The 57,671-nt window shown below is 71.5% G+C and carries 46 protein-coding genes and 2 tRNA genes (1 of these 48 running past the window's edge); 11 read left to right on the top strand and 37 right to left on the bottom strand.

Translation table 11 applies throughout. The annotated features are described in order from the left end of the window. Positions 1-336 carry the start of a heat-inducible transcriptional repressor HrcA gene (gene hrcA / locus ACWD11_RS26965; RefSeq protein WP_451286065.1) on the bottom strand. 681 nt of this gene lie to the left of the window's left edge, so only the first 336 of its 1,017 coding nucleotides appear in the window; it begins with the start codon at positions 334-336; its stop codon lies off the left edge, out of view. 162 nt (positions 337-498) lie between these two features. On the opposite strand from hrcA, the gene ACWD11_RS26960 reads away from it, so the two are divergent. Together ACWD11_RS26960 and ACWD11_RS26955 are read left to right on the top strand one after the other, a co-directional pair. After that, a complete protein-coding gene (locus ACWD11_RS26960) occupies positions 499-1,224 on the top strand; it encodes an MBL fold metallo-hydrolase (protein ID WP_451286063.1) in 726 nt (241 codons plus the stop codon). 34 nt (positions 1,225-1,258) lie between these two features. Continuing rightward, positions 1,259-2,074, top strand: coding sequence for a DUF3097 domain-containing protein (locus ACWD11_RS26955; protein WP_389416087.1), 816 nt, complete (start codon positions 1,259-1,261; stop codon positions 2,072-2,074). Between the two features lie 35 nt (positions 2,075-2,109). Here ACWD11_RS26955 and hemW read toward each other — a convergent pair whose 3' ends face one another. Both hemW and ACWD11_RS26945 read right to left on the bottom strand, forming a co-directional pair. Then, positions 2,110-3,342 carry a radical SAM family heme chaperone HemW gene (gene hemW, locus ACWD11_RS26950; RefSeq protein WP_451286061.1) on the bottom strand — a complete coding sequence of 411 codons (1,233 nt, stop codon included), beginning with the start codon at positions 3,340-3,342 and terminating at the stop codon, positions 2,110-2,112. A 28-nt stretch (positions 3,343-3,370) separates the two neighbouring features. Beyond that, positions 3,371-5,248, bottom strand: a complete 1,878-nt coding sequence (locus ACWD11_RS26945; protein WP_451286059.1) for a SpoIIE family protein phosphatase — start codon at positions 5,246-5,248, stop codon at positions 3,371-3,373. Between the two features lie 102 nt (positions 5,249-5,350). Between ACWD11_RS26945 and ACWD11_RS26940 the strand changes: the two genes are divergently transcribed. Together ACWD11_RS26940 and ACWD11_RS26935 are read left to right on the top strand one after the other, a co-directional pair. Continuing rightward, the gene (locus ACWD11_RS26940) at positions 5,351-9,379 is read left to right on the top strand and encodes a HAMP domain-containing protein (RefSeq protein WP_389416084.1); all 4,029 of its coding nucleotides are present in this window, start codon (positions 5,351-5,353) and stop codon (positions 9,377-9,379) included. Further along, on the top strand, positions 9,376-9,888 hold the full coding sequence (locus ACWD11_RS26935; protein WP_389416083.1) for a response regulator: 513 nt from the start codon (positions 9,376-9,378) through the stop codon (positions 9,886-9,888). The genes ACWD11_RS26940 and ACWD11_RS26935 overlap by 4 nt, the downstream gene beginning before the upstream one ends. On the opposite strand, the gene ACWD11_RS26930 is transcribed toward ACWD11_RS26935, so the two are convergent. Both ACWD11_RS26930 and lepA read right to left on the bottom strand, forming a co-directional pair. Further along, a complete protein-coding gene (locus tag ACWD11_RS26930; protein WP_451286056.1) occupies positions 9,851-11,725 on the bottom strand; it encodes an AMP-dependent synthetase/ligase in 1,875 nt (624 codons plus the stop codon). The two genes, ACWD11_RS26935 and ACWD11_RS26930, sit on opposite strands and share 38 nt — an antisense overlap. A 251-nt stretch (positions 11,726-11,976) precedes the next feature. After that, entirely contained in the window at positions 11,977-13,845 is a 1,869-nt protein-coding gene (gene lepA / locus ACWD11_RS26925; protein WP_389416081.1) for a translation elongation factor 4, read from the bottom strand. 252 nt (positions 13,846-14,097) lie between these two features. Here lepA and rpsT point away from each other — a divergent pair, with 252 nt between their 5' ends. Beyond that, positions 14,098-14,364 carry a 30S ribosomal protein S20 gene (rpsT, locus tag ACWD11_RS26920; RefSeq protein ID WP_030042978.1) on the top strand — a complete coding sequence of 89 codons (267 nt, stop codon included), beginning with the start codon at positions 14,098-14,100 and terminating at the stop codon, positions 14,362-14,364. Between the two features lie 418 nt (positions 14,365-14,782). Here the strand turns inward: rpsT and ACWD11_RS26915 are convergent, their stop codons facing one another. From ACWD11_RS26915 to leuS, 9 genes are all read right to left on the bottom strand, one after another. Beyond that, on the bottom strand, positions 14,783-15,178 hold the full coding sequence (locus ACWD11_RS26915) for a nuclear transport factor 2 family protein (protein WP_389416080.1): 396 nt from the start codon (positions 15,176-15,178) through the stop codon (positions 14,783-14,785). Positions 15,179-15,244: 66 nt separating this feature from the next. Next, positions 15,245-16,231, bottom strand: coding sequence for a DNA polymerase III subunit delta (gene holA, locus ACWD11_RS26910; protein ID WP_451286054.1), 987 nt, complete (start codon positions 16,229-16,231; stop codon positions 15,245-15,247). Between the two features lie 388 nt (positions 16,232-16,619). Beyond that, a complete protein-coding gene (locus tag ACWD11_RS26905; RefSeq protein WP_389416078.1) occupies positions 16,620-16,865 on the bottom strand; it encodes a hypothetical protein in 246 nt (81 codons plus the stop codon). 159 nt (positions 16,866-17,024) lie between these two features. Next, positions 17,025-17,852 carry an arylamine N-acetyltransferase family protein gene (locus tag ACWD11_RS26900; protein ID WP_451286052.1) on the bottom strand — a complete coding sequence of 276 codons (828 nt, stop codon included), beginning with the start codon at positions 17,850-17,852 and terminating at the stop codon, positions 17,025-17,027. A gap of 4 nt (positions 17,853-17,856) precedes the next feature. After that, complete coding sequence (locus ACWD11_RS26895) at positions 17,857-20,325, bottom strand: ComEC/Rec2 family competence protein (RefSeq protein WP_451286050.1); 2,469 nt, start codon at positions 20,323-20,325, stop codon at positions 17,857-17,859. Next, positions 20,322-21,302, bottom strand: a complete 981-nt coding sequence (locus ACWD11_RS26890) for a helix-hairpin-helix domain-containing protein (RefSeq protein ID WP_451286048.1) — start codon at positions 21,300-21,302, stop codon at positions 20,322-20,324. The genes ACWD11_RS26895 and ACWD11_RS26890 overlap by 4 nt, the downstream gene beginning before the upstream one ends. Positions 21,303-21,410: 108 nt before the next feature. Continuing rightward, entirely contained in the window at positions 21,411-22,256 is an 846-nt protein-coding gene (locus ACWD11_RS26885; protein ID WP_389416074.1) for a DegV family protein, read from the bottom strand. A 71-nt stretch (positions 22,257-22,327) separates the two neighbouring features. Further along, positions 22,328-23,068 carry a hypothetical protein gene (locus tag ACWD11_RS26880; protein WP_451286045.1) on the bottom strand — a complete coding sequence of 247 codons (741 nt, stop codon included), beginning with the start codon at positions 23,066-23,068 and terminating at the stop codon, positions 22,328-22,330. Positions 23,069-23,210: 142 nt separating this feature from the next. After that, positions 23,211-26,087 carry a leucine--tRNA ligase gene (gene leuS / locus ACWD11_RS26875; RefSeq protein WP_451286043.1) on the bottom strand — a complete coding sequence of 959 codons (2,877 nt, stop codon included), beginning with the start codon at positions 26,085-26,087 and terminating at the stop codon, positions 23,211-23,213. Between the two features lie 426 nt (positions 26,088-26,513). Between leuS and ACWD11_RS26870 the strand changes: the two genes are divergently transcribed. Both ACWD11_RS26870 and ACWD11_RS26865 read left to right on the top strand, forming a co-directional pair. Then, positions 26,514-27,788 (top strand): cytochrome b/b6 domain-containing protein, encoded by a 1,275-nt coding sequence (locus tag ACWD11_RS26870; protein ID WP_389416071.1) that lies wholly within the window; start codon positions 26,514-26,516, stop codon positions 27,786-27,788. Then, a complete protein-coding gene (locus tag ACWD11_RS26865; RefSeq protein ID WP_389416070.1) occupies positions 27,785-29,392 on the top strand; it encodes an NADH-ubiquinone oxidoreductase-F iron-sulfur binding region domain-containing protein in 1,608 nt (535 codons plus the stop codon). Before ACWD11_RS26870 ends, ACWD11_RS26865 begins: the two co-directional genes overlap by 4 nt. 106 nt (positions 29,393-29,498) lie before the next feature. Here ACWD11_RS26865 and ACWD11_RS26860 read toward each other — a convergent pair. After that, positions 29,499-29,571: transfer RNA gene (locus ACWD11_RS26860), tRNA-Ala, on the bottom strand. 100 nt (positions 29,572-29,671) lie between these two features. Between ACWD11_RS26860 and ACWD11_RS26855 the strand changes: the two genes are divergently transcribed. Continuing rightward, positions 29,672-30,886: a glycosyltransferase 87 family protein gene (locus ACWD11_RS26855; RefSeq protein ID WP_389416069.1), complete on the top strand. Its 1,215-nt coding sequence runs from the start codon at positions 29,672-29,674 to the stop codon at positions 30,884-30,886. Here ACWD11_RS26855 and ACWD11_RS26850 read toward each other — a convergent pair. The 8 genes from ACWD11_RS26850 to ACWD11_RS26815 form a co-directional block, all read right to left on the bottom strand. After that, positions 30,865-31,098 carry a hypothetical protein gene (locus tag ACWD11_RS26850; protein ID WP_003976229.1) on the bottom strand — a complete coding sequence of 78 codons (234 nt, stop codon included), beginning with the start codon at positions 31,096-31,098 and terminating at the stop codon, positions 30,865-30,867. The genes ACWD11_RS26855 and ACWD11_RS26850 overlap by 22 nt on opposite strands. Before the next feature lie 3 nt (positions 31,099-31,101). Beyond that, positions 31,102-31,275, bottom strand: a complete 174-nt coding sequence (locus tag ACWD11_RS26845; protein WP_389416068.1) for a hypothetical protein — start codon at positions 31,273-31,275, stop codon at positions 31,102-31,104. A gap of 223 nt (positions 31,276-31,498) precedes the next feature. Continuing rightward, positions 31,499-31,571, bottom strand: a tRNA-Ala gene (locus ACWD11_RS26840). 74 nt (positions 31,572-31,645) lie between these two features. Then, positions 31,646-32,302 (bottom strand): histidine phosphatase family protein, encoded by a 657-nt coding sequence (locus ACWD11_RS26835; protein WP_451286040.1) that lies wholly within the window; start codon positions 32,300-32,302, stop codon positions 31,646-31,648. Continuing rightward, the gene (gene rsfS, locus ACWD11_RS26830; protein ID WP_389416066.1) at positions 32,299-32,742 is read right to left on the bottom strand and encodes a ribosome silencing factor; all 444 of its coding nucleotides are present in this window, start codon (positions 32,740-32,742) and stop codon (positions 32,299-32,301) included. The genes ACWD11_RS26835 and rsfS overlap by 4 nt, the downstream gene beginning before the upstream one ends. A 93-nt stretch (positions 32,743-32,835) precedes the next feature. Continuing rightward, complete coding sequence (locus tag ACWD11_RS26825; RefSeq protein ID WP_451286038.1) at positions 32,836-34,467, bottom strand: LCP family protein; 1,632 nt, start codon at positions 34,465-34,467, stop codon at positions 32,836-32,838. Between the two features lie 16 nt (positions 34,468-34,483). Further along, positions 34,484-35,122 carry a nicotinate-nucleotide adenylyltransferase gene (gene nadD, locus ACWD11_RS26820; protein WP_451286036.1) on the bottom strand — a complete coding sequence of 213 codons (639 nt, stop codon included), beginning with the start codon at positions 35,120-35,122 and terminating at the stop codon, positions 34,484-34,486. Between the two features lie 61 nt (positions 35,123-35,183). Then, on the bottom strand, positions 35,184-35,348 hold the full coding sequence (locus tag ACWD11_RS26815; RefSeq protein WP_351983746.1) for a hypothetical protein: 165 nt from the start codon (positions 35,346-35,348) through the stop codon (positions 35,184-35,186). 307 nt (positions 35,349-35,655) lie between these two features. Between ACWD11_RS26815 and ACWD11_RS26810 the strand changes: the two genes are divergently transcribed. Next, positions 35,656-36,756: a M48 family metallopeptidase gene (locus ACWD11_RS26810; RefSeq protein ID WP_451286034.1), complete on the top strand. Its 1,101-nt coding sequence runs from the start codon at positions 35,656-35,658 to the stop codon at positions 36,754-36,756. A 33-nt stretch (positions 36,757-36,789) separates the two neighbouring features. Here ACWD11_RS26810 and ACWD11_RS26805 read toward each other — a convergent pair whose 3' ends face one another. From ACWD11_RS26805 to proB, 5 genes are all read right to left on the bottom strand, one after another. Further along, positions 36,790-37,857, bottom strand: coding sequence for an SCO2583 family membrane protein (locus ACWD11_RS26805; RefSeq protein ID WP_451286032.1), 1,068 nt, complete (start codon positions 37,855-37,857; stop codon positions 36,790-36,792). 100 nt (positions 37,858-37,957) lie between these two features. Further along, positions 37,958-38,530, bottom strand: coding sequence for an SCO2584 family spore wall biosynthesis protein (locus ACWD11_RS26800; protein ID WP_451286030.1), 573 nt, complete (start codon positions 38,528-38,530; stop codon positions 37,958-37,960). A gap of 107 nt (positions 38,531-38,637) precedes the next feature. Beyond that, the gene (locus ACWD11_RS26795; protein ID WP_451286028.1) at positions 38,638-39,924 is read right to left on the bottom strand and encodes a glutamate-5-semialdehyde dehydrogenase; all 1,287 of its coding nucleotides are present in this window, start codon (positions 39,922-39,924) and stop codon (positions 38,638-38,640) included. Between the two features lie 113 nt (positions 39,925-40,037). Next, entirely contained in the window at positions 40,038-40,505 is a 468-nt protein-coding gene (locus ACWD11_RS26790; protein ID WP_451286183.1) for a hypothetical protein, read from the bottom strand. A 169-nt stretch (positions 40,506-40,674) separates the two neighbouring features. After that, positions 40,675-41,802, bottom strand: a complete 1,128-nt coding sequence (proB, locus tag ACWD11_RS26785; protein WP_389416060.1) for a glutamate 5-kinase — start codon at positions 41,800-41,802, stop codon at positions 40,675-40,677. 184 nt (positions 41,803-41,986) lie between these two features. Here proB and ACWD11_RS26780 point away from each other — a divergent pair, with 184 nt between their 5' ends. Together ACWD11_RS26780 and ACWD11_RS26775 are read left to right on the top strand one after the other, a co-directional pair. Next, a complete protein-coding gene (locus ACWD11_RS26780; RefSeq protein ID WP_451286026.1) occupies positions 41,987-43,381 on the top strand; it encodes a polysaccharide pyruvyl transferase family protein in 1,395 nt (464 codons plus the stop codon). A gap of 94 nt (positions 43,382-43,475) precedes the next feature. After that, a complete protein-coding gene (locus ACWD11_RS26775; RefSeq protein WP_451286024.1) occupies positions 43,476-45,524 on the top strand; it encodes a hypothetical protein in 2,049 nt (682 codons plus the stop codon). On the opposite strand, the gene ACWD11_RS26770 is transcribed toward ACWD11_RS26775, so the two are convergent. The 9 genes from ACWD11_RS26770 to rplU form a co-directional block, all read right to left on the bottom strand. After that, a complete protein-coding gene (locus ACWD11_RS26770; protein ID WP_451286022.1) occupies positions 45,518-46,732 on the bottom strand; it encodes a glycosyltransferase family 2 protein in 1,215 nt (404 codons plus the stop codon). The genes ACWD11_RS26775 and ACWD11_RS26770 overlap by 7 nt on opposite strands. A gap of 198 nt (positions 46,733-46,930) precedes the next feature. Continuing rightward, positions 46,931-48,979: a hypothetical protein gene (locus ACWD11_RS26765; RefSeq protein ID WP_389416056.1), complete on the bottom strand. Its 2,049-nt coding sequence runs from the start codon at positions 48,977-48,979 to the stop codon at positions 46,931-46,933. A gap of 119 nt (positions 48,980-49,098) precedes the next feature. Continuing rightward, positions 49,099-50,598, bottom strand: coding sequence for a D-ribitol-5-phosphate cytidylyltransferase (locus ACWD11_RS26760; protein WP_389416055.1), 1,500 nt, complete (start codon positions 50,596-50,598; stop codon positions 49,099-49,101). A 189-nt stretch (positions 50,599-50,787) separates the two neighbouring features. After that, positions 50,788-51,978, bottom strand: coding sequence for a hypothetical protein (locus tag ACWD11_RS26755; protein ID WP_451286019.1), 1,191 nt, complete (start codon positions 51,976-51,978; stop codon positions 50,788-50,790). Between the two features lie 79 nt (positions 51,979-52,057). Beyond that, a complete protein-coding gene (locus tag ACWD11_RS26750; RefSeq protein ID WP_451286017.1) occupies positions 52,058-53,608 on the bottom strand; it encodes an alkaline phosphatase D family protein in 1,551 nt (516 codons plus the stop codon). A gap of 128 nt (positions 53,609-53,736) precedes the next feature. Then, on the bottom strand, positions 53,737-55,104 hold the full coding sequence (locus ACWD11_RS26745) for an FG-GAP repeat domain-containing protein (protein ID WP_451286015.1): 1,368 nt from the start codon (positions 55,102-55,104) through the stop codon (positions 53,737-53,739). A 111-nt stretch (positions 55,105-55,215) separates the two neighbouring features. Further along, entirely contained in the window at positions 55,216-56,658 is a 1,443-nt protein-coding gene (gene obgE, locus ACWD11_RS26740; protein WP_389416051.1) for a GTPase ObgE, read from the bottom strand. 106 nt (positions 56,659-56,764) lie between these two features. Continuing rightward, entirely contained in the window at positions 56,765-57,019 is a 255-nt protein-coding gene (gene rpmA, locus ACWD11_RS26735) for a 50S ribosomal protein L27 (RefSeq protein WP_389416050.1), read from the bottom strand. Positions 57,020-57,033: 14 nt separating this feature from the next. Then, positions 57,034-57,354: a 50S ribosomal protein L21 gene (gene rplU / locus ACWD11_RS26730; RefSeq protein ID WP_007381993.1), complete on the bottom strand. Its 321-nt coding sequence runs from the start codon at positions 57,352-57,354 to the stop codon at positions 57,034-57,036. Positions 57,355-57,671 lie beyond the last annotated feature (317 nt).

Genomic DNA, 57,671 nt, shown 5'->3' with positions numbered 1-57,671 from the left:
CAGCCGTACCGTCCTGGCCACCACGTCGTCGAGGTCGACGGCGCCCTCCAGGAAGTTCTGGATGGCCCGCCGCTCGGGCGCGGTCATCGGCTTGACGCCGGCCAGCTTGTCGACGAAGAGCCGGTAGCCCTTGTCGGTCGGGATGCGCCCGGCGCTGGTGTGCGGCTGGGCGATGTAGCCCTCGTCCTCCAGCGCCGCCATGTCATTGCGGACGGTCGCCGGGGAGACGCCGAGGTTGTGCCGCTCGGTCAGGGCCTTCGACCCCACCGGCTCCTCGGTGCCCACATAGTCCTGGACGATGGCGCGCAGCACCTGCAGCCTGCGTTCACTCAGCATCCGCGCACACCTCCAGAAGTCGCACCCCCCAGTCCCCCGGGGCCCCTCGCCTGGCACTCGGTCCGCCCGAGTGCCAGCGTTCCCGGCCCAGTGTACGGCGGTGGGGTACTCCCCGGGCAAGGTCGGTCCTGCTGTGACGGGTCGTACAGCTAGCGTCGCGGTATGACGGTGACTTGGGAAGAGCTGGGATGGGAGCGGGTCGCGGCCGGGGTGGGCCGGTGCCGGCTGCCCGGCTGGGACTGCACGGCGGGCCTGGTCGTCGGAGAGGGTAAGGCGCTGGTGGTCGACGCCGGGTCGAGCCTGGCCGAGGGGGCCCGGCTGCGGATGCGGGCGGAGGCGCTCGCCGGTCACCGTGTGACGCATCTCGCGCTGACGCATCCCCACTTCGACCACGTCCTCGGCGCCGCGGCCTTCGCGGGGGCGGAGGTCTACGGCGCGGTGGGCATCGACTCGGTGTACGGGCCGCACGGCCGGGCGGCGCTGCGCGCGGACGCGGTGCGCCACGGGCTGGACGCGCGCGCGGCCGACGAGGCGGTGGACGTCCTCACGCCGCCCCGGCATCACGTCTCCGGCGAGTGGACCCTCGACCTCGGCCCCGGCCGCCAGGTCCTGCTGGCGAACGTGGGCCCCGGCCACACGGCCCACGACCTGGTGGTCCTGGTCCCCGGCTCCCCGGAGGTCGTCTTCTGCGGCGACCTGGTGGAGGAGTCGGGCGACCCCCAGGCGGGCCCGGACGCCGTGCCGTCGCGGTGGCCGGCGGCGCTGGACCGGCTGCTGGCGCTGGGCGGCGAGGACGCGCTGTACGTGCCCGGTCACGGGGCGGTGGTGGAGGCGGCGTTCGTGCGGGCGCAGCGGGACGCGCTGGCGGCCCGTTTCGGCGTGTCGTAGGACCTGGTCCGGCGCTTCTCCTATCGTCATCCGAATGCGCCAGTACTCTCCGGACCTGACCCCGCCGTGGAAGAAGCCCAAGCCGGTCCCCGAGGTCGAGGCGGAGCCCGGCCTGGTGGTCGAGGAGCCCGGCACCGGCTTCTGCGGAGCGGTGATCCGCTGCGAGGCGGGCACGGTGACCCTGGAGGACCGCTTCGGCAAGCACCGGGTGTTTCCGCTGGAGCCGCGCGGCTTCCTGCTGGAGGGCAGGGTGGTGACGCTGGTACGCCCGTCCTCGGGCTCCGCGGTACGCCCCACCCGCACCGCCTCCGGCTCGGTCGCCGTGCCCGGGGCACGCGCGCGGGTCGCCCGCGCCGGGCGGATCTACGTCGAGGGCCGCCACGACGCGGAACTGGTGGAGAAGGTCTGGGGCGACGACCTGCGCATCGAGGGCGTGGTGGTGGAGTACCTGGGCGGCGTGGACGACCTGCCGGGGATCGTGGCGGAGTTCGCGCCGGGGCCGGACGCGCGGCTGGGGGTGCTGGTGGACCACCTGGTGCCCGGCACCAAGGAGTGGCGCATCGCACAGCAGGTGACCAGCGATCACGCGCTGGTCGTGGGCCACCCCTACATCGACATCTGGGAGGCGGTGAAGCCGTCGTCCCTGGGCATCCCGGGCTGGCCGCGGGTGCCGCACGGGCAGGACTGGAAGACGGGCGTGTGCCGGGCGCTCGGGTGGCCGTCGGAGAACACGGGCGCGGTGTGGCAGGCGATTCTGGCGCGGGTGACCTCGTACAAGGACCTGGAGCCGGAGCTGCTGGGGAGGGTCGAGGAACTGATCGACTTCGTCACGGACAGCGGCGGGGCCTGACGCCCCGAGGGGGCCGGGACCCGCCTTCGGGGCGATCAGTCCACCAGGTCCCGGACCACCGCGTCCGCCAGCAGCCGTCCCCGGAGCGTCAGTACCGCGCGGCCCTCCTCGTAGGGGCCCTCCTGGAGCAGCCCCTCCGCCCGTGCCCGCCGGGCGGCGGCGAGGCCCGCCTCGTGCAGCAGGGACAGCGGGACGCCCTCACGCAGGCGCAGCTCCAGCAGGATCCGCTCGACGCGGCGGTCCTCCGCCGGGAGCAGTTCCCGCCCGGCGCCCGGGGACCGGCCCGCCGCCAGGGCCGCCGCGTAGGCCCCCGGATGCTTCACGTTCCACCAGCGCACCCCGCCCACGTGCGAGTGCGCACCGGGACCGGCTCCCCACCAGTCGGCGCCGCGCCAGTACAGCTCGTTGTGCCGGCACCGGCCCGCCTCCGAGGCCGCCCAGTTCGAGACCTCGTACCAGTCGAAGCCCGCCGACGACAGCACCGATTCCGCCATCAGGTAGCGGTCGGCGTGGACGTCGTCGTCGGTCATCGGGACCTCGCCCCGCCGGATCCGGCGGGCGAGCTGCGTGCCCTCCTCGACGATCAGCGCGTACGCCGAGATGTGGTCGGGGCCGGCGCCGATCGCCGCGTCCAGGGAGGCCCGCCAGTCGTCGTCCGTCTCGCCGGGCGTGCCGTAGATCAGGTCCAGGTTCACCTGCTCGAAGCCCGCCGCGTGGGCCTCCGCCACGCATGCCTCCGGCCGCCCCGGCGTGTGGGTGCGGTCCAGCACCTGCAGCACATGCCGCTTCGCGCTCTGCATGCCGAAGGAGATCCGGTTGAATCCGCCCTCCCGCAGCGCCGACAGGTACGCCGGGTCCACCGACTCCGGGTTCGCCTCCGTCGTGATCTCGGCGTCCGGCGCGAGGCCGAACTCGTCGCGGATCGCGTGCAGCATCCGGACCAGATCGTCCGCCGCCAGCAGGGTCGGCGTACCGCCGCCCACGAAGACCGTCCGGACCTCGCGGGGGTCGTCGCCCAGGACCTTGCGCGCGAGCCGGATCTCGTCGGTCAGGGTGTCCGCGTAGTTGTCGCGGGACGCCAGCACGCCCCCCGTCCCGCGCAGCTCGGTCGCGGTGTAGGTGTTGAAGTCGCAGTACCCGCAGCGGGTCGCGCAGTAGGGGACGTGCAGGTAGAACCCGAGCGGGCGGTCGGCGGCGCCGGCGAGCGCGGCGGCGGGCAGCGCGCCGTCGTCGGGGACCGGCTCGCCGTCGGGGAGTGCGGAAGGCATGCGTTCCATTGTCCAGCACCCCGCGCCCTTACTCGGCCTGGAGCACCAGCAGCGCCAGATCGTCCTCCGGCGGCCGTCCCCCGAAGTCGTGCACGAGCCGCCGGATCCGCTCGGCGATCGACTGCGCGCTGAGCCCGGCGCACCCGGCGAGCGCGGCGGCGAGCCCGTCCCCGTCGTCGAACTGGCGCGATCCGCTGCGCCGCTCCGTCACGCCGTCCGTCACGCACAGCAGGCTGTCCCCGGGCCCCAGCGCGAAGGTCTCACTGGTGTACGTGGCGTCCTCGATGACCCCGAGCAGGGTCTGCGGCTGCGCGACGGTGCGGACGCCCCCGTCGGGCCCGAGCAGTAGCGGTAGCGGATGACCGGCGGAGGCAAGGGTGCAGCGCACGCCCCCGTCGAAGGGGACCAGCTCGCCGTAGAGCAAGGACAGGAAGCGGGTCTGCGGGCCGTCGCCCGGTGCCGCCGGGCCGACCAGGGCGCGGGCCCGGGCGTCGGCGGCCTCGGTGGCGTCGTCGAGGAGGAGCTGGTTGAGGCGGTCCAGCACGTCCGGCACCCGGTACCCCTCGCGGGCCAGCAGCCGCAGCCAGGGGCGGGCCAGGCCGATCACCACCGCCGCCTCCGGGCCCTTGCCCTGGACGTCGCCCACGGCGAAGCACCAGCGGCCGGCGCCGGCCGGGAAGACGTCGTAGAAGTCGCCGCTCGGGCCGCCCTTGTCGCAGGGCTCGTAGACGAGGGCGCTGCGCACGCCCGGGATCTCGGCGACCGCGCCGGGCAGCAGCCCGCGCTGGAGGACCGCGCTGATGGTGGCCTGGCGGGCGTACTGCCGGGCCGCCCCGATGGCCAGCGCCACCCGCCGTCCGAGGTCCTCCACCAGCCCGGTGACCTCGTCGGGGAACCCCTCGGGTCCGGACTGCCCGATGACGAGCGTGCCCAGCGGCCGGCCGCCCGCGACCAGGCGGTACGCCAGTGCCGTGCCGGCCGGCTCGTGCTCCCCCAGCGCCTGGCCGGGCCACGGGTGCGGCACGGGCCCGGAGCCCGGGTCGTCCGGCGGGTGCGGCGGCTCCTTCTCCAGCGCCCGGCGCAGTTCCTCGATGCGGTTCTCGCTGCCGTGCCAGACGCGGGCGAGGCGGGGCCCGGCGCCCGGGGTGCCGTGCGGGGACCGGCCGCGCCCGGTGAACTCGTCCTCCAGCCACACCGCGCACCAGTCGGCGAGCCGGGGCACCAGCAGTTGCCCGGTGAGGGCGGCGACCAGATCCTCGTCGAGCTGTCCGGCGAGCAGGTCCGAGGCCTCGGCGAGGAAGGTCAGGGCGCCCCGGTGGAGCCAGTCCCGGTCCCGCTCGGGCCGTCCCGGACCGGGGCCCCGTACCGGGAAGGGGGGCGGGCCGGGGGGCACCGCGTGCTCGTCGGGCTCCTCCTCGGCGGGCAGCCGGGCCCACACCGTCTTCACGCCGGTGCGGTACGTCACGCCCCAGCACTCGGACAGGCGGGCCACCAGGGTCAGTCCGCGCCCGTACTCCGCCGAGCCGTGCGCCGGTTCGGACGCGCCGTCGCGCGGGGCGCGCGCGGGGTGCTGGTCGGAGACCTCGACGACGACCGTGCCGGTCTCCTCCTCCGTCCGGCAGACCAGCTCGATCTCGGTGCCCGCGTGGACGACGGCGTTGGTGACGAGTTCACTGACCACCAGGACGGCGTCGTCGGCGAGGCGGCGGGTGTGCGCCTGGGTGCCGGGCAGCCCGAGTTCGGCCCACTCGGCGAGCGCGGCCCGCACGAGGGCGCGGGCGGAGCCGGGCGCGAGGGGACTTCCCGGGAGGGTGGCGCAGGCCCACGCACCCGGGCGCGCGGTCTCGCGCGCGGGCGCGCCGGAGGCACGGGAAGCGGTCTCCCGTTGCGCCGGAATGGCCCCCATGGACAGCTCCCCGAGCGGTTCGGACGAATTCGCCTCAGTCGACGCCGACAGAGTGACAGACTGACCACGCCCATAAGCACCGAGTTACCGAAGTGGGCCGCCATGAGTGAGAACAGTGGTACACGCACGCTCGAAGACGGTCAGATTCGGGCATCGGATCTGCGCCCTCTGCTCGTCGCGATGACCTCGGCGAGGGACGGCGACTTCCGGCACGTGTCCGATCCCGGCACCGGCGTGGTGGCCGAGCTCGTCGCGGCCTACAACCAGATCATGAACCGCAGTCTGCACTTCAACTCCGAGGTGCAGCGCGTCAGGCGGGAACTCGTCCGGCACGGCCGGCTCGACGAGCGGCTGGCGGCGAGCCCGGGCCAGGGCGCCTGGACGGCCCGGATCAATGACGTCAACCAGCTCCTCGACGCCATCGTGGCCCCGGCTGCCAACGCGACCCGGGTCCTGGACGCGGTGGCGGGCGGCGATCTGACCCAGCGGGTCGATCTGCACGACGGTTCCCGCCAGTTGCGGGGCGATCTGCGGCGGCTGGGCCGGGCCGTGAACAAGATGGTCGACCAGCTCTCCCTGTTCACCGGCGAGGTGACCCGGGTGGCCCGCGAGGTCGGCACCGAGGGACGGCTCGGCGGCCGGGCCAAGGTGCGCGGTCTTTCGGGCAGTTGGCGGGACGTGACCGAGGCGGTCAACACCATGGCCGCCCGGCTGACGGCGCAGGTGCGGGACATCGCCCTGGTGACGACGGCGGTGGCGCGCGGCGACCTGACCCGCACGGTCACCGTCGAGGCGACCGGTGAGCTGCTCGAACTGAAGCTGACCGTCAACACGATGGTCGACCAGCTCTCCGCCTTCGCCGACGAGGTCACCCGCGTCGCCCGCGAGGTCGGCACCGAGGGCCAGTTGGGCGGGCGCGCGCAGGTGCGGGGCGTGTCCGGGGTGTGGAAGGACCTCACCGACAACGTCAACTTCATGGCGTCGAACCTCACTTCGCAGGTCCGCAACATCGCGCAGGTCACCACCGCCGTCGCCAACGGCGACCTCAGCCAGAAGATCACCGTCGACGCGCAGGGCGAGATCCTGGAGCTGAAGTCGACCATCAACACGATGGTCGACCAGCTCTCCGCCTTCGCCGACGAGGTCACCCGCGTCGCCCGCGAGGTCGGCACCGAGGGAAACCTCGGCGGCCGGGCCCAGGTGCGCGGCGTGAGCGGGGTCTGGAAGGACCTCACCGACAACGTCAACTTCATGGCCGACAACCTCACCTCCCAGGTGCGCAACATCGCCCTCGTCTCCACCGCCGTGGCCCAGGGCGACCTCGGCAAGAAGATCACCGTGGAGGCCAAGGGCGAGATCCTGGAGCTGAAGTCGACCATCAACACCATGGTCGACCAGCTCTCCGCCTTCGCCGACGAGGTCACCCGCGTCGCCCGCGAGGTCGGCACCGAGGGAAACCTCGGCGGTCAGGCCCAGGTGCGCGGCGTGAGCGGGGTCTGGAAGGACCTCACCGACAACGTCAACTTCATGGCGCTGAACCTCACTTCGCAGGTCCGCAACATCGCCCAGGTCACCACCGCCGTCGCCAACGGCGACCTCTCCAAGAAGATCACGGTCGACGCGCGCGGCGAGATCCTGGAGCTGAAGGACACCGTCAACACGATGGTGGAGCAACTGCGCGCCTTCGCCGACGAGGTCACCCGCGTCGCCCGCGAGGTCGGCACCGACGGCAACCTCGGCGGCCGGGCCCGGGTGCTGGGCGTCTCCGGCGTCTGGCGGGACCTGACGGACAACGTCAACTACATGGCCGACAACCTCACCTCGCAGGTGCGCAACATCGCCCAGGTCGCCACCGCCGTGGCCCAGGGCGATCTGTCGAAGAAGATCGACGTGGACGCGCGCGGCGAGATCCTGGAACTCAAGACCACCATCAACACCATGGTCGACACGCTCTCCTCGTTCTCCTCCGAGGTCACCCGCGTGGCCCGCGAGGTCGGCTCCGAGGGCCAGCTCGGCGGCCAGGCCCGGGTCGAGGGCGTGTACGGCACCTGGAAGCGGCTGACGACCAATGTGAACGAGCTGGCACTGAACCTGACCACCCAGGTCCGTGCCATCGCCGAGGTGGCCTCGGCCGTGGCGCAGGGCGACATGTCCCGCTCGATCACGGTGGAGACGCGCGGCGAGGTCGCCGAGCTGAAGGACAACATCAACCTGATGGTGGCCAACCTCCGCGAGACGACCCGCGCCAAGGACTGGCTGGAATCCAACCTCGCCCGCCTGGCCTCCCTGATGCAGGGCCACCGGGACCTGATGGAGGTCGCCGACCTGATCCTGCGCGAGCTGACCCCGCTGGTGAACGCCCAGTACGGCGCGTTCTACCTGGCGGACCCGGAGCAGGACGGCACCACCGCCCCGACCAAGGGCCTGGCCTTCATCGCCGGTTACGGCGCCGCGCAGGGCGCCACCATGGAGACCGGCGGTCTTCCGGTCCACGGCCTGGTGGCGCAGGCGGCCCGCGAGAAGAAGCGCATCCTCGTCGAGGAGGCCCCACCGGACTACATCAAGATCAACAGCGGTCTCGGGGAAGCCGCTCCCACCACCATCGTCATCATCCCGATCCTCTTCGAGGACAAGCTCCTCGGGGTGATCGAGCTGGCGTCCTTCTCCCGCTTCTCCGATGTCCACCTGGCCTTCTTCGACCAGTTCGTGAACACCATCGGCGTCGCCATCAACACCATCATCGCCAACTCCCGCACCGAGTCGCTCCTCGGCGAGTCCCAGCGGCTGGCCATGCAGCTGCAGGAGCGCTCGGACGAACTCCAGAAACAGCAGGCGGAGTTGCAGCACTCCAATGCCGAACTGGAGGAGAAGGCGGCCCTGCTGGCCACCTCCTCGCAGTACAAGTCGGAGTTCCTGGCGAACATGTCGCACGAGCTGCGCACCCCGCTGAACTCCCTGCTGATCCTCGCCCGTCTCCTCTCGGACAACCCGGACGGCCATCTCACCGACCAGGAGGTCCAGTTCGCGACGACGATCCACCGCTCGGGCTCCGACCTGCTACAGCTGATCAACGACATCCTCGACCTGTCGAAGATCGAGGCCGGCCGGATGGACGTACGCCCCAAGCGGCTGCCGCTGATCAAACTGCTCGACTACGTCCACGCCACCTTCCGCCCGCTCACCCACGACCGCGGGCTCTCCTTCGAGGTGTCGGTCGGCGAGGACGTCCCGCGCGAGATGTACTCGGACGAGCAGCGCCTGCAGCAGGTGCTGCGCAATCTGCTGTCCAACGCCATCAAGTTCACCGCCTCGGGCCGGGTCGAGCTGCGGGTCGGCCTGGTCAAGGACGCGGAGGCCGGTGAGCGGGTGATCGCCTTCGAGGTGTCCGACACCGGCATCGGGATCGCACCGGAGAAACTCCCGGTGATCTTCGAGGCGTTCCAGCAGGCCGACGGCACCACCAACCGCAAGTACGGCGGCACCGGTCTCGGGCTGTCCATCAGCCGGGAGATCGCGGGCCTGCTGGGCGGCCGTATCGTCGCCGAGAGCGTGCCGGGACAGGGCTCCACCTTCACCCTGTACGTCCCCGTCGTCAGCCCCGGCCACCCGGTGGCCGACGACCGGAGCACCGTACTGGTGCCGGAGCAGATGTCCCCCCTGCCGGAGGCGGACGACGCCTGGCCCACGCCGACCAAGCTGGAGGAGTGGCAGTCGGGCCGGGCGGGGCAGGTGCTGTCCGGGCGGCGCGTGCTGATCGTGGACGACGACATCCGCAACGTGTTCGCGCTCACCCATGTGCTCGGCCGGGTCGGCATGCCGGTGCTCTACGCGGAGAACGGCCGCGAGGGCATCGAGACCCTGGAGCGCAACCCGGACGTCGAACTCATCCTGATGGACATCATGATGCCGGAGATGGACGGCTACGAGACCATCGCCGCGATCCGCCGCACCCCGCGCTGGGTGGACCTGCCCATCATCGCGCTGACCGCGAAGGCCATGCCCGGCGACCGGGAGAAGTCCATCGCGCGCGGCGCCAACGACTACGTACCCAAACCGGTGGACGTGGACCGACTGCTCACCGTCGTGTGCGCCCTGCTGGACCCGGAGGAAACGCACGAGGCGACGCCATGAGCGCCCAGGACGCACGGGACGGGCGCGCCGGCATCCTCCTGGTCGACGACATGGAGGACAACCTGATCGCCCTGGAGGCGGTGCTGGGCTCACTCCACGAACCGCTGGTGCGGGCGCGTTCCGGCGAGGAGGCGATGAAGGCCCTGCTGCGCCGCCGCTTCGCCCTGGTCCTGCTGGACGTCCGGATGCCCGGCATGGACGGTTTCGAGACGGCGGCGAACATCAAGCGCCTGGACCAGACGAAGGACGTCCCGATCATCTTCCTGACCGGCGCGGAGGACGACACGGGGTACGCCTTCCGCGGCTACGCCACCGGCGCGGCCGACTATCTGACCAAGCCCTTCGACCCGTGGGTGCTGCGGGCGAAGGTGAAGGTGTTCCTGGACCTGCACAGCAAGCAGCTCCAGTTGGAGGCGCTCAGGGCGGAGGTCCAGGAACTGCGGGAGCTGGTCGGCGGGGACCCGGGAGCCGCTACGCCTCGCGCGTCCCGGCGTACATCTCCTCGATGAGGTGCTTGTACTCCCGCTCCACGACCGGCCGCTTCAGCTTCAGGCTCGGCGTGATCTCGCCGTGCTCCACGTCGAGGTCCCTCGGCAGCAGCCGGAACTTCTTGATGGTCTGCCACCGCTGCAGGTTCTCGTTGACCTGCTTGACGTACCCCTCGACCATCGCCACCGTCTCCGGCGCCGCGACGACCTCCGCGTACGACTTGCCCTCCATCCCGTGCTCCTTGGCCCAGCCCATCAGGGCCGGCTCGTCCAGGGCGATGAGCGCCGTGCAGAAGTTCCGGTCGGCGCCGTGCACCAGGATGTTGGAGACGTACGGGCAGACCGACTTGAAGGAGCCCTCGATCTCCGTCGGCGCGATGTACTTGCCGCCGGACGTCTTGAACAGGTCCTTCTTGCGGTCGGTGATCCGCAGGTAGCCGTCGGGGGAAAGCTCGCCGATGTCGCCGGTGTGGAACCAGCCGTCCGGCTCCAGCACCTCCGCCGTCTTCTCGGGCAGGCCGTGGTAGCCCTCCATGATCCCGGGGCCGCGCAGCAGGATCTCGCCGTCGTCGGCGATCCGGACCTCGCAGCCGGGCAGCGGCTTGCCGACCGTGCCGGTGCGGTATGCCTCGCCCGGGTTGACGAAGGAGGCCGCGGAGGACTCGGTCAGGCCGTAGCCCTCCAGGATGTGGATGCCGGCACCGGCGAAGAAGTAGCCAATCTCCGGGGCCAGGGCGACCGAGCCGGAGACACAGGCCCGCAGCCGGCCGCCGAAGGCGTCCCGCAGCTTGGAGTAGACGAGGGCGTCGGCGACCTTGTGCTTCGTGCGGAGGCCGAAGGGGACGGACGCGGTGCCGGTGCGGCGGAAGTTGTCCTGGCTGACCTTGGCGTACTCGCGGGCCACCTCGGCCGCCCACAGGAAGATCTTGTACTTGGCCCCGCCGCCCGCGCGGGCCTTGGCGGCGACGCCGTTGTAGACCTTCTCGAAGATGCGCGGCACGGCCGCCATGTACGTCGGCTGGACGACCGGCAGGTTCTCGATGATCTTGTCGACGCGGCCGTCGACGGCGGTGACATGGCCGATCTCGAGCTGGCCGGAGGTGAGCACCTTGCCGAAGACGTGGGCGAGCGGCAGCCACAGGTACTGCACGTCGTCCTGGCCGAGGAGCCCGGTCGCGCCGATGGCCTTGGCCATGTACGACCAGTTGTCGTGCGGCAGGCGCACACCCTTGGGGCGCCCGGTGGTGCCGGAGGTGTAGATGAGGGTGGCGAGCTGGTCCTTGGTGATCGCGCCGACCCGCTCCTTGACCAGGTCGGCGTCCTTCTCCAGCCGGGCGGCGCCGCGCTTCTCCAGCTCGTCCAGGGTGAGGATCCAGTCGGCGGTCTCGACGCCGGCCGGGTCGATCACCACGACGTGCGTGAGGTCGGGCAGCTCGGCGCGCTTCTCGACGGCCTTGGCGAGCTGGGCCGCGTCCTCGGCGATCAGCACCCGGCTGGCGGAGTCCGCGAGGATGAACGCCGACTCCTCCGCGTTGGTCTGCGGATAGACCGTGGTCGTGGCGGCGCCGGCGCACATGATGCCGAGGTCGGCGAGGATCCACTCGATGCGGGTCGAGGAGGCGAGGGCGACCCGCTGCTCGGGCTGCACCCCCAGCTCGATGAGACCGGCGGCGATCGCGTAGACCCGCTGGGCGGCCTGGCTCCAGTTCAGCGACTTCCAGTCATCCGGGCCCTCCCCGGCCGCGTTCGGCACGGGATAGCGATAGGCCTCGGCATCCGGCGTGGCCGCCACGCGCTCCAGGAAGAGGGCCGCCACGCTCGGCGGACGGTTCTCGATCAAAGTCTGTGTGTCGCTCACGACATCCTCCGGGGCCCGCGACGATGCGGCTGGCTCAGAATGCGGCTGGTTCTACTCGCGTGCCGTTGTTTAACTCGCGAGTAACTATCGAGCAGGGATCAGAGTAAGGCGCGACCGGCCGGGGCGTAAGGGCCCGCGCCCTGTCACTTCCTACAGAGACCTACCCCTCACATGCGCCGGGGCCCGCCGCACTTTCGTACGACGGACCCCTCGGTGCCCGATTTGCCGGGCTGCGCACCGGTGACCGGCGGTTACTTCTTGCCCTTGCCCGACCCCGCGCTGTCATCACTGCTCAGTACGGCGATGAAGGCCTCCTGCGGAACTTCCACGGAACCCACCATCTTCATCCGCTTCTTGCCCTCCTTCTGCTTCTCCAGCAGCTTCCGCTTACGCGAGATGTCGCCGCCGTAGCACTTGGCGAGGACGTCCTTGCGGATGGCGCGGATGGTCTCGCGGGCGATGACCCGGGAGCCGATGGCGGCCTGGATGGGCACCTCGAAGGCCTGCCGGGGGATCAGCTCACGCAGCTTGGCGACGAGCCGCACCCCGTAGGCGTAGGCCGCGTCCTTGTGGGTGATCGCGGAGAAGGCGTCCACCTTGTCGCCGTGCAGCAGGATGTCGACCTTGACCAGGCTGGAGGTCTGCTCACCGGTGGGCTCGTAGTCCAGGGAGGCGTATCCGCGCGTCTTCGACTTCAGCTGGTCGAAGAAGTCGAAGACGATCTCGGCGAGCGGCAGGGTGTAGCGGATCTCGACCCGGTCCTCGGAGAGGTAGTCCATGCCGAGCAGGGTGCCGCGCCGGGTCTGGCACAGCTCCATGATCGAGCCGATGAACTCGGTCGGGGCGAGGATCGTGGCGCGCACGACCGGCTCGTACACCTCGTTGATCTTGCCCTCGGGGAACTCGCTGGGGTTGGTGACGACGTGCTCGGTGCCGTCCTCCATCACCACCCGGTAGACCACGTTCGGCGCGGTCGCGATCAGGTCGAGCCCGAACTCGCGCTCCAGCCGCTCGCGGATCACGTCCAGGTGCAGCAGCCCGAGGAAACCGACGCGGAAGCCGAAGCCGAGGGCGGCGGAGGTCTCCGGCTCGTAGACGAGGGCGGCGTCGTTGAGCTGGAGCTTGTCCAGGGCCTCGCGCAGCTCGGGGTAGTCGGAGCCGTCCAGCGGATACAGACCGGAGAAGACCATCGGCTTCGGGTCCTTGTAGCCGCCGAGGGCTTCCGTCGCGCCCTTGTGCATGCTGGTGACGGTGTCACCGACCTTGGACTGGCGGACGTCCTTCACACCGGTGATCAGATAGCCCACCTCGCCGACGCCGAGACCGTCGGCGCTGAGCATCTCCGGCGAGTTGGTGCCGATCTCCAGCAGCTCGTGGGTGGCGCCGGTCGACATCATCTTGATGCGCTCGCGCTTGCTGAGCTGGCCGTCGATGACACGGACGTACGTCACCACACCGCGGTAGGAGTCGTAGACCGAGTCGAAGATCATCGCGCGGGCGGGGGCGTCCTTGACGCCGACCGGCGCCGGGACCTCACGGACCACCCGGTCGAGCAGCGCGTCGACGCCGACACCCGTCTTGGCGGAGACCCTGAGAACGTCCTCGGGGTCGCAGCCGATGAGGTTGGCGAGCTCCTCGGAGAACTTCTCCGGCTGGGCGGCCGGCAGGTCGATCTTGTTCAGGACGGGGATGATCTTGAGGTCGTTCTCCATCGCCAGGTAGAGGTTGGCGAGGGTCTGGGCCTCGATGCCCTGGGCGGCGTCGACGAGGAGGACGGTGCCCTCGCAGGCGGCGAGCGACCGGGAGACCTCGTAGGTGAAGTCGACGTGCCCCGGGGTGTCGATCATGTTGAGGATGTGCGTGTTGCCCTTGTCCGTGGTGGGCGCCCAGGGCAGACGCACGGCCTGGGACTTGATGGTGATACCGCGCTCGCGCTCGATGTCCATGCGGTCGAGGTACTGAGCGCGCATCTGCCGTTGCTCGACCACACCGGTCAGCTGGAGCATCCGGTCGGCGAGCGTGGACTTGCCGTGGTCGATGTGCGCGATGATGCAGAAATTGCGGATCAGAGCCGGGTCGGTTCGGCTCGGTTCGGGCACATGGCTAGGGATCGCGGGCACGCAGGGTCCTGATTCTTGAGGTGTCCGCAGCCGTCTGCGGTCTCGGGTCGGAACGATCGGGTCTATACGTAGGCTCCATGGTCCCACGGGCGGCGACCGGGGACCGGTTTGGGCCGCATGCTGGGCCACTGGTAGTCTGGGTGGCTGTGTCTCTTGCCCTCTCAGCGCGAGGCACACCCCAAGAAAATCACCCGGTACGGATTCCGTGCGGCTTTCGCGCGGACCCGTGCCAGAACCTGTAGAGGCTCATTCGTGGCGAACATCAAGTCCCAGATCAAGCGGATCAAGACCAACGAGAAGGCGCGGCTGCGCAACAAGGCCGTCAAGTCCTCCCTGAAGACCGCGATCCGCAAGGCCCGTGAGGCCGCTGCCGCGGGTGACGCCGAGAAGGCCACCGAGTACCAGCGCGCTGCCGCGCGTCAGCTCGACAAGGCCGTCTCGAAGGGCGTCATCCACAAGAACCAGGCCGCCAACAAGAAGTCGGCGCTTGCTTCGAAGGTCGCTTCCCTCAAGGGCTGAACCTTTCTGATCTGACCGCCGGATGGACCCAGAGCGGGCCCTCTCTCATCCGCTCCCGTCCGGCACCCCGAGCTCGCACGCGGCCTGCGTTCGCCACGCGGGTGCGAGCTCAGCAGCTTCACGCTTCACATGAAGGCCCCGGCGCCCCGCCCTTCCCCAGGGCGAGTGCCGGGGCCTTCGGCGTGGGCGGGGGCTTTGCTTGGGGGTGGGCGGGGGCTTTGCTTGGGGGTGGGCGGGGGCTTTGCTTGAGGGCGGGCGGGGGGCCTTGGGCGTGGGCGGGGGCTTGCTTGGGGGTGGGCGGGGGCCTTCGTTGTGGGCCGGTGTCACGGGTGGGTGCCGGGGCCTTCGGCGTGAGCAGGGGCCTTCGGCGTGGGCCCGTGTCATGGGTGGGCGCCGGGGCCTTGGGCGTGGGCCGGTGTTACGTCCAGAAGGCGTTGGCCTGGTCGATGTCCTCGACGCACTCGTCGAGATCGGTGGCCTTGTCCCCGACGATCCGGAAGATGATGCAGCCCTTCTCGTCGATGCGCTTTCCGTTGCGCTCGGCGCTGAAGCGGTGCAGGGCGACGCAGTGGCCGCGGCCGTCGACCATGAGGTGGAGCAGTTCGGCGTTCATCGTGCCGCCGGTCTCCTCGAAGAGCCGGCCGTACATCTCGATGATCGCGTCCTGGCCCTTGTAGTCACCGGACAGCGGGTGGCTGCCGGGCACGTGGTGGGTGCAGTCCGATGCCATCAGCCCGCGCAGGGCGTCCATGTCACCGGATGCGAAAGCCTCGTATCCCTTGCGGACGAGTTGTGCGTGCGGGTGTTCAGCCATGGTGACCGCCACCTTTCCTGATCCGGCGATGGTGGCTGACACCCACGATTTTCCTCCCCGCCGCGGTCAGCGTCCTCTGGAGCGAGCCGCCCGCGCGATGATGACGACCGCCTTCTCCAGGGCGTACTCGGGGTCGTCCCCGCCGCCCTTGACCCCGGCGTCGGCCTCGGCGACGGCCCGCAGCGCGACGGCGACGCCGTCGGGGGTCCAGCCGCGCATCTGCTGGCGCACCCGGTCGATCTTCCAGGGCGGCATGCCCAGCTCACGGGCGAGATCGGCGGGGCGCCCGCCCCGGGCGGAGGAGAGCTTGCCGATGGCCCGGACGCCCTGCGCGAGCGCACTGGTGATCAGGACGGGCGCGACGCCCGTGGCCAGGGACCAGCGCAGCGCCTCCAGGGCCTCGGCGGCCCGGCCCTCGACGGCACGGTCGGCGACGGTGAAGCTGGAGGCCTCGGCCCGACCGGTGTAGTACCGCCCGACCACGGCCTCGTCGATGGTCCCCTCGACATCGGCGACCAGCTGCGACACGGCGGACGCCAGCTCCCGCAGATCACTCCCGATGGAGTCGACGAGCGCCTGGCAGGCCTCGGGGGTGGCGGAGCGGCCGGTGGCCCGGAACTCCTGCCGCACGAAGGCCAGCCGGTCGGCGGGCTTGGTCATCTTGGGGCAGGCGACCTCCCGGGCGCCCGCCTTCCGGGCCGCGTCGAGCAGCCCCTTGCCCTTCACCCCGCCGGCGTGCAGCAGCACCAGCGTGATCTCCTCGGCCGGCGCCCCGAGGTAGGACTTCACGTCCTTGACGGTGTCGGCGGACAGATCCTGGGAGTTGCGCACCACGACGACCTTGCGCTCGGCGAAGAGCGACGGACTGGTCAGCTCGGCGAGGGTGCCCGGCTGCAACTGCTCCGAGCTCAAGTCCCGCACATCGGTGTCGGCATCAGCGGCCTTGGCCGCCCGCACGACCTCCTGCACAGCCCGGTCGAGGAGCAACTCCTCCTGCCCCACGGCAAGCGTCAGAGGGGCAAGCGGATCGTCGGTAGCACTTTTCCTGGCCATCGGGTCAAGGATGGCATGGGGGGCTGACAGTGGGGGACGGGGCGGGGGGCTGCTGGGGTGCCGGGGGCGGCATAACGCGGCGTTCCGGGGGCGGCGTGCTGCTGACGTGCCGGGGGCGGCATGACGCGGTGTGCCGGGGGCCTGCTGCTGGCGTGCCAGGAGGGGGGCGTAACGCGACGCGCCGGGGCGGCCTGCTGCTAACGCGCCGGGGCGGCATAACGCGGCGTTCCGGGGGGCGTGGTTCCGCCGACATGCCGGGGCGGCATAACCGGCGGCCGGGGCGGCCTGCCGCTGGCATGCCGGGGCGCGGCATGACGCGGTGTGCCGGGGCGGCGTAACCCGGCACGCCGGGGGCAGCGCCCGCTGCCCATCAGCGCGGCGGGCAAGGCTACGGCTCCTCCCGCCACCCCTCCCACTCCCCCGCGAACGCGTCCAGCTCCGCCGGATCCAGCGCCGCGTCCTCGTCCCGCAGCACCACCAGCCACTGCGCGTCCTCCGCGTCGTCCTCCCCGGCCAGCGCGTCCCGCACCAGCCGGGGCTCCTCGGCCACCCCGAACCGCTCCCGCAGCGCCTCCACGACCTCCTCGGCCGCGTCCCGGTCGGGCAGCACCAGCACATGTCTCACATCACTCACGCAGCCATTCTCCAGCCGCGCCCACCCCTGCCATTCCTCACCCCTTCCGCACCGCACGCACCGCTACCGCCGCTCACCCCCTCCACACCGCACCCTCCACACCGCACCCACCGCTACCGCCCCTCACCCTCCCGCACCACGCCCAACCCCCACCGCCCCTCACCCCTCCCGCACCGCAGGCACCCGCTCCAGGTCGATCCCGAACCGCTCCCGGTACGCCGTCAGCACCTCCTCGTCCGTGGCGAGGTACCGCTCCTGCTGGCCCCCGTCCGCACCCGTCGTCTTGAACGTGCGCCCGCTCAGCGTGATCCGCCCCCCGTCCTCCGTCACCCGCGAGCACACCAGCGACTGCGTGAAGTGCGAGGCCGGCGAGGCGGAGTGCCACCACGCCCCGGCGACGAAGTCACCGAGCACCCGGGGCCGCCTCTCCAGCCGGTACACCGGCCTGCCGTTCATCACGACGTCCAGGTCCGCCGCCTCCGGCAGCCGGGGCCCGCCCCGCACCCCGGCCGCGTCCGGCCCCGCCTCCACGATCCGGAACACCCCCGCGGGATCCTCCTGCTCCCCCCGCGCCTCCAGCGCCAGCGGAAAGTGGCTGTGCGCCCCGAACCCGACGTCGGCCAGCCACTCGCCCCCGTCCACGGTCCGCACCCGCAGCGCGAGATGGTCGTACGGGATCCCCAGTCGCCCCTCCCGGTCGTAGACCCGTCCCGCCAGCAGCGTCACCTCGTACCCGAGCGCCGCGAGCAACGCCCCGAAGGCGCCGTTCAGTTCGTAGCAGAACCCTCCCCGCCGCGCGCCGATCAGCTTGTCCAGCAGCCGCTTCTCCTCCAGCACGATCTCCTCGCCGAGGTGGATCGACAGGTTCTCGAACGGCACGGTGCGCAGATGGCTCAGGTGCAGCTCGCGCAGGACGTCCACGGTCGGCCACGCCGGGTGGGCCACCCCGAGCCGGCTCAGATAGGCATCAACTTCTGCGGAATTCATGCCCTCAGTCTCCCGCCACCCGCAACTCCCCGCCCGCACCGACCACCGCCAACGCCCCGTCCTCGTCCGTCCGCAGCACCACCGCCCCCCGCGCCCGCAGCGCGGCGACCGTGCCGGGGGCCGGATGCCCGTACGAATTGCCCTCCCCGGCAGAGATGAGCGCCAGCCGCGGCGCCGCCCTGCGCATCAGCTCCGGGTCCTGGTACGCCGAGCCGTGATGGGCCACCTTCAGCACATCCACCCCGCCCAGCAGCCCGCCCGCCGGTGATCTCAGCAGCGCCCGCTGTGCCGGTGGTTCGAGGTCCCCCAGCAACAGGAACCGCACCCCCGCCACCTCCGCGAGCAGGGCGACACTGGCGTCGTTCGGCCCTTCCGTTCCCGGCACCGCAGCCGACGGCGGCCACAGCACCTCCCAGGACAGCGCGCCGGTCCGCCGCCGCTCCCCGGCCACGGCCCGGGTCACCGGGACGCCCCGCGCCGCGGCCAGTCTCCGGACGAACTCCGCCTGCTCCTCCGGCTCCTGGCAACCGGTCGTCCCGATCGCCCCCACAGCCCGGCCGCGCAGCACCCCGGGCAGGCCCGCCACATGGTCGGCGTGGAAGTGGGTGAGGACGATCAGCGGGATCCGGGTGATGCCCAGCGTGCGCAGACAGTGGTCGACGAGCTCCGGGTCCGGTCCGGCGTCCACCACCACCCCGGTGCCCGCACCGGCCGCGAGCACCAGCGCGTCCCCCTGTCCCACATCGCACATCACCAGCCGCCAGCCCGGCGGGGGCCAGCCGCTGATCACCCGGACCAGCGGCGGAGGCTGCACCACGGCCAGCACCAGCAGCACCACGGCCGCCCCGCACCACCAGGGGTGCCGCCACAACCGCCGCCCGGCCAGCAGCAGCGCCACCGTGACCAGGGCCAGCAGCCCCGCCCCGGCCCAGCCGTCCGGCCAGTCGATGCCCGCGCCGGGCAGCGCCGCCCCGGTCCGGGCGATGTCGGCGATCCATCCCGCGGGCCAACTCGCGCACCACGCCAGCGCCTTGGCCACCGGCATCACCACCGGGGCGGTCGCCAGCGCGGCGAACCCGAGGACCGTGGCCGGGGCGACCGCGATCTCCGCCAGCAGATTGCACGGCACCGCCACCAGGCTCACCCGGGCCGACAGCACCACCACGACCGGTGCGCACACCGCCTGCGCGGCCGCCGCTGCCGCCACCGCCTCGGCCCACCGCGGACCGACCCCGCGCCGCCGCAACGCGGCACTCCAGCGCGGTGCCAGCGTCAGCAGCGCCCCGGTGGCCAGGACCGAGAGCAGGAACCCGGGACTGCGTGCCAGCCAGGGGTCGAACAGCACCAGCAGCAGGACGGCCGTCGCCAGCGCGGGCACCAGGGACCGGCGGCGCCCGGTCGCCAGGGCGAGCAGCACCACCGCCCCGCAGGCCGCGGCGCGCAGCACACTCGGGTCCGGTCTGCACACGACCACGAAGGCGAGCGTGAGCGCCCCGCCGCACACCGCGGTGGCCCGCAGGGACAACCCGAGCCGGGGCGCGAGCCCTCGCCGCTCCGCGAGGCGGGCCGTGCCCGGCGGCCCGATGAGCAGCACGAGAACGATGGTGAGGTTGCTTCCGGAGACCGCGAGCGTGTGCGCGAGGTCGGTCTCCTTGAACGCCTCGTCCAGTTCCGGGGTGATCCGTGAGGTGTCCCCTACGACCAGGCCCGGCAGCAGCGCCCGCGCGTCCGTCGGCAGTCCGTCGGTCGCCTCCCGCAGTCCGGCCCGCAGCCTCCCGGCGAACCGCTGTGCCGCCGACGCCGGCTCCACGACGTCCGGCGCCGCCTCGCCCCGCACCCGCAGCACGGCCGCGATCCGGTCACCGCCCGTCAGCGGCGGCGCCGACCGTGCGCTCACCCGCAGCCGGGTGGACGGCAGCAACCGCAGCCAGGGCGACCCCGCGGACGCCTCCACGACCACCAGCACCGGCGTCCGCGTCACCGCCGCCGCCCGGCCCTCGGCCGCCACTCGCCGCACCTGGGCGTTGACCAGCACGGCGGGCGGCCGCGTCCGGTCCCCGCTGACCCGGGGCCGGGTGAGCCGGGGATCGGAGGTGAGCTCCACCTCCGCGGTCACGGTGGCATACTCCCGGGCCAGCTCCGGCACCGGCCCGCGCCGCAGATCGGCGCCGTGCAGCCCGGCGGAAGCTGTGGCCGCGGCGACACAGAGCAGGACCGCGGCGACCGGCACGCCGGTCCGGGCCGGCCGTCGCGCCCACAGGAGCACGACGGCCGCACACAGGGCCACGGCCACCACTGCGGCGCTCCATCCGGCCGGCGCGGTCAGCATCAGCGCCGCTGTCGCCCAGGCCGCCAGCGCGGGCGGTACGAGTCGAAGATCCGTCGGTCCTTCCTGGCGCGGGTGGGACGCGCCGAGCCGTTTGCCGGAGGCCGCGTGCACCTCGGGGCGCCCGGCCTCGGGGGCGCCCGTCATGGCCGTACGAGATTCCGCAGGTCGGCGAAGCGGCGCTCGCCGATGCCGTTGACCTCGCGCAGCTCCGCCACGGAGCGGAAACCGCCGTTGCGGGTGCGGTGGTCGATGATGTGCTGGGCCAGGACCGGTCCGACGCCGGGCAGGGTGTCGAGCTGCTCGGCGGTGGCCGTGTTGAGCGAGACCGGGGCGGCGGAGGCCGCACCTGGCACCGGGGCACCGCCCTGCACCGCTCCGGCCGCACCCGGCACCGGGGCACCCCCTTGCACCGGAGCGGGCACGCCCACGACGACCTGTTCGCCGTCCACCAGGAAGCGCGCCCGGTTCAGCCCTGCCGTACTCGCGCCGGGCCGCACCCCGCCCGCCGCGCGCAGGGCGTCGTCGACCCGGGAGCCCGGCGGCAGCCGGTGGATGCCCGGTTCGCGCACCTTGCCGCTGACGTCCACCACGATCTCGGTCCCGGCGGACGCGCCGAGGAGGCCGGCTCCCGGTCCGGCGCTCTCCTCCCCCGCCGCGTAGGAGGCGGCCCGCACCACCTCGGGCGCCCGCACGGCCTGCGTCCGCCCGGCCCAGAAGTGCTGCACCGCGAAGCCCGCGGCGACGACCAGCACCACGGTGAGCGCGAGGAGGCTGCGCCGCTCGAGACCGCACCGCGCCTGCATCCACAGCGGCAGCCGCTCCCGCAGCGCGAGTCCGGCACGCCCCCGCCAGTCCTCGGCCGCATCGGCGCCGGGCGCACCCGGGTCCGGGCCGCCCTCGCCCTCCTCCGGCGGAGGCCCCTTGTCCGACTCCCTTTCCTCCAGGGCCCGTTCACCGAAGAGCAGCTCCGCACGCCGGCGGAGTTCCTCGGCCGGGGCATGGCGGTGCCGGGCGCGGCCTCGCGGGTGGGTGCGGTGGTGACGGGTGCGGACATCGGAACGAGGGCCGCGGCCCGGTCCACTGGCCGCGGCGGCGGTGCGTGTACGTGATCGAAGTGCCATGCCCCGAGACTGGGGCACCGCGGAAATCGGCGATGATCTTGCTCAATTCCCGGGGACAGCCCACCGGTTGTGGACAACTCCCTCACTCATGTGGGTGAGACCGCTCTCTCACCTGGGCGAGACCACAACCCCCAGCAACCCGGGCCCGGTATGCGCCCCGATCACCGCCCCCACCTCGCTCACATGCAGATCCGCAAGACCCCGCACCCGCGTCCGCAGCCGGTCCGCCAGCGCCGACGCCCGGTCGGGCGCGGCGAGATGGTGCACGGCGATGTCGACCTGTGCGCCCCCGGCCCGGTCCGCGACGATCTCCTCCAGCCGGGCGATGGCCTTCGACGCCGTCCGCACCTTCTCCAGGGGCTCGATACGGCCGCCGTTCAGCTGCAGCAGCGGCTTCACCGCGAGCGCCGAGCCGAGCAGCGCCTGGGCCGCTCCGATCCGGCCACCTCGGCGCAGATAGTCGAGCGTGTCGACGTAGAAGTAGGCGGAGGTGCCCGCCGCCCGCTTCTCCGCGGTCATGACCGCCTCGTCCACCGTGCCGCCCGACTCCGCGACCTGCGCCGCGGCGACCGCGCAGAAGCCGAGCGCCATCGCGATCATCCCCGTGTCCACCACCCGCACCGGCACCGGCGCCTCCCGGGCGGCGAGCACCGCGGCGTCGTAGGTGCCCGACAGCTCGGCGGACAGATGCAGCGAGACGATGCCGGTGGCGCCGGACTCCGCGACCTTGCGGTAGGTCTCGGCGAACCGCTCGGGGCTGGGGCGCGAGGTGGTGACGGAGCGCCGTTTCTGCAGCGCCTGGGCCAGGGAACGGGTTGAGATCTCGGTGCCCTCGTCCAGCGCCTGGTCCCCGAGGACCACGGTCAGGGGCACTGCTGTGATGCCGTGGCGCTCCATCGTCCGTGGCGGCAGGTAGGCCGTTGAATCGGTGACGATCGCGACATGGCGGGACATGAGCTGGAGGTTACCTGGCGTAGCGCCCGGGCGGCAGTCCGACCCCTTTCACCTGGGCGGCCGTGGCCGGATCAGGTGGTGCTCTCGGGGCGGGGCTTCTTCTGCTGCCAGGGGTAGGCCGGACGCGGGTCCGGCGGGGTGATGGCCGCTCGCGTCGGCTCCTCGGCCGTCCGCTGCCTCGCACCCTCCGGCCAGGTCTGCTGTGCGGCCGGCGCTTCGGCGGCGGGCGCCTCGGGCCACGGCGGCGGGGTGGTGGCGGGCGTCTCCTCGGTGGTCCAGTGCCGCAGGGCACCGGCCTCCATGTCGATCTGCGCGCTCAGTGAGTCCAGCTCGTCGTCGGCGAAGCGGCGGGCCCGGTCGCGGGCCGCCCAGCGCAGCGAGTCCGCCGACTTGACGATGCGCTCGGTGCGCTCGCGCAGGTCCGGCAGCCGCTCGGCGAGGGTCGTCCGGTCCGGCTCGCTCTCCAGGCGCCGCAACTCGTCGTCCAGTTCGTGGCCGTGGGCGCTGAGCCGCTCGAAGAGGCCGAGGGACTCCTTCAGGGACTCGTCCTCGGCCACGCCCGCGCGCAGCGCGTCCTGGGTGGCGCGCATCGAGGTGCGCAGTTTCAGCCGCAGCTGGGCTAGTTCGCCCGCCGGGCCGATCTGGGCGAAGGACTTGGCGCGCAGGGTGTGGTCCTCGACCGTGCGGCGGGCCTGGGTGATCGTGCGGTCCACACCGCGCTTGGCGGCGCCGACCGCCTTCACCGTGGCGTAGGCGCCGAGCACCACGAGGAGCACGAAGAGCAGGGCCACGACTGCGATCACTGCTTCCACGATGCTCCTCCTCGGTTCCGCGGCACTCCTCGCCGCGCTGCTCTCCACGGTAAACGCAGCGGGCAGGCCCGGAGTTCCAGATGAACCCCGAACCTGCCCGTAGGGGACGACCCGGAGGCAGCGCCTGCCGAGGTCTGCCCGGCTACGCCGTGACGATGTTCACCAGCTTCGGCGCCCGCACGATCACCTTCCGGATCCCGGCGCCGTCCAGCGCCGCCACGACCTTGTCGTCGGCCAGCGCCACCTTCTCCAGCTCCTCCTCGGAGATGGACGGCGCGACCTCCAGCCGGGCCTTGACCTTGCCCTTGATCTGCACGACACAGGTCACCGTCTCGTCGACGACGTACGCCGGGTCGGCCACCGGGAAGTCCCGGTGCACCACGGAGTCCTCGTGGCCCAGCTTGCGCCACAGCTCCTCGGCGATGTGCGGGGCGAGCGGGGCGACCAGCAGGACCAGCGCCTCGGCGACGGACCGCGGCACCGCGCCGCCCGCCTTGGTCAGGTGGTTGTTCAACTCGGTGACCTTGGCGATCGCGGTGTTGAACCGCATGCCCTCCAGGTCACCGCGCACCCCGTCGATCGCCTTGTGCAGCGCGCGCAGCGTGTCCTCGTCGGGCTCGGCGTCGACGACGGTCACCGCACCGGTCGCCTCGTCGACGACGTTGCGCCACAGCCGCTGCAGCAGCCGGAACTGGCCCACCACCGCGCGCGTGTCCCACGGCCGCGAGACGTCCAGCGGGCCCATCGCCATCTCGTACAGGCGCAGGGTGTCGGCGCCGTACTCGGCGCAGATCTCGTCCGGGGTGACCGCGTTCTTCAGGGACTTGCCCATCTTGCCCAGCAGCCGGGAGACCTGCTCGCCCTGGTAGTAGTAGGAGCCGTCGCGCTCCTCCACCTCGGCGGCCGGTACGGCGATCCCGCGCGCGTCCCGGTAGACGTAGGCCTGGATCATGCCCTGGTTGAACAGCTTGTGGAACGGCTCCGCCGAGGAGACGTGCCCCAGGTCGAACAGGACCTTGGACCAGAAGCGCGCGTACAGCAGGTGCAGCACCGCGTGCTCGGCGCCGCCGACGTACAGGTCGACACCGCCGTGCGGCTGTCCCTCGCGCGGGCCCATCCAGTACCGCTCGATCTCCGGGCCGACCAGCTGCTCGGAGTTGTGCGGGTCCAGGTACCGCAGCTCGTACCAGCAGGAACCGGCCCAGTTGGGCATGGTGTTGGTCTCGCGGCGGTACGTGCGCGGACCTCGGCCGTCGCCCAGGTCCAGCGTGACGTTGACCCAGTCCTCGTTGCGCGACAGGGGCGTCTCGGGCTGGGTGTCGGCGTCGTCCGGGTCGAAGGTGCGCGGGGAGTAGTCCTCGACCTCCGGCAGCTCCAGCGGCAGCATCGACTCGGGCAGGGCGTGCGCGATGCCCTCCTCGTCGTAGACGATCGGGAAGGGCTCGCCCCAGTAGCGCTGGCGGCTGAACAGCCAGTCGCGCAGCCGGAAGTTGACGGTGCCCTCGCCGGCGCCGGTGCGCTCCAGCCACTCGGTGATGCGCGCCTTGGCCTCGACGACGCCCAGGCCGCCCAGGGAGACGTCCGCTCCGGTGGAGTTGACGATCTTCGCGTCGTGCGAGACGAAGGCCGCGTCCCAGGCGGCGGGGTCCGTGCCGCGGCCGTCGGTCGGCTCGACCACGCAGCGGATCGGCAGTTCGAAGGCGCGCGCGAACTCGAAGTCACGGCTGTCGTGCCCCGGTACGGCCATGATCGCGCCGGTGCCGTAGCCCATCAGCACGTAGTCGGCGATGAAGACCGGCACCTGCTCGCCGTTGACCGGGTTGGTGGCGTACGCGCCGATGAAGACGCCGGTCTTGTCCTTGGCCTCGGCCTGGCGCTCGACGTCGGACTTCGAGGCGGCCTGCGCGCGGTAGGCGGCGACGGCCTCGGCCGGGGTGGCGTGGCCGCCGGTCCACACGCCGTGCGTGCCCTCGGGCCAGGCGGTCGGCGTGAACTTCTCGACCAGCGGGTGCTCGGGCGCCAGCACCATGTAGGTCGCGCCGAACAGGGTGTCGGGACGCGTGGTGAAGACGGTGATGCGCTCACCGTCGATCGGGAAGTCGACGCGGGCGCCCTCCGAGCGGCCGATCCAGTTGCGCTGCTGGAGCTTGATGGCCTCGGGCCAGTCCAGCTCCTCCAGGTCGTCCAGCAGCCGGTCGGCGTAGGCGGTGATGCGCATGTTCCACTGGCGCAGCTTGGCCTTGAAGACGGGGAAGTTGCCGCGCTCGGAGCGACCGTCGGCGGTGACCTCCTCGTTGGCCAGCACGGTGCCCAGGCCCGGGCACCAGTTGACCGGCGCGTCGGAGGCGTAGGCCAGGCGGTACTCGCCCAGCAGGTCGGCGCGCTCGCCGGCGCTCAGCCCGGCCCAGGAGCGCCCGCCGGGCACCGCGCGCTCACCGCTGTCGAACTGGGCGACCAGCTCCGCGATCGGGCGGGCCCGGCGCGCCTCCTCGTCGTACCAGGAGTTGAAGATCTGCAGGAAGATCCACTGGGTCCACTTGTAGTAGTCCGGGTCGATCGTGGCGAACGACCGGCGCTTGTCGTGGCCCAGGCCCAGCCGGCGCAGCTGGACCTTCATGTTCTCGATGTTGGCCTCGGTGGACACGCGCGGGTGCGTGCCGGTCTGCACGGCGTACTGCTCGGCGGGCAGGCCGAAGGCGTCGAAGCCCAGGGTGTGCAGGACGTTGTGGCCGGTCATCCGCTGGAACCGGGCGAAGACATCGGTGGCGATGTAGCCCAGGGGGTGGCCGACGTGCAGGCCCGCACCGGAGGGGTACGGGAACATGTCCATGATGAACTTCTTGGGCTTGGCGACCAGCGCGGGGTCCCCGGCCAGGTCACCGCTCGGGTTCGGCGCCGCGTAGGTGCCCTCGGCGTCCCAGAAGTCCTGCCAGCGTGCCTCGATCTCCGCGGCCATGGCGGCCGTGTAGCGGTGCGGCGCGGCCGCCTCAGCAGCGGCAGCGGGGTTCGTCTCGCTCATGATCCTCAAAGCTCCATCGATCGTCTCTGCCAGCGCTGTGACATTCCTGGAAACGAAAAATCCCCTCGCACAGGAGGGGACGCCGCGCCGATGCCGGCCACTCGATCCGACGGTGGCCGGGGCTGATCAGCGCGGCTCGCTAAGCAGAAGGCGTACGGCACGCATGGCGTCAGGGTACCGCAGGCGTCGAGCGGGTCGCGACGGGCTTCCGGGAGGCCGCCGGACACTCCGGAGCCGCTTGTGAAGATTCGGAAAAATTGAACAAGGTTCAATTATTACCCGGCGTAAGGGCCCCTAGCAGGACAACACCGACCCCGCACCCCTCATTGATAACAACGCAATAACTCAAATGGCGTACTGCCCTGTGGGGAGCCACTTAGAGTGCGGCAGCGGGACCGCTTTACCGAACCGCTCGGAGTTGCCCCCATGAACCCTCGACGTAGTACCACCTCGCTTCCCCAGCCCGGCCGTTCGGCCTACGGGGCGGCGACGGCTGTCGTTCTGCTGCTCATACCCGTGGTCGTGCTGGTCGGAGGTGACAGATTCCGCGAGTTCCTGAACTTCGGCGCGGGCGTGCTGTCCCTCGTCTCGCTGAGCTGCTCAGTGATCTGGGGCCTGGTGGCCCAGGACCGGATCTTCCTGAACACCCGCCAGCGGATCATCGGCCAGGCCGTGCACCGCACGACGGCGGTCGCCGCGATCGCCTTCCTGCTGCTGCACATCACGACCGAGCTCGCGCTCGACCACACCGAGCTGATCGCCGCCGTGATTCCCTTCTCGCTCGGCTTCACCGGTCCCGAGGGCCTGGTCGGGCTCGGCTCCCTGGCCGGGCTGCTGATGATCTTCGTAGGCATCACCGGCGCCCTGCGCGGCGCCTTCGCCTCCCCCGCCCCCGTCGCCGCCCGCTGGCGGGCCATGCACATGCTGGCCTACCCGGCCTGGTGCGCGGCCCTGGTGCACGGCCTGTACGCGGGCCGCGCGGCCAAGCCGGTCTTCGTCTTCCTGTACTGCCTGTGCCTGGTCGGCGTCGGCGCCGCACTGGCGCTGCGCGCGGCGCCCCGCCCGGTCAAGCGCCGGGTCGCCGACAAGATCGCCGAGATCCTGGGGACCACCGCGGAGCGCTCGGCGCGCGAGGACCTGGACGCGAGCCGGGCCCGGGCCGCCGAGTCCGCCGCGCTCCCCGGCTACGAGCCCCGGCGGACCGCGCCCTCCGTCCCCGAACCGGCGAACGGTTTCGCGGCCGCCTATCGCGCCGTGAACACACCCCCGCACCCCCAGCAGTCCTTCACCGCCGACCCGACGGCGCGGATGGACCTGTCGATGGACATGCCGCTGCACACGCCGATGCACGTGCCGCTGGACCTGCAGCCCACCGAGGCGCTGCCGCGCATGGACAGCGGCTCCAGCACCTCCGGAAGCTGGCCGATCCCCTCGCCCCCGCCCGTCGGCGAGGCGCCCCCGTCGTCCTACGACCCCCTCAATGACACCGGATACAACATCCCGACCTATGGCAATCCGGGCGTCGGCGGGTACGGCGGAAGTGATGTGTACGACACCACTGAGTCGAACACCCTCTACGGCACGTACAACCCCAACGACACGTACAACAGCGGTCCCGCCAATGAACCACCCTCCGGTGAGTCCTTCGACGCACCGGGTCCGGGCGAACCTTGGAACATGCCTTCCGGAGGCTATAGGTGAACGAGGCCCTGCCCGACGTACCAGAAGTCCGCGTGGTCGGTCTTCCCCAGCTCACGTCGGGCTTCGACCTTGTCGAACGACTCGATCTGCCCATGCACCTCAAGGTGCACGGGCCGCTCGAACCGATGGGCGGCGAGCAGCTCGCGCAGCTCGCCGAACGCATCAATCTGAAGGGCCGCGGCGGCGCGGGCTTCCCCTTCCACAAGAAGCTGCGCTCGGTCGCCGAAGCGGCGATCAAGCGCGGCGTCAGGCCGGTCGTCGTCGTCAACGGCAGCGAGGACGAACCGGCCTGCCGCAAGGACACGGTGCTCATCAACCGTGCCCCGCATCTCATCCTGGACGGCGCGCTGCTGGCCGCCGAGGCGCTGGGTGCCCGCACGCTCGTGGTGGGCGTCACCCGTGAGTCGACCCAGCGCTCCATGGAGGCCGCGCTCGCCGAACGCGGCCTCAGCAACGGCCGCCGGTCCGCGCTCCGCGCCCGCGTGCAGCGCAATCCGGTACGGATGGTCACCGGAGCGGCGGCGTCGCTGGTCCGGTCCATCGACGGCGGCCCGGCGATCCCGCCCGGCCGCAAGATCAGCGCCTCCCAGAGCGGCGTCGGCGGCGCACCCACCCTGCTGTCGAACGCCGAGACCTTCGCCCAACTCGCCATCGCCGCCCGCATCGGCCCGGAGCGCTACGGCAACACCGGCCTGTACGACGAGCCCGGCACCGTCATGCTGACGGTGTCCGGCGCGGTCGCCCGCCCGATGGTGATCGAGGTCCCCACGGGCGTCCCGCTGCGCTACGTCCTGCAGCTCGCAGGCGCCCCGCCGGTGCCGCAGGGCGTGCTGACCGGCGGCTACCACGGCAAGTGGATCGACGCGGCGACGGTCAACGAGGCGATCGTCTCGCGCAACTCCCTGGACGCGGTGGGCGGTTCGCTCGGCGCGGGCGCGATCCTGCCGATCACCCAGAACACCTGCCCGCTGGGCGAGTCGCTGCGGGTGGCGCAGTGGCTGGCTGAGGAGAGCGCGGGCCAGTGCGGCCCCTGCTATCTCGGCCTGCCGGCCGCGGCGCGCGGCCTGGAGGACATCCTCAACGGCGGTGGGCCCGCCGCCCTCGAAGCGCTCAAGCAGGTCGCGAGGAACGTGAAGCGGCGCGGCGCGTGTTCGCACCCGGACGGCTCGGCGATGTTCCTGGAGTCGACCATCAAGGCGTTCACCGACGACCTCGCCGCCCATGTCCTCGGCAACGGCTGCGGACGGCCCGTGGAGGGCGTGCTGCCGCTCTTCGCGGAGGGCAGGGCCCCGACGGGCATCCCCGGCGGCGGGTCAGACACCAACGGCCCCAGCCGCCAGAAGATCTACGTCGACTGGACGCTGTGCCGCGGGCACGGCCTGTGCGCGGACATCCTCCCCGAGGTCTTCGAACTCGGCGCCGACGGCTTCCCCACCGTCGCCCAGGCCCAAGTGCCGCGCTACGCCGAGGCGAAGGCGCTGCGCGCGGTCCGCCGCTGCCCCGCGCTCGCCCTGCGCCTGGAGGACCAGACGGAGCGCGCCCCCACCCGCAACAACCTCCCGGTCCTCTCCCAGGGCCGCGCCCGCCGCGCCCTGGGCCGCTGAACACCCCACCGACCGGGCCGTCCAGAGATCTGGGCGGCCCCCGGCCGTGCCCCGCGCACACAAAAAAGATCCCGCCGGATCATCACGATCCGGCGGGATCTCACTGTGGAGCTAAGGAGAATTGAACTCCTGACCTCCTGCATGCCATGCAGGCGCTCTACCAACTGAGCTATAGCCCCGTGTTCTGGTCCGCCCGGTTTCCCTGGCGGCGACGCCAACATTACCGGTCGACCCGGTGCACCACCAAATCGTTTCCGTTCCGGGCCGGTACGGCCGCTAATGTCGGCTTCCGTGACCGTGCTCGCGCTCTCCGCAGTCCACCGCCGGACACCGGTCGCCCTGGGAACCTGCGTCCTCTCCTTCGCGGCGTTCTGGCTGGCCCAGCGCACCGCGGACGTCTCGATGATCGATCTGATGGTCTACCGGGCCGAGGGCGCGACGGTACGCGAGGGAGGCGACCTCTACGCGCTGCGGGCGACGGCGGCCCGACTGCCCACCACCTACCCGCCGTTCGCCGCGCTGATGTTCACCCCGCTGACCCTCCTCGACGTGACGAGCATGCGCACCCTGGGCACGGCCGGGAACCTCGCCCTCCTGGTGGCGTTCGTACGGCTGTCCCTGCGCCTCGTGGGCCACGCGCGCGGGGGCGGCACCTGGTGGATCGCCGCGGTCGCCGTGTGGTGCGAGCCGGTGTGGACGACCCTGCGCTACGGCCAGATCAACCTGCTGCTCGCGGTCCTGGTGCTGTGGGACCTGACCCGCCGCCCCGGCGACCGCTGGGCCGGCGTCGGCATCGGCCTCGCCGCCGCGGTCAAGCTCACTCCCGCGCTGTTCGCGGTGTTCCTGCTCGCCACCGGCGTGGCCGCGCACGTCAGAGGCGGCTGCGGCGGCCCCTGGCTGCGGCACGCGCGCGGGGCGGCCGTCGCGTTCACCTCGGTCACGCTCGTGACGGCCGCCGTCCTGCCCCGGGACTCCTGGCGGTTCTGGACCCGCATGGTGTTCGAGGCGGGCCGGGTCGGCCACCCCGAGGAGACCGCCAACCAGGCGCTGCGCGGTGTCCTGGCGCGCCTGCTGCACACCCCGGAGCCCGGCGCCGCCTGGGCCGTGGCGGCGGCCCTGGTGGCCGCGGGAGGGCTCGCCGTGGCGGTGACGGCGGAACTGCGCGGGGAGCACGCCTGGGCGGTCACGACGTGCGCGGTGACCGCCCTGCTGATCAGCCCCGTGTCCTGGTCCCACCACTGGGTGTGGTGCGTGCCGCTCGTGATGCTCCTCGGCACGCGCGCGTACCGCGCCGCCACCGCGGCCGGGCTGCTCGTCTTCGGCTCGTACTCCCTGTGGTGGGTGCCGCACGGCAGGGGGCGCCCCGAACTCCATCAGGACACCGGGGAGTTGATCATGTCCGCGCCGTACGGGGCCGCCGGCTGTCTGTTCCTCGTGCTCGCCGGGGTCACGGTGCGCGACCCCGGCCGGCGTCAGGCCGTGACGAAGGAGTAGAAACGCTTGAGCGTGCAGTGCTCCTCGAGAAGACGGCCGTAGATCGGCTCACCCTCGAGTTCGCGGTACGTCTCGATCGGGTCGCCTTTTATGATCAGCGCCCGCGCGCACTCCTCGCACCAGTACTGATAGTCCGGATTGACCGGTTCCATGTCGCGGACGATCGGCGTTCCGCTGCCGCACCAGTCACACTTTCGCCTGTGTGCACCCATCGATCAGCTCCAGCTGTGGCCGCAGGCCGTGCACACGTAGGAAATCCCGCCGTTGTCACCGAGCACCTGGGCGACATGGACGGAACCGCAGGAAGGGCAGCTGAGGCGGGTGACCGTGTCCCGTGTCCAGCGTGCGTCGAAGGGGCGACCGCCCTCTTCGAGGATGCTCGCAGGCATCACTGCTCCCTCCCGTCGGGCCGCGCCCCCTTCCGGCCGTTTGATTCTGCCACGGCCGGGCCAATACGGTCAGCGACGCCTCAGTACCAGTCGGGACACAGGGCGCCTCCACAGAGGTATACGCCTGGTCGGTCCCAAGTGACTCAAGCCCGTTCGGGATCAGTGTGCACGAAAAATCCCACCCCCCGGAGGGGATGGGATCCTGATCGTCGAAGTCGATCTGTGGAGCTAAGGAGAATTGAACTCCTGACCTCCTGCATGCCATGCAGGCGCTCTACCAACTGAGCTATAGCCCCTCGCGTTCTCCCTGCTCGGGCCGGGCGAACAAGAAGAACTTTAGCCTGCGACCTGCCGGAAAGTGAAATCCGGGTCAGTCGTCGTCGCCGAGCACCGGCTCCGGCAGCGTGCCGGCGTTGTGCTCCAGCAGCCGCCAGCCGCGGGCGCCCTCGCCGAGGACGGACCAGCAGCAGTTGGAGAGGCCGCCGAGGCTTTCCCAGTGCCGCGCCTCCAGGCCGAGCAGCCGGCCGATGGTGGTGCGGATCGTGCCGCCGTGGCTGACCACCACGAGGGTGCCGTCGTCGGGCAGCTTCTCGGCGTGCCGCAGCACCACCGGGGCGGCCCGGTCGGCGACCTCGCTCTCCAGTTCGCCACCGCCGCGGCGGACCGGCTCCCCGCGCTTCCACGCGGCGTACTCCTCGCCGTGCCGGGCGATGATCTCGTCGTGCGTGAGTCCCTGCCAGACACCCGCGTACGTCTCGCGCAGGCGCTCCTCGTGGGTCACGTCCAGGCCGGTGAGCGCGGCCAGCTCGGCGGCCGTGTGCGCGGCGCGCTGGAGGTCGGAGGCGACGATCGCGTCGGGCTTGAGCGAGGCGAGCAGCCGGGCGGCCCGGCGGGCCTGGCCGATGCCCTCCTCGGTGAGGGCGACGTCGGTGGTGCCCTGGAAGCGGCGCTCCACGTTCCACGAGGTCTGTCCGTGCCGCCACAGGATGACGCGGCGGCCCCGCCTGGCGTCGGCGGAGGCGCTCACCCGAGCCCTCCCAGCTCGGCGGCGTCCTCCTCCGCCCGGAGCTTGGCGTGCTCCTCGGCCTTGCCGCGGGTGGCCTTGGCGTCCTCGGGCAGCGCCAGCTCGGGGCAGTCCTTCCACAGCCGCTCCAGGGCGTAGAAGACCCGCTCCTCGCTGTGCTGGACGTGGACGACGATGTCGACGTAGTCGAGCAGGACCCAGCGGGCCTCGCGGTCGCCCTCGCGGCGGACCGGCTTGGCGCCGAGCTCCTTGTTCAGCCGCTCCTCGATCTCGTCGACGATCGACTTGACCTGGCGGTCGTTGGGCGCGGAGGCCAGCAGGAAGGCGTCGGTGATCGACAGCACGTCGCTGACGTCGTAGGCGATGATGTCGTGCGCGAGCTTGTCGGCGGCAGCCTGGGCGGCCGTGTGGATGAGCTCGATGGAACGGTCAGTGGCGGTCACTACAAGGCTTTCGGTCGGCGGTCGATAGGACTCAAGGGTCTCACGACCGCCGACGGCGCCCCACGTGATTGTTCGCGCACCGGGCCCACCGGCCTACGCCGACGACGGCTCGTAGTCCTGGCCCAGGATCACGGAGACGCTCGCGTTCGAGGTGACCTCGCCCTTGGCCACCGCGCCGGCGGGCAGGCCCAGGGTCTTGGCGACCTCAGTGGCGTTCTCCTTGTCGGCGGCGTCCGTGTAGAGGACCTTCGAGGCGCTCTGGGCGGCGGAGGCGGTGCCGCCCTCCAGGAAGGTGAAGCCGCCGTTGAGCAGGACCACGCGGGCCTTCTCCGTGTTGTCCTTCACACCGGTGGCGTTCTGCACGGAGACGCGGACGGCCGCGCCCTGGTCGGGGCTCTTCGCGGTGCCGCCGAGGACGTCCTTGACCACGCTCGCGCTGGTCTCGGCGCTCAGGGTCCCGTCGTCCTGCACCGGCAGCAGCGCGGTCCGGTAGTCGCCGCCCTTGGCGAGGTCGGCGAGTTCGGCGAGGAAGGTGCCGAGGTCCTTGTCCGTCATGGACGGGTCGAGGATCTGCTGGAGCGTCTGCACGGTGACCGTGGCGGCCTGCGCGTCCGAGGACAGCTTGCGCAGCACCCCCTGCATGACCTGCCCGAACCGCTCCAGCTGGGCGTTCTGCTGCTCGCCGGGGCCGCGGTAGGTGGCGTAGGCGACGGCCATCTTGCCGCTGAGGGTCTGGGCCTCGCCCTTGTTCACCAGCGGGGCGGCGCCCTTGGACTTGGCGGCCGGGTCGGGCACGTCGGTGTTGGTGTCGATGTCGATGTTGCCGACGAGGTCGACGAGGTTCTGGAGGTAGGGGGTGTCCAGCCGCCAGGTGCCCTGGATCTCGGTGCCGAGGACCGTGTCGAGCGCCTCCCGGGTGCCGGTGGAGCCGTCGTCCTCGACCGACTTGGCCAGCGTGCTGGTGGTGCCGTCGTCGCCGGTCAGGGCGAGGGAGTTGGGCAGCAGGACGGTGGTGCCCTGCCGGGTGGTGGTGTTGTCGACGAGCAGGGCCGTCGCGGTGTCGCCGCTCTTGGTGTCGTGCAGATGCACCACGACCACATCGCGGTTCTGGGCGCCGCCGGCGGTCGCAGTGCCGGTCTTGTCGCCGGAGGAGGAGAGCCCGGGCAGCTTCCCGGCGTACCAGAGGTAGCCCACGCCGCCGGCCGCGCACAGCGCCAGGACGACGACCAGCGCGACGATCCGGCTGCGGGCCCGGCGCCGGGCCTCCTCGCGGCGCTCGGTGCGGTTCTCGGTGAACTTCAGCCAGTCGATGACGTCCTCGGGGTCCCCCTCGGGGTCCTCGACGAAGGCGAACTGCTCGGTGCGGTGGTCCCGCTGGTCCCGCGCGGGCTCGTCCGGCTCCGCCACGGGCCCGGCCTGCTGCGGGATGTAGGCGGTCTGCTCGGCGACCCGGGGCTGCTGCCCACTGGCCGCGGCCTGGCCGTAGGGGTCGTAGGGCGCGGCCTGCCCGTAGGGGTCGTACGACTGCACCGGCTGCTGCTGGCCGGTCGCGTACGGGTCGTAGCCGTAACCCTGCTGAGCGTAGGGGTCGTACGGCTGCTGAAGGGGCTGCTGCGACTGCTGGACCTGCTGGTAGACAGGCCGCCCGTACTCGTCGTAGCCGACGATCTCGTACTGCTGGTCGGCCCCGTACCCCGCGGACCCCGCGTCGTATCGGTCGTTCACCGGTGCCCCTCTCGGCTCACTCGCCGCGGTACAGCTCGCGCTTGTCGATGTAGCGCACGACTCCGTCCGGCACCAGATACCAGACCGGGTCGCCCTTGGCGACTCTCGCACGGCAGTCTGTGGAGGAGATGGCGAGGGCGGGAACCTCGACGAGCGAGACACCGCCCTCCGGGAGCCCGGGGTCGGCCAGGTGGTGGCCGGGCCGGGTGACCCCGATGAAGTGCGCGAGGGAGAACAGCTCTTCCGTGTCCCGCCAGGTCAGGATCTGGCCGAGGGCGTCGGCGCCGGTGATGAAGTAGAGGTCGGTGTCCGGGTTGAGCGCCTTGAGGTCGCGCAGCGTGTCCGTGGTGTAGGTCGGGCCGCCGCGGTCGATGTCGATCCGGCTCACCGAGAACTGCGGGTTCTCGGCGGTCGCGATGACCGTCATCAGGTAGCGGTCCTCGGCCGGGGAGACGGTGCGGTGGCTCTTCTGCCACGGCTGCCCGGTCGGCACGAACACCACCTCGTCCAGGTGGAACTGCGCGGCGACCTCACTGGCCGCCACCAGGTGCCCGTGGTGGATCGGGTCGAACGTTCCGCCCATGACGCCGAGACGGCGCTTGCCGGGGCTCGCCGGGCCGCTGTCCGGGCCGGTAGGCATGTCCTGCTCTCCCATGCGTGCAGACCCTACCGGCCCGGCTCGCGGGCCACGGCCGCCAGACCCCCGGGGCCGGGCTTCAGCGGTCGCGGTTGAAGCGGGTGGTGATCCACAGCAGCAGCATCAGGATGACGAACGCGGCGCCGCCCGTCACCAGGGGGTCGAGGCTCTCGTGGTTGCCGCCGTGCTCTCCGCCCTCGGCAGCGAGGGTGACCAACTGGGCAGCGGTGCTGGGGAAGCTCATCTTCGGCAGGACCTTCGGGTGTGGGCGGGATAAAGATGTCGGCCCATCGTAAGCGGGCGGCTCCGCGCCGCTCACGCCGACTCCGCCGTTGGGGCACGCCGCGACAGGGGCGCTCCCGCGGCGAGGCAACTTATCCGGCGGCTCGCTCGTCCTTCGACTTGTACCCCGGCAACGGGACCCACGCGGTGAGGTCGCGCGGCTCCTTGAGCTCCACTGCCCGTCCACGGCAACTCCGCCTAGGCTTGGAGCCCGCTCCGGGGGCCCGAAGGGGCCGCACACGGCCACACAGACGCACATGGGGGACCACATGTCCGACGACGGCCACCAGCACGACGGGCACGAGCACGTGCCGAGCAGGCAGCGCAGGCGCTTCCCCGGGATCTCCTCGCGTGCGTACGAGCACCCGGCCGACCGCAGTGCCCTGGTGGCGCTGCGCAAGCTCAGCGGCTTCGACACGGTCTTCAAGGCGCTGAGCGGGCTGCTGCCCGAGCGGAGCCTGCGGCTGCTGTTCCTGTCCGACTCGGTGCGGGTCTCGGACCAGCAGTTCGCGCACCTCAACGACATGCTGCGGGACGCCTGTTACATCCTGGACCTGGAGAAGGTCCCGCCGATGTACGTCACCCAGGACCCGCAGCCGAACGCCATGTGCATCGGTCTGGACGAGCCGATCATCGTGGTCACGACCGGGCTCGTCGAGCTGCTCGACGAGGAGGAGATGCGGGCGGTCGTCGGGCACGAGGTGGGGCACGCGCTGTCCGGGCACTCCGTGTACCGGACGGTCCTGCTGTTCCTGACCAACCTCGCCATCCGGGTCGCCTGGATCCCGCTGGGCACGGTGGCGATCATGGCGATCGTGACCGGGCTGCGCGAGTGGTTCCGCAAGTCGGAGCTGTCCGCGGACCGGGCGGGGCTGCTGGTCGGGCAGGACCTGACGGCCTCCATGCGCGGCCTGATGAAGATCGCGGGCGGCAACCACCTGCACGAGATGAACGTGGACGCGTTCCTGAAGCAGGCCGAGGAGTACGAGGCGGGCGGCGACCTGCGCGACTCGGTGCTGAAGATCCTGAACGTGCTGCCCCGCTCCCACCCCTTCACCACGGTCCGGGCGGCCGAGCTGAAGCGGTGGGCCGAGTCCCGGGACTACCAGCGGATCATGGACGGCCACTATCCGCGCCGCTCGGAGGACAAGGACAGCTCGGTGTCGGACGCCTGGCGCGAGTCGGCGACGCACTACGCCACGCAGGTGAAGTCCTCCAAGGACCCGCTGATGAAGCTGGTCACGGACATCGCGGGCGGGGCGGGCGACCTCGGCGGCCGGGTGCGCCGCGGCTTCGGCGGCTTCGCGGGCTCCGCGCCGCAGGACCGGCCGCCCACGGACACGCCTCCGCCGCCGCGGGACGGCGAGTAGGCCGGCGGGCCGCGCACAGCAACGGCCGGCCGCTCACACCTTCGGCTGGGCGCTCGTCGCGAGCGAGCCGCACAGCGCCGTCGCGTTCCCCGTGGCGTAGGGGTCGGTGCCGGCCGGTCCGCCCGCCCTGGCGGTCTGGCCGGCCAGCAGCGGGCGCAGCCGGTCGGCCGAGTCGTCGGCGCAGGACAGCGGGCCCGCCTGGACGTAGGAGACGATCAGCTGGGTCTGGCGCATGCGCAGGTCGTCGCGGTCGAAGCGGAAGTGCAGCTCGCGCCGGACGGTGAACAGGGACGCCTCGGCCTCCGGGGCGCCGGCCGGCCGCAGCGCGTACACGAAGGTGTGGTCGGCGGTGACCTCGAGGGTGGACGCGTCGCTCTCGGCGGCCGTGAGCGTGCCCTGGACCCGGATCTTGCGGTCGGCGAGTTCCACGCTGTTCGGGTCGAAGCGCACCATCCAGCCGGTCGGGGCGTGCCGGCCGTCCGCGGCGGGGTGGTCGAAGCTCTGGTCGAACTGGTCGAGCTGGTCCGGGTCGAGGAGTACCCGCACCGGCCGGACCTGTTCGCCGACGACGACCTCGGGGTAGAGCGCGGAGCGGACGATGTAGTCCTTTGCGATGGTGAGCGCGTTCACGACCTGGCCGTCCGAGAAGTGCGCGGTGGGCCAGGAGGCGGGCAGCGGGACGCCCTCGGCGCCGATCCGGTACTGGGCGGCGGGGCTGTGCGCGTACAGCGACTCGGTGTCGGTGGAGCCGGGCACCTCGCCCTGCGGGGCGAGCGGGATCACGGTCATCCGCAGCGGCTCGACGGGCCCCGGCTGCGCCGCGTCCTGGTAAGGGTGCCGTACCCCCATGTAGATCGCGGTCCCGAAGGCGACGGCGACCAGCAGGACCAGGATCAGCGCCTGCCGGGACAGACCTCGGCGCATGGGCGGCAGGCGGCGTACGGCGGGGGCGTGATCGTCGATGCGCTCCTGGGCGGAGAGCTCCTGGAGCCGGGCAGCGCGGACGAACGACTCGTCGAAGACGACGGATCGGTACTCCTCCTCGCCCCCTGCGGGTCCGCCCTCGGGTGTCCCCTCAGGGGGGTCTCCAGGCCCTCCCATATCTTCAGCGTAGGCCTCCGGAAGCTCGGGTAAACGCCCCGCTCTACGCCAACTTCTGACAGGTTCTCACCAAAAACGGCGGGATTTCGCCGGGGTCCGTTCAGGGGGTACGCGGCTCGGCCGAGATGGCCGGCTGGGAATGGTCGGCGGAGGCGGAGGGCGCCACCGCGCCGCCCTGCTCCGGTCCCGTGGAGGCCGGCGGCGGGACCCGGTCCCGGTTGTTCGAGGACGCGCCCCGGTACACCGCCGTGAAGGCCAGCGCGACCATGCCGATGCCCATCAGGAGGGCGAGCATCCAGGCGACGGGACGGTGCCAGCGGACCTGCTTGCCGTAGGTGCCCGGGGCGCCGTAGGGGCCGTCGAGGACGTCGGTGTCGTCCAGGTCGTCGTAGTCGGGATCATGGCCGAAACGGCCCCGGCGGTCGGCGCCGTATCCGTCGTAGCGCTCGCCCCGGCCGTGGGCCCGGCGGGCCTCCGCCTCGGAGGCCTCCGCTCTGGCCTGGGCGGCGGCCAGCAGGCGCTCGACGGCGGTCGGCTCGTGCGCCCTGGCCGCCTGGACGAATGCCTCGTCGAAGACCACGGAGGCGAACTCTTCGTCCGACACCCCGCGGTCGTGGTCGTCGTCGGGCTCCCAGCCGTCCGGAAACGGCGTACCCCCCACGTCCTCCGGCACGGCTCCAGAGTAGACCTGGGGGGTCGATTTGGGCAGAGAGTACGGAAATTCATCCGCCCAGTGAGACGGCAGGGGGCGCGTGCCCCCCGCATATGCGCCCCGGTGGTTCAGCGGCGCACGTGGCCGTCGCCGGTGACGATGTACTTGGTGCTGGTCAGCTCGGGCAGGCCCATCGGGCCGCGGGCGTGCAGCTTCTGGGTGGAGATGCCGATCTCCGCGCCGAAGCCGAACTGGCTGCCGTCGGTGAAGCGGGTCGAGGCGTTGACCGCGACGGTGGTGGAGTCGACCAGCTGGGTGAAGCGGCGGGCGGCCTGCTGCGAGGTCGTCACGATCGCCTCGGTGTGGCCGGAGGTCCACAGCCGGATGTGCTCGACGGCCTTGTCGAGGGAGTCCACGACGGCGGCGGCGATGTCGTAGGAGAGGTACTCCGTCTCCCAGTCCTCCGGGGTGGCCTCCACCACGGTCGCCCGGGAGTCCTTGGCGTACGCCATCACCCGATCGTCGGCGTGCACGGTGACCCCGGCCTCCGCGAGGGCCTCCAGCGCCCGGGGCAGGAACTCGGGGGCGATGTCCTGGTGGACCAGGAGGGTCTCGGCGGCGTTGCAGACGCTGACCCGGTGGGCCTTGGAGTTGATCAGGACGGCGACGGCCGTGTCGAGGTCGGCGTTCGCGTCGACGTACACATGGCAGTTGCCGGTGCCGGTCTCGATGACCGGGACCGTGGACTCGTTGACGACCGTCCGGATCAGCGAGGCGCCGCCGCGCGGGATGAGGACGTCGACCAGGCCCCGGGCGCGCATCAGCTCCCGCACGCTCTCCCGGCTCTGGCCCGGCACGAGCTGGACCGCGTCGGCGGGCAGTCCGGCACCGCCGACGGCGTCCCGGATCACCCGGACGAGGGCGGTGTTGGACTCGTAGGCGGAGGCGGAGCCGCGCAGCAGGACGGCGTTGCCGGACTTCAGGCACAGGGCGGCGGCGTCCACCGTCACGTTCGGGCGGGCCTCGTAGATGATGCCGACGACGCCGAGCGGGACGCGGACCTGGCGCAGGTCGATGCCGTTGGGCAGGGTCGAGCCGCGCACCACCTCGCCGACCGGGTCGGGCAGCGCGACGACGTCCCGCACGTCGGAGGCGATGGCGCGCACCCGCTCCGGGGTGAGCGTCAGCCGGTCGACGATCGCCTCGCTGGTGCCGGCCTCGCGGGCGGCGGCGACGTCCTTGGCGTTGGCGTCGACGATCTCGCTCGTACGGACCTCCAGCGCGTCCGCGATGGCGAGCAGCGCGTCGTCCTTGACGGACCGCGGCAGCGGCGCGAGGTCGGCGGCGGCTGCCTTGGCGCGGTAGGCGGCCTGGGTGACCGGGGTCATCGAGTCGTACGGCGAGAGCGTGGTCATGAGGGAAGCGTAGTGCGCGGGACGGGCCGGTTCACGGGATGTCCCACACCGCGAGACAAGCCGTCCGAAGCTCACGCAAAAGGGGTTCTCCAGGGGCGCTCGACGCGGCGGTGTCAGTAGGGGTGCACACCCACCGGGGAGGCGGGCGGCGGGCCGTATCCCTCGGCGATGCGCTGGTGGTAGGTCTCCCGGTCGATGACCTCCAGGCCGACGATCTCCCAGGGCGGCAGGCCGGCGCTCTGCCGGTGCTCGCCCCACAGGCGCAGCGCCACGGCGGCCGCGTCGTGCAGGTCGCGGGCCTCTTCCCAGTACCGGATCTCGGCGTGGTCGTGGGCGTAGCGGCTGGTCAGCAGGAAGGGGTGGTCGTGGGCGAGCTGTTCGAGGGCGCGCCGCACCTCCTTCAGCGGGGCTTCCTCGCCGGAGACGCTGAGGGTGACGTGCCACAGCCGGGGCAGGTCCGCCGGCTTCGCTCCCCCGGCCAGCTCGCCGGTCGCGACGCTGGTCAGGGCGCGCTCCTCACCGGCCGCCCGGGAGGAGGAACCGCCGATTCCACCGCCGGACGCCGCCGCCCCAGGGCGCACTCGTCTCACGACGGCCTCCTTCGTCCCACGGTCGAGCAGTGCTCGCACGGAATGTCCCTGAGACAAAGTTGAGCAGTCCGCAAGCAGTTCTGTGGCACTTTTGCGGAACGTCCACCTGAGGGCGACACCTTTGCCGGGGCGTTCACCCCGTTTTCGGACGGAGGCCGGGTCAGGGCTCCAGCAGGACGAGATCGTCCCGGTGGACGACCTCGCGTTCGTAGGCCGGGCCGAGTTCGCGGGCCAGCTCGCGCGTGGAGCGTCCGATGAGCTGGGGGATCTCCTTGGCGTCGAAGCTGACGAGGCCGCGGGCCACCGCCCGCCCGGTGCTGTCGCGCAGCTCGACCGGGTCGCCCGCGCTGAACTCGCCCTCCACGGCGGCGATCCCGGCCGGCAGCAGCGACTTGCGGCGGTCCACGACCGCCCGCACCGCGCCGTCGTCCAGGGTCAGCGAGCCCTGCGGGGTGGAGGCGTGCTGGAGCCACAGCAGCCGGTCGGCGGACCGCTTGCCGGTGGCGTGGAAGTAGGTGCCGGTGTCCCCGCCGGACAGCGCCTCGGCCGCGTGGACGGCGCTGGTGAGCACCACGGGGATGCCCGCGGCGGCGGCGATCCGGGCGGCCTCGACCTTGGTGACCATGCCGCCGGTGCCGACGCCGGCCTTGCCCGTGCTGCCGATCTCCACGTCCGCGAGGTCCTGGGGTCCGCGCACCTGCGCGATCCGGGAGGTGCCGGGCTTGCTGGGGTCGCCGTCGTACACACCGTCCACGTCCGACAGCAGCACCAGCAGGTCGGCGCGGACCAGGTGGGCGACGAGGGCGGCGAGCCGGTCGTTGTCGCCGAAGCGGATCTCGTCGGTGGCGACGGTGTCGTTCTCGTTGACGACCGGCAGGGCGCCCATCGCCAGGAGCTCGTCGAGGGTGCGGGAGGCGTTGCGGTGGTGGGCGCGGCGGCTCATGTCGTCGGAGGTGAGCAGCACCTGGCCGACGCGGACGCCGTAGCGGGCGAAGGAGGCGGTGTAGCGGGCGACGAGCAGGCCCTGGCCGACGCTGGCGGCGGCCTGCTGGCGGGCGAGGTCCCGGGGGCGGCGGCGCAGTCCGAGCGGGGCGAGACCGGCCGCGATGGCGCCGGAGGAAACGAGAACAATCTCACGTTCTCCCCCGCTGCGGATCTTGGCGAGGACGTCCACAAGGGCGTCCACCCGGTCCGCGTCGAGCCCTCCGGAGGCGGTGGTCAAGGACGAGGAACCCACCTTGACGACGATCCTGCGGGCCTCGCCGACGGCCTGCCTTACGCCTGTCACCTGGTGTTCCGTCCCCTCGCGCGTCGACTGTCCCGCAATCTACGCGAACGGCGCCGCCCGCCGCTCGCCGGTCCACTGCCCGGACAGCGGGCCGGTAACCGCACGCTCACTCCTCGCGCACGACCGAAAAGTTGTACTGGATGCTTATAGAAATGAACGGCCGATCAAACTTACTCTGACGTTTGTGTCATCGAATGTTCCTCCCTCACGGCGCATCCTCCTCAGATCGGGGAAGAGCCCCTTCGACGTCGTCCCCGTGGAAGAAGCCCTCCACCGCGACGTCATCGCCACCAACTCCGGCAACCTGATCTTCAGCGACGCCACCCACAAGATCCTGGAAGTCCCGGGCACCGAGGTCGTGTCCAACGGCATCCGGACGAACGTGCAGGCCGCGGGGAGGATCAACGAGAAGTACGACGCCTTCGTCGTGCCGCTCGCCAACGCGTTCCGGCCCTCCTTCGAGCCGCAGCTGACCCGGCTGACCCAGCTGATCACCCGGCTGAAGATCCCCGTGGTCGTGGTGGGCGTCGGCGCGCAGACCGGGCTGTCCTACGACCCGGCGCGGCTGAAGCCCATGGAGCCGGCCGTGCGCGCGTTCGTCTCCGCGGTGCTCGACAAGAGCGCCTCGATCGGGGTGCGCGGCGAGTTCACCGAGAAGTACCTCAAGGACATGGGCTTCAAGGACGTCGAGGTCATCGGCTGCCCGTCGATGTTCATGCACGGCAAGGACCTCACCGTCGCCAAGCGGGCCCCCGAGCTCACCCCCGAGTCCCGGGTCGCCGTCAACGGCTCGCACAGCGCGGTCCGCACCCAGGGCATGGACCGGATCATCATGCGGGCGCACGAGCGCTACCCGCACCTGCGTTACATAGGCCAGAACCTCAGCGACGCCCTCCAGCTGCACTGGCGGGACGTCTCCGGCCCCAACGGCAAGATCACCGAGATGCCGACGCACCCGGACCACCCGATGTACCGGGAGGACAAGGCCCGCGTCTACATCGACCCGATCACCTGGATCGACGATCTGCGCGAGTTCGACTACTCCTTCGGCTCCCGCATCCACGGCAACATCGCGGCGCTGCTGGCCGGCACCCCCGCGACCGTGCTGTGCAGCGACTCCCGCACGCTGGAGCTGTGCCGCTACTTCGACATCCCGCACCAGCGGATCGACGAGGTCGGCAAGGGCGAGGACGTCGACCCGGCGAAGCTGTACGCGCAGGCGGACTTCGGCCCGCTGGTCAGCGGCCACCACGAGCGCTTCGAGCGGTTCACCGGCTTCCTGGACCGCAACGGCCTGAAGAACACCTTCACGCACGGCGACGGCGGAGCCGCGTTCGACCAGCGCATGCGCTCGCTGTCCTTCCCGGCCGGCATCCGCCCGTGGAACGACGCCGATCCCATCGCCATGGCGGCCCGGTTCGGCTTCCTGCAGAACCGGATCAGCAAGCTGAGCGCGGACAACGCCAAGCTCAAGCAGGAGCTGGCGCGTTCCGGCTCCAAGGCGGTCGTGGCCCCGTCCTCCGTGTACCGGCGGGCGCGCCGCGTGGTCGGCAGGGCGCTCCACTCGGGCCGCCAGTAGCACAAGGGCTCACTCCAAGGCGTTTCGGACACCTGCGTGTCGTCCGGAGGCAGGCGCGCGTTAACCCAAACGCACGTCCTGCGCCGACCTTGGAGTGACCGCAGTGCCCCTGTCCTTCCCCCGCCCGCCCCGCCTCCGGATCCCGGTGCGGGCGCTGGTGGCGGCCCTTCTGGCGGGCGCGTTCTGCGTCCAGGCCGTGGCCGCCCTGCGCCCGCACGTCCCGTTGCTGATCGCCGCGACCGTGCTCTCCCTGGCCGTCGAGGGCGTCCTGTACCGCTGGCAGCGCGGGATGCTGTCGGTGTTCGCCAAGTCGCACCTGGACATCACCGTGCGCCATGTGCTGCGGGACCTGTTGCTGGTGGTGGGCCTGCTGCTGCTCGGCGGCCAGGACCGGGAGTCGGGGTACGCCCCGCTCGTGGCCGGTCTGCTCGCCTTCTACGCCCTGCACTGCGTGATCCAGGCGGTCTCGGTCCTGGTCCGGCGCACCCGCACGCTGCCGGTGGTGACCCGGAACATCGACGCCTCCGCGCTGAGCCTGTCCCCCGCCCCACCGGCCCTGCTGCGCCGCCCCGGCCCCCGGCTGCTGGCCTTCGGCCTGCCTGCGACCGCCGGTCTGCTCGCCACGGCCGCCACCGCCGACCGCCACTGGGCCGCCCTCGGTATCGCGCTCTCCCTCGGCCTCGCGGTGCTGGGCCTGTGCGACCTGCTGCTGCGGCTGCTGCCGAGCCGCCGCCCTGCGAACGAACAGCAGACACTGGACTGGCTGGACGCCTGGCTGGCCGAGTACCGCCCCACGGTCGGCCTGTACTTCTCCGGCGGCCCCTCCTCGGCGTACCAGGCGAACATGTGGCTGGAGCCGCTCGCCAAGCTGGAGGGCCGGCCGCTGATCGTGCTGCGCGAGCGGTTCATGGTCCAGAAGCTGGCGGCGACCGACGTCCCGGTCGTCTGCCTGCCGAAGGTGTCCACGCTGATGCGCCTGGAGCAGTCCACGCTGCAGGTCCTCATCCACCCGTCGAACTCCGGCAAGACCTCCCAGGTGGTGCGCATCCCCACCATCAAGCACACCTTCGTCAACCACGGGGAGAGCGACAAGCTGTCCTCCTGCAACCCGTACGCGAAGGCCTACGACGAGGTGTGGGTCGCCGGACCCGCGGCCCGCGAGCGGTACGCGCTCGCCGAGGTCGGCGTCGAGGACAAGGACGTCGTGGAGATCGGCCGCCCCCAGCTGGACGCCGTACGGCCCTGCGCGGGCCCGCCGGCCGGGACGTACACGACCGTCCTGTACGCGCCGACCTGGGAGGGCTGGGACGGCAACCCCGGGAACACCTCGGTGATCGAGGCCGGGGAGAACATCGTCCGGGCGCTGCTCGCGGATCCGCGGGTGCGGCTGCTGTACAAGCCGCACCCGCTGACCGGTTCGGTCGATCCGCGGGCCGGGGCGGCCGATCTGCGGATCCGGGAGCTGGTGCGGGCGGCGAACCGCGAGCGCTCGGGGGAACGGCCCGCCGAGGACGGCGAACTCGCCCGTCTCACAGCGGAGTTGGACCGGCTCACCCGCTGCGTCGCCCGGTCCGGTGCCGATCAGCTGGAGCGGATGGGGAGCCAGTCGGCACCGGAGGAGGGGCGCGCGGAGGCGGTGGCCCGGGTCACCGAGGCGTGGGACGCGGCCTACTGGGCGGCACTGCCGGAGTGGGAGCACCAGGTCGTCACGGAGGCCCGGCCCGCGCTGTACTCCTGCTTCAACCAGGCGGACCTGCTGATCAGCGACGTGTCCAGCGTGATCAGCGACTTCCTGGCCAGCGAGAAGCCGTACGCGGTGGCCAACACCAGCGGGCTCTCGGCGGACGGGTTCCGCAAGGCGTTCCCGACCGTGCGGGCGGCGACCGTGCTGACGCCGGACGCGTCCGGGGTGCCGGAGCTGCTGTCCGCGGTGCGGGACCCCGGGAAGGACGAACTGGCCGGGGCGCGGGCCGAGTTGAAGCGGCATCTGCTGGGGCCCGCCGAGCCGGCCGCGCAGGAGCGGTTCAACACGGCTGTACAGGAGCTGTGTGCGGCCGCTCGGGAGCACCGGGTGCGGATGGCCGAGCGGCTGGCGGCGGAGCTCCCCGGGCCCCGGCGGCGGGAGGTGCCCGCGCCTCAGTGACCGGCGGTCGCGGTCCGGCCGCCCGAGCGGAGCGTCCGGCGCAGTTTGCGCAGGACGCGGCGCAGGAAGAGCCCGGGTCCGCCCTCGCGGTAGCCGGGGTGGGCGCGGGCCTCCCGGGGCTCGGCGAGATAGACCGCGTCGGGGATGCCGGCCTCGGGGTCGCGGAAGTACGGGTAGGCGAGGTACAGGCGGCGGCCCCGCTGCTCCAGGAGGGCCGCCGGCTGCTGTCCGGCCTTGGTGAACCGCAGGACCTCCAGCAGGCGTTCGGCCTCCTGCCGGGCCACCAGACGCAGCCGCAGCCGTTCGTCGACCTTGAGGCGCCGGGCGATGTCCTCGTTCCAGTACGCGGCCATCAGCGGCGCGGCCAGCTCCAGCTTGTGCCGCCGGATCTTCGCGCTGTCCTTGAGGAACCTCGGGCCGAACTGCGGCAGCAGGGTCACCAGGAAGGGCCGGACCAGGAGCGCGTCGCGGCGCGGGCCGGGCGGGACCATGTCGGCGATCAGCTGCATCAGGGCGCGCGCGGAGTCGAAGCGCAGGGTGTAACTCCCGCCCTTGGTCACATGCTTGCCGTCCGCGCGGCCCACCAGGTAGTAGCAGGTGTAGTCGGCGAGCACGGAGACGCCGTCGGCCCGCAGATAGGCCTCCATGGTGAACAGCGCGTCCTCGCCGGTCCACAGGGACTCGTCGAAGCGCATGCCGTGCCGGGTGAGCAGTTCCCGGCGGAACAGCTTCTGCGCGCTCAGCGTGAACTTGATGTTGGAGGACCAGACGTCGGTGCGCTCCAGCGTGCTGCCCCACATCGACTGCGGGGGCTTGCGGTTGACGCCCTCGACCCGGCCGAGGACGACGTCGGTGCCGTTGCGGTCGGCCATGGCGACCATCCGCTCCAGGGCCTCGGGGCCGAGCCGGTCGTCGGCGTCGAGGAAGAAGACGTAGCGTCCGGTGGCCTTGCCGAGGCCGACGTTGCGCGGGGCGCTGGGACCGCCGGAGTTGGCCTGCCGGATCACCGTGACCGGCATGGGGGCGCGGTCCGCGAACTCCTCCAGGCAGGCGCCCGTGCCGTCGGACGAGCCGTCGTCCACCGCGATGACCTCGACGCGTGCCGGGTCGATGGTCTGCGCCTCGACGGACGCCAGGCACTCGACCAGGTACGGCATCGCCTCGTACGCCCCGATGACGACGCTCACATCAGGCTGCGTCACGGTCACCTGTTTCCCCTCAGTCAACGGAAGGTTTTCTCCCGTTTCTCCTTTTCGCTACCTAGTAGACGGTTCAAGTCGAGAAGCGGTTGCTCCGCGGCGAACGTTTCGTGACTCAGGTCACAGTACGTACCAGGTGTCAAAAGCGTTCGGCCCCCGAGGAGTTGAACTCCTCGGGGGCCGAAGGGGGTCTCGGTGAACCGGCGGTCAGCCCGCCAGTTCCGCCTCCTCGGTCGCCGCGATCCGGGCCGCCTGGCCGAGGTTGCGGGTCTCGGCCTTCAGGGCGAGGTTCGCGACGGCGGTGTTGAACTGGTCGAGGGAGGTCGGCTCGTCCGGGCCGAGCAGATACCGCTTCAGCTCGCCGCGGTCCTCGGCCAGCGGGTCGGCGGACGGGTCGCGGACCGCGTCCAGCAGACCGCCGAGCTCGGCGGCGCTGTTGGAGAGGATCACGGCGGCCCGCACCGCGGTGTTCTGCCGCTTGAACTCCTCCTCGCCCAGCTCCCCGGAGTCCGTCACCGCGTACGGCTTGCCGCTGGCGATGAAGTCGGAGACCACGCTGGAGATGTCGGAGACCATCGCGTCGGAGACGTTGAAGCAGTCGTACAGCCGCGGCTCGGCGCCCGTGATCACCCGGTGCTCATGGCTGCCGAAGGAGCGCCAGTACGCGTCGTTCCATTGCGCGCGCAGCCGGGCGACCTCCTCGTGCCGGGCCACGTCCACCAGGCTGTCCCGGGTGGCCTCGGCCTCGTCGCCGCGCTCCTTGCCGTTGCCGGCCAGCTCGGCGAGCCGGGCCTCGATCCGGGCCAGTTCGGCCTTGGCAGCGCTCTGGGCCGCGGTGTCGGCGGCGAAGCGGGCGTCGGCGGCGCGCTCGGCGCCGGCCTTCTCCACCAGGGCGGTGATCCGCTGGTGGGCGGCCTTGGCCTCGGCGCTGACCGTACCGGTGAACGGGTGCGGCTTGTACAGGACGCGGACCGGCGGATCGGCCTTGACCAGGCTCTTCACGATGTTCTCGCCGGCCAGCACGATCGAGGTGTTGCCGGGGTTGCCGTCCCAGCCCTCCCAGGTGGGGGCGTACAGCACGGTCGGCATCCGACCTTCGGGCACGCCCTGCCAGGTCTGGATGGGCGCCAGCTGCGGGCGGCCGACCTCGACGATGTCGTCGTCGCGGACGCCGACGTCCGCTATGGCGTACCGGTCGCGGCCCGCGCGGCCCGCGGTCCACACCTCGTCGTAGACCTTGCTGAACGGGTTGACGCTGGCCAGCTTGTCGCTGTCGCCGTGGCCGATGAAGACGTGCTTCATGGTGGGCACGCGCAGCAGGTGGATGTTCTTGCCGACGTTCGCCGCGTACAGCGCGACCCGCACCGTGCTCAGGTCCAGGTTCATCAGGTGCACCCCTCCGGGCACGCAGATGACCGGGACCGTGGTCGGCGCCAGGTTCGCCAGGATGACCCGCTCGCGCAGGATGATCAGCGGCCGGGTGTCCAGCTGCTCCATCGTCTCCAGCCACATGTTGACCTGGTACGCGGACTCCTTGGAGCCGGAGAAGTACAGCACCGTCTCGGGCCGGTACTCGGCCAGCCAGGCGTCCATCGCGGCCAGTACGGCGTCCGCGTTCGGCGGGATCTTGCTGCCGCGGACGTACGGCACGAGCGCGAGGACGTAGAGGCAGCCGAGGAACACGGTGACGCCGATGCCGATGAACCCGGCCATGGCCTCGTCCAGGAACGCCGAGACCAGCACGCCGGCCATGGCGGCGAGGTCGAGGTGGAGCATCTTCTCGGCGGAGCGGTTCAGCAGACCGCGCGGCGGGGCGTCCGGGATGCGGATGCGAGAGGCCAGGTCGATGTTGCGGGTGGCGACCGGCATCCGGCGGCGATTGCGGATCAGGGTGACCAGGGCGCCGTGCGGGGCCTGCAGGCCGTAGAAGGCGATGAAGCCCGCGACCGCGGCGTAGAAGACCAGGTTGTCCGAGAGGTCGACCCGGGCCAGCAGCAGGATCAGCAGCAGCTGTCGGATCAGGAAGCGGATCGACAGGCCGGCGCGCACCTTGCTCAGGCGGTTGACCAGGTAGCTGCCCTTGCGGTGCAGATAGTGGTCCGCCAGGTACGTCACGGCCGCCGCAACCGTGAAGGCGGGAACGCTCGGGACGAGCGCGGCCACCATGAGGCAGGGGAAGCCCAGCATCACGAGGACCGCCGCGGCCAGCTCGGCCGCGCTGCCCACCCGGGCGACGCGTATAGCGGTGGAGATCACGGATAAACCTGCTCTGGGAGGGGTTGCCGGTCTGGAGGGCCAAGGACTCAGGCCCCTGTGAATTCTTCGTGAATGAAGAAACGCAGAGGCCTGAATTCCGTAAGGCTATTAACAGCTGATTATGCCACGCCGTCCTGACGGTCCAGCACACTGGCCAGCGCCGCCTCGAAGCCGGACGCCTGGCCCGCGGCGGCCGTCGGGTCCTGCTGGCGGACGTCGATGACATGACCGGTCAGCTCGGAGAGCAGCACGTCCAGCGAGGTGCGCGCGACCGCCTCGGAGGAGAGCAGGGAGCCGGCCGGCTCCTGCCCGAAGGCCTTGGTGCGCATCGGGGTGGCGGTGCGCTCGGGGTTGATGCAGTTGACCCGGACGCTGTCGCCGGCCCACTCGTCGGACAGCGCCTGGGTGAGGTTGACCATGGCGGCCTTGGTGGAGGAGTACAGGCTGTACTCGGCGCGGCCGCGGGTGTAGCTGCTGGAGGTGTACAGCAGCAGCTGGCCGCCGGTCTCCGCGAGGTACTTGTACGAGGAGCGGGCGATCTGCACCGGCGCGAGGTAGTTGACCTTCAGCGCCTCCTCGATGGTGGCGTTGTCGGTCTCGGCGAGCTTGCCGATGCGCAGCACCCCGGCGGTGTTCACCACGTAGTCGATGCGGCCGGTCTCGGCGTACGCCTTGGACAGCGCGTCGTCGACCTCCTCCGGGTTCTCCACGTGGGTGCCGGTGGTGGAGCGGCCGAGGGCGTAGACGTTGGCGCCGTAGGACCCGGCGAGCTCGGCGATGTCCTTGCCGATGCCGTAGGAGCCGCCGAAGACGACGATGGTCCGGCCGGTCAGCAGCTCGCGGTAGGCCTCCTCGGAGACCTGCTCGGGCGCGGCGGTGGAGGCCAGCTGGAACAGCTTGTCGGCGATGAAGACGTCGACGGGCTGGGTGACCTTCATGTTGTACTCGTCGCCCGCGACGACGTTGATCGGCACGTCCGGCAGGTACCGCAGGACCACGGTGCAGTCGTCGGTGGCCTGGAAGTTCGGGTCGCCGGCCGCGACCTCGTAGGCGCGCTTGATCGTGGACAGCTTGAAGGCCTGCGGGGTCTGGCCGCGGCGCAGCCGGGAGCGGTCCGGGATCTCGGTGATGAACTCGCCGTCCTCGCCGTGGGTGCGGGTGACGATGATCGTGTCCGCGGACGGGATGGCGACGTCGACGGCCTGGTACCGCTCCAGGGCGGCGACGCAGTCGTCGATCACCCGCTGTGACAGCAGGGGGCGCACGGCGTCGTGGAAGAGGACGTTGCGGTCCTCGCCCTCGGCCAGGCCCTCACCGAGGGCGGCGATGGCCCGCTCGGTGGTCTCGTTACGGGTGGCGCCACCCTCGATGATCTTCGTGACCTTCGTGAACCCGGCCTTGGCCACGATCTTCTCGATGTCGGGGACGTAGCCCGGCGCCATCAGCACGATGATGTCGTCGATCGAGTCGGCCTTCTCGAAGGTGGTCAGGGTGTGCTCGATGACTGCCTTGCCGGCGATCTTCAGCAGCTGCTTGGGGATCGAGAGACCCACACGCTGACCGGTACCACCGGCCAGGATCACTGCGGTGGTACGGGGCTTGGCTATGTGCTGGGACACAGGTGACCTACCTTGTGGCGACTGGGAACCTCGAAATGTTCCCACTTCCGGTAACCGCAGTGCAAGGTGAGCGACCTTCCCCGCATATGTGCGCGCAACCTGTCATTCACCTTGCACTCCTGGTGACAGTCGGAAAACTTCCGTGGACGGTGCGGAATTGCCGGGCGTAGCTGTGAGTAACCGCACAGCTCAGCGGCGGCGCAGCCGCTTCAGGGCACGATGTCCGAGTACCCGCACGAGTTCCTTGGACGCCGTCCGGTGAACCGTCCGCGCCTGCCCGGGCAGTCCGTTCGGCAGGGGCGCTCCGGCGGCCGCCGCGACAGCCCCGTACAGTGCCCGCGCGGCCACCTCGGGAGGCAGGCGCGGCTCGGCGTCGGTGCCCGTCGGGGGCTCGGGTACGGCGGAGAGGATCCCGGGGTCGCCCAGCACCCGCACGCCCGTCGCGCCGATCCGCAGCGCCATCTCGGCACCGATCCCGGCGGCGGCCTCGGCGGCCCACTGGGGGGTGCGGATCTTCACGTCGTCGGGGCCGGGTGCGCACGCGTTCTTCATATGCAGCACGGCGCCATATCGGATGAGCTGTGAATAAAACTCGTCCGGCAGCTCATTTCCACGGAATTCCACATTAAGATTCCGCAGCATTTCGGTCTCGGCGAGGGTGAGTGAGCGGTTCGCGGTGTCCGGAACCTCGTGGAGCAGATTCTCCGGCAGCCCGAGCAGCGCCTCGAAGGTACGCATCAGGCCGCCGCGGTCCCGGTCGTCGACCACCACGACGGTGACCCGGTCCGCGCCGGTGACCCGTACCCACCGCTCGACCAGCCGGTCGTGCCGGTGCCGGCGCCAGAAACTGGGGTTGGGCTTCTCGTACGGCGGCTTCTTCAGCATGTGCCGGAGCCAGTCCTCGTAGCCCATGCGCAGGCCGTTCTGCACGTACTGCTGCCACTGCGACGGCATGATCCTGGCCAGCGGGCGCAGCGTGACCAGGACGTGCACCCGGTCGCCGCTCAGTTCCCGGACGATCCGCTCGATCGTCTCGTCGTCGGGGGCGTCGGCGAAGAACTCGCTGCTGATCACCGAGGTGCGCCGACCGGTGGCGGCGACCTGCTCCACCAGCGTCTCCCAGTGCCGCTCGCCGGGCTCTGCGTCACCCATCATCCCGGGGCGGCCGCAGACCGCGAGCGCCGCCGACATGGGGTGCCTGCTGGTGGCGGGGAAGTCGACGCCGTGCGCGGCCATCGCCTCCTTGGCCCCGAACAGGGCGCCCTGGATCGAGGTGGTCCCGGTCTTGTGCGGGCCGATGTGCAGCAGCCTCGTCCCGGCCGCCGGCGCAGTGGGCGCGCTGTCGGCCGGGACGCCGTCTCTCGTACAGTCCGTCTCCATGGACAAGGGACGGTAAGAGGTGTTCCTGAGGGTGGGCTGAGAGCCGTATGGGACAGCGATGAGCGCCCCACCGACCGGGTCAGACCACCTCGACGCCCGGGCGGCCCGCCTCCACCCGCAGCTTGGCCAGCGTGCTCGGCACCGCCGTCGGCCGGCGGACCGTGTCCACCACCCGGACCTGTGCGTCGATGCCGTCGCGGCGGATGTCGAAGAGGTGGTAGCCGCGGTGGGCGTCCAGCAGCTTCCAGTGCGGGTTGTCCGCCCGGCGCGGGTCCCAGTCCCTGCGGAACGCGTCCTGGTCCTGGTCGCCGTTGCTGGAGATGGAGGTGCCGACGAACTCGGCGCCGACGACCGCGGAGTCCGGGTCCGCGAAGTCCTCCTTCAGGTCGCTGACCATCGTCAGGTGGCGGTCCCCGGTGAGCACCACCGGGTTGCGCACGCTCCCGAACTCCTTGAGGAACAGGTTGCGTTCGGCCTGGTAGCCGTCCCAGGCGTCGTAGTACCACTGCTTGCCCTCGCCGACCAGCAGATCGGTCTCGGCCATCATGATCTGCGAGGCGATCAGGTTCCAGCGGGCGGGCGAGTCCCGCAGCCCGTCCAGCAGCCACTGTTTCTGCGCGGCGCCGAGCATGGTGCGCGAGGGGTCCGCCGCCCCGGCCTGGGTGGTGGCCTGGTCGCTGCGGTACTGGCGGGTGTCGAGGACGTTGAGCCTGGCCAGCCGGCCGAACTCCAGGCGCCGGTGCATCCGGATGTGCGGTCCGTTCGGGACGGCCGTGGCGCGCACCGGCATGTGCTCGTAGTACGCCTGGTAGCCCGCGGTGAGCCGGGCCACGAACGCGTCGTGCGGCTGCTTCGCCGGGTCCTGCGGGATCTCGCCCGCGAAGTCGTTGTCCACCTCGTGGTCGTCGAAGGTCACCACGAAGGCAGCGCCCGCGTGCATCGCCGCGAGGTCGGGGTCGGAGCGGTACTGCGCGTAGCGGTTGCGGTACTGCTCCAGGGTGTACGGCTCCCCTGTGCCCTCGTGCCGGCGCGGGGCCGTGGCCGAGGGCACCGACTCGTAGATGTAGTCCCCGACGAACAGCACGACGTCGGGATCCTGGGCCAGCATGTCGGCGTACGGCGTGAACCAGCCGTGCTGCCAGTTCTGGCAGGAGGCGAGCGCGAGGCGCAGGTCGCCGCCGGAGCTGCGGGGGTGGGGCGCGGTACGGGTGCGGCCGACGGGCGAGATACGGCCGCCGGCGCGGAAGCGGTACCAGTAGCGGCGGCCCGGGCGCAGGCCCCGTACGTCCACGTGCACGCTGTGTCCGTACTCGGGCCGCGCCTGGGCGGTGCCGCGGCGCGCGACCTTGCGGAACCGCTCGTCCTCGGCGAGTTCCCACTCCACGGGCACGACGGCGTCGGGCATGCCCCCGCCGTTCAGCGGGTCGGGGGCCAGCCGGGTCCACAGCACGATGCCGTCGGGCAGCGGGTCGCCGGAGGCCACGCCGAGGCTGAACACGCCCTCGGGCAGGGCGGTTTCGGCGGCGCGGGCGGTGGCGGGCAGCCACAGCTGGGCGGAGGCGGCGGCACCGAGCACGGCGGCGCCGGCGGTCAGAAAGCGGCGGCGGTCGGGTGATCCTGCTGCGGTCATCGACGAACTCCCCTGCGTCGCGGGCCCCTTGGACACCTGGAAGCTCACGCTTCCGGGCAGGCCACCCGCTGAACCTCAGGGTTCGCGTGCATGACAAATGGGCGAGCAACAGGAGGGCGAGGGACAGATCACTGCGGGAAACGGTCGCCGAACCGCGAGTCGGCGGCGGTCATGCCGAACGCGCCGGCACCGAAGGACAGGACGCCCTTCGCCGTGAACATCCAGACCCCGCCCGCCCATTGGTTCTCGCCGACGGCCGAGACGACCGGCTCGGCCACTCCGTCGCCGTTGCTGTCGACGACGTCGGTGTCACTGCCGAAGCGGTCGTTCTGCTCGGCGCTGCCGGGCACGCCGGAGCTCGCCTGGCCGAACACCTCGCTGCCCGCCCCGGTCGGCCCGTCGGGCCCGCCCGGCAGGACCGCGAAGGTGCCCGCGTCCGCCTTCCCGCCGAGGTCCTCGGTGGGGTTCCCGGCCACGATGTCGCCGTAGCCGTCGCCGTCGAGGTCGCCCACCGAGACGGCGGCGCCGAAGCTGTCGCCGGTCTCATGGGCGCCGGGGACACCGGGCGTGTCCTGCGTGAGCACCCGCAGGCTGCCGCCGTCGACGACCCTGACGTCATTGCCGCCGCCGGTCACGATCTCGGCGCCCGCGTCACCGTCGACGTCGCCGACGGCCAGGGACTCGTGCCAGGGTTCGGCCGTGCGGAAGGTCGTGACGGTGACCGGCGCGAGCAGTCCGTCCCGGCTGCCACGGCTGAGCTGCACGGAGTAGGCGAAGAGGTTGTCGCTCTCCCGCTCGTGGGCACGGGCCAGCGCGACGACGTCGGTGATGCCGTCGCCGTCGGTGTCCCCGGCCGCGAGGGCCGTCAGCTGGTCGCTCGTGTCGAACTCGGCGCCCTGCCGCACCAAGGCTGCGCCCCCGTCCCGCCCGAACGGCCCGAACCGCACCTCCCCCGGCCGGGCCAGGTCCTGGTGCCCGTCACCGTCGAAGTCCCCGGCGAGGGTCGTGCCGCCCTGGTACTTGCCGGCCGTCAGCGCGGGCAGACCCTTGCCGGAGGTAAGACCGCCCGGGCCGCCCCACAGCACGGAACGGTTGCCGTCCCGGGCGATGCCGTCCTGCGTCCACTGCTCGTTGTCGGACTCGACCAGCAGATCGGTGTAGCCGTCGCCGTCGAGGTCCGCCACGGCGAGGTGGGCGCCGAACATGTCGTGGGACTCGACGGTGCCTGGGATGCCCGGGGAGGCCTGGCTGTAGACCTTCCTGGTGCCGGGCCCGTTCGCCGAACCGTGGACGACGGCGATGTACCCGGCCCGCTTCTTCCCGGCCACCTGCCCGAACGGCACCCCGGTGACCAGGTCCTCGTAGCCGTCGCCGTTGAAGTCCTGCCTGACCGTCTCGGGCGTGGCATGCGCGAGGGGCGCTGCTGCGACGGTGGCGCCCAGCAGGGCGAGGGCGATCACAAGACTGCGGCGTACGGGCACGTCGACTCCGGGCATCGAAAGGGCGGTTGGCCGCGGAGAGGACCAAGATCCTCATCCGCGGCGCCCTGTACGACTCGCCGGACCGACGGTTGGTTGCCCTGCCGTACGCCCCGGCTTTCCCCGGCCTTAACCCTCGAAGGGCTCGAAGTCGTCGTACTCCCGGTCGACGTCGTCCCGCTCGGCCTGCCGGTCCCTGCGGCGCTGGGCCGCCGGGCGCGGCGCCTCGAAGCGGTGGTCCTCACCGCGCCGGCCGAGCATCTCGGCACCGGCCATGACGGTCGGCTCCCAGTCGAAGACGACGGCGTTGTCCTCGGGACCGATGGCGACCCCGTCACCGGCCCGGGCGCCCGCCTTCATCAACTCCTCCTCGACACCGAGGCGGTTGAGCCGGTCGGCGAGGTAGCCGACGGCCTCGTCGTTGCTGAAGTCGGTCTGCCGCACCCAGCGCTCCGGCTTCTCGCCGCGCACCCGGAACAGCCCGTCCTCCTCGCGTACGACGGTGAAGCCCGCGTCGTCCACGGCCTTGGGCCGGATGACGATCCGCGTCGCCTCCTCCTTCGGCTTCGCGGCCCGCGCCCGGCCGACCATGTCGGCGAGCGCGAAGGACAGCTCCTTCAGCCCCATGTGGGCGACCGCGGACACCTCGAAGACCCGGTAACCGCGCTTCTCCAGATCCGGCCGCACCATCTCGGCGAGGTCCTTGCCGTCCGGTACGTCGATCTTGTTCAGGACGACGATCCGCGGGCGGTTGTCGAGGCCGCCGTACTCGCGCAGTTCGGCCTCGATGATGTCGAGGTCGGAGATCGGGTCGCGGTCGGACTCCAGCGTCGCCGTGTCCAGCACGTGCACCAGCACGCTGCACCGCTCCACGTGCCGCAGGAACTCCAGGCCCAGGCCCTTGCCCTGGCTGGCACCCGGGATGAGCCCCGGCACGTCGGCGATGGTGTAGACGGTCGAACCGGCGGTGACGACACCGAGGTTCGGCACCAGCGTGGTGAACGGGTAGTCGGCGATCTTCGGCTTGGCGGCGCTCAGCACCGAGATCAAGGAGGACTTGCCGGCGCTCGGGTAGCCCACCAGCGCCACGTCGGCGACGGTCTTCAGCTCCAGGACGATGTCCTGGAGGTCCCCGGGCACGCCGAGCAGCGCGAAGCCGGGCGCCTTGCGGCGGGCGGAGGCGAGCGCGGCGTTGCCGAGCCCGCCCCGGCCGCCCTGCGCGGCAACGAAGGAGGTGCCGTGGCCGACCAGGTCGGCGAGGACGTTGCCCGCCTTGTCCAGGACGACCGTGCCGTCCGGCACCGGCAGGATCAGGTCCTGGCCGTCCTTGCCGGAGCGGTTGCCGCCCTCACCGGGCTTGCCGTTGGTGGCCTTGCGGTGCGGGGAGTGGTGGTACTCCAGCAGCGTGGTCACGGACTGGTCGACGGTCAGGATGACATCGCCGCCCCGCCCGCCGTTCCCGCCGTCCGGTCCGCCGAGCGGCTTGAACTTCTCGCGGTGGACGGAGGCACAGCCGTGACCTCCGTTACCCGCGGCGACATGCAGTTCGACGCGGTCCACGAAGGTGGTCATGGTGGGTGCCTCCAGTTACTTACGGAAATGTCATAGCTGTAACACGCGAAAGGCGGACCCGCCTTCCCACCAGGGAAGTGAGGTCCGCCTCGCGAAAAGCTTCCGATCAGGCGACCGGAACGATGTTCACGACCTTGCGGCCACGGTGGGTGCCGAACTGCACCGAACCGGCCTGCAGCGCGAACAGCGTGTCGTCGCCGCCACGGCCCACACCGGAGCCCGGGTGGAAGTGGGTGCCACGCTGACGGACCAGGATCTCGCCCGCGTTGACGACCTGACCGCCGTAACGCTTCACGCCGAGGCGCTGAGCGTTGGAGTCACGACCGTTACGGGTGGACGATGCGCCCTTCTTGTGTGCCATCTCTCCTCAGTCCCTTACTTCGCAGCCGCGGGGATCTCAGTGACCTTGATCGCCGTGTACTGCTGGCGGTGGCCCTGACGACGGCGGTAGCCGGTCTTGTTCTTGTAACGAAGGATGTCGATCTTGACGCCCTTGTGGTGGTCCACGACCTCGGCCTGGACCTTGATGCCGGCCAGCACCCACGGGTCGCTGGTCACAGCGTCGCCGTCGACAACGAGCAGGGTCGAGAGCTCGACCGTGTCGCCAACCTTGGCAGTGGAAATCTTGTCAACCTCAACGATGTCGCCGACAGCAACCTTGTGCTGCCGACCACCGCTGCGCACGATGGCGTACACGCGGGTCTCACTCTCTCGCTCGAGAAACGGCACCCCCGCAGTCCAGCCGCCCGACTGATCAGCGGACGGCCTCTCCCGGCCACGCGGACCAGGAGGAAAAGGTTTACGGGGATGTGGCGTGTCAGTGGACACGCCGACGGTCAAGGTTACGGGGCCACGGCCGAACGGGTCAAACCGGGCCGGGCCCCGGGGGTGGGGGGGGGGGGGGGGCCCCCCCCCCCCCCCCCCGGGGGGCGGGGGGGGGGGGGGGGGCCGGGGCCGGGGGGGGGGGGGGGGGGGGGCGCCCCGCCGGGGCGTAGGACGGCGGCAGAATGGAG

The organism is Streptomyces sp. NPDC002776, assembly GCF_053592195.1.
This window is presented reverse-complemented; position numbering and strand designations above follow the sequence as displayed.

Excerpts from the sequence above, each read along its gene's own strand:
- ACWD11_RS26960 (WP_451286063.1), top strand. The coding sequence starts at position 499 with ATGACGGTGACTTGGGAAGAGCTGGGATGGGAGCGGGTCGCGGCCGGG.
- ACWD11_RS26955 (WP_389416087.1), top strand. The coding sequence starts at position 1,259 with ATGCGCCAGTACTCTCCGGACCTGACCCCGCCGTGGAAGAAGCCCAAG.
- hemW (WP_451286061.1), bottom strand. The coding sequence starts at position 3,342 with ATGCCTTCCGCACTCCCCGACGGCGAGCCGGTCCCCGACGACGGCGCG.
- ACWD11_RS26945 (WP_451286059.1), bottom strand. The coding sequence starts at position 5,248 with ATGGGGGCCATTCCGGCGCAACGGGAGACCGCTTCCCGTGCCTCCGGC.
- ACWD11_RS26940 (WP_389416084.1), top strand. The coding sequence starts at position 5,351 with ATGAGTGAGAACAGTGGTACACGCACGCTCGAAGACGGTCAGATTCGG.
- ACWD11_RS26935 (WP_389416083.1), top strand. The coding sequence starts at position 9,376 with ATGAGCGCCCAGGACGCACGGGACGGGCGCGCCGGCATCCTCCTGGTC.
- ACWD11_RS26915 (WP_389416080.1), bottom strand. The coding sequence starts at position 15,178 with ATGGCTGAACACCCGCACGCACAACTCGTCCGCAAGGGATACGAGGCT.
- holA (WP_451286054.1), bottom strand. The coding sequence starts at position 16,231 with ATGGCCAGGAAAAGTGCTACCGACGATCCGCTTGCCCCTCTGACGCTT.
- ACWD11_RS26900 (WP_451286052.1), bottom strand. The coding sequence starts at position 17,852 with ATGAATTCCGCAGAAGTTGATGCCTATCTGAGCCGGCTCGGGGTGGCC.
- ACWD11_RS26895 (WP_451286050.1), bottom strand. The coding sequence starts at position 20,325 with ATGACGGGCGCCCCCGAGGCCGGGCGCCCCGAGGTGCACGCGGCCTCC.
- ACWD11_RS26890 (WP_451286048.1), bottom strand. The coding sequence starts at position 21,302 with ATGGCACTTCGATCACGTACACGCACCGCCGCCGCGGCCAGTGGACCG.
- ACWD11_RS26885 (WP_389416074.1), bottom strand. The coding sequence starts at position 22,256 with ATGTCCCGCCATGTCGCGATCGTCACCGATTCAACGGCCTACCTGCCG.
- leuS (WP_451286043.1), bottom strand. The coding sequence starts at position 26,087 with ATGAGCGAGACGAACCCCGCTGCCGCTGCTGAGGCGGCCGCGCCGCAC.
- ACWD11_RS26870 (WP_389416071.1), top strand. The coding sequence starts at position 26,514 with ATGAACCCTCGACGTAGTACCACCTCGCTTCCCCAGCCCGGCCGTTCG.
- ACWD11_RS26855 (WP_389416069.1), top strand. The coding sequence starts at position 29,672 with ATGTCGGCTTCCGTGACCGTGCTCGCGCTCTCCGCAGTCCACCGCCGG.
- ACWD11_RS26850 (WP_003976229.1), bottom strand. The coding sequence starts at position 31,098 with ATGGGTGCACACAGGCGAAAGTGTGACTGGTGCGGCAGCGGAACGCCG.
- ACWD11_RS26845 (WP_389416068.1), bottom strand. The coding sequence starts at position 31,275 with ATGCCTGCGAGCATCCTCGAAGAGGGCGGTCGCCCCTTCGACGCACGC.
- nadD (WP_451286036.1), bottom strand. The coding sequence starts at position 35,122 with ATGGGAGAGCAGGACATGCCTACCGGCCCGGACAGCGGCCCGGCGAGC.
- ACWD11_RS26815 (WP_351983746.1), bottom strand. The coding sequence starts at position 35,348 with ATGAGCTTCCCCAGCACCGCTGCCCAGTTGGTCACCCTCGCTGCCGAG.
- ACWD11_RS26810 (WP_451286034.1), top strand. The coding sequence starts at position 35,656 with ATGTCCGACGACGGCCACCAGCACGACGGGCACGAGCACGTGCCGAGC.
- ACWD11_RS26805 (WP_451286032.1), bottom strand. The coding sequence starts at position 37,857 with ATGGGAGGGCCTGGAGACCCCCCTGAGGGGACACCCGAGGGCGGACCC.
- ACWD11_RS26795 (WP_451286028.1), bottom strand. The coding sequence starts at position 39,924 with ATGACCACGCTCTCGCCGTACGACTCGATGACCCCGGTCACCCAGGCC.
- ACWD11_RS26755 (WP_451286019.1), bottom strand. The coding sequence starts at position 51,978 with ATGGAGACGGACTGTACGAGAGACGGCGTCCCGGCCGACAGCGCGCCC.
- ACWD11_RS26750 (WP_451286017.1), bottom strand. The coding sequence starts at position 53,608 with ATGACCGCAGCAGGATCACCCGACCGCCGCCGCTTTCTGACCGCCGGC.
- ACWD11_RS26745 (WP_451286015.1), bottom strand. The coding sequence starts at position 55,104 with ATGCCCGGAGTCGACGTGCCCGTACGCCGCAGTCTTGTGATCGCCCTC.
- obgE (WP_389416051.1), bottom strand. The coding sequence starts at position 56,658 with ATGACCACCTTCGTGGACCGCGTCGAACTGCATGTCGCCGCGGGTAAC.
- rpmA (WP_389416050.1), bottom strand. The coding sequence starts at position 57,019 with ATGGCACACAAGAAGGGCGCATCGTCCACCCGTAACGGTCGTGACTCC.